Annotated in this window: 58 protein-coding genes (1 of these 58 cut by a window edge); 22 read left to right on the top strand and 36 right to left on the bottom strand. The window is 47.4% G+C overall.

Features of this window, described 5'->3' with window-relative positions; all coding sequences use genetic code 11:
• Positions 1-416 carry the beginning of a glycosyltransferase family 2 protein gene (locus ABD031_RS20295; protein ID WP_343854646.1) on the bottom strand. 586 nt of this gene lie to the left of the window's left edge, so 416 of the gene's 1,002 nt are visible here — the first part of the coding sequence; its start codon is at positions 414-416; its stop codon lies beyond the left edge, outside the window.
• 168 nt (positions 417-584) lie between these two features.
• Positions 585-920 (bottom strand): YbaB/EbfC family nucleoid-associated protein, encoded by a 336-nt coding sequence (locus tag ABD031_RS20290; protein WP_343854645.1) that lies wholly within the window; start codon positions 918-920, stop codon positions 585-587.
• Positions 921-1,117: 197 nt separating this feature from the next.
• Here ABD031_RS20290 and ABD031_RS20285 point away from each other — a divergent pair, with 197 nt between their 5' ends.
• Positions 1,118-1,399 carry a hypothetical protein gene (locus ABD031_RS20285; RefSeq protein WP_343854644.1) on the top strand — a complete coding sequence of 94 codons (282 nt, stop codon included), beginning with the start codon at positions 1,118-1,120 and terminating at the stop codon, positions 1,397-1,399.
• Here the strand turns inward: ABD031_RS20285 and hisS are convergent.
• A complete protein-coding gene (hisS, locus tag ABD031_RS20280) occupies positions 1,396-2,757 on the bottom strand; it encodes a histidine--tRNA ligase (protein WP_343854643.1) in 1,362 nt (453 codons plus the stop codon). The genes ABD031_RS20285 and hisS overlap by 4 nt on opposite strands.
• 166 nt (positions 2,758-2,923) lie before the next feature.
• Here hisS and ABD031_RS20275 point away from each other — a divergent pair, with 166 nt between their 5' ends.
• Positions 2,924-3,067: a hypothetical protein gene (locus ABD031_RS20275; protein ID WP_200820564.1), complete on the top strand. Its 144-nt coding sequence runs from the start codon at positions 2,924-2,926 to the stop codon at positions 3,065-3,067.
• Between the two features lie 53 nt (positions 3,068-3,120).
• On the opposite strand, the gene ABD031_RS20270 is transcribed toward ABD031_RS20275, so the two are convergent.
• Positions 3,121-3,987 carry a LysR family transcriptional regulator gene (locus ABD031_RS20270; RefSeq protein ID WP_343854640.1) on the bottom strand — a complete coding sequence of 289 codons (867 nt, stop codon included), beginning with the start codon at positions 3,985-3,987 and terminating at the stop codon, positions 3,121-3,123.
• Positions 3,988-4,125: 138 nt separating this feature from the next.
• Between ABD031_RS20270 and hutH the strand changes: the two genes are divergently transcribed.
• From hutH to ABD031_RS20255, 3 genes are read left to right on the top strand one after another with little or no spacing between them, the layout of a single operon-like run.
• Positions 4,126-5,691: a histidine ammonia-lyase gene (hutH, locus tag ABD031_RS20265; protein ID WP_343854638.1), complete on the top strand. Its 1,566-nt coding sequence runs from the start codon at positions 4,126-4,128 to the stop codon at positions 5,689-5,691.
• A gap of 15 nt (positions 5,692-5,706) precedes the next feature.
• Positions 5,707-6,954 (top strand): imidazolonepropionase, encoded by a 1,248-nt coding sequence (hutI, locus tag ABD031_RS20260; RefSeq protein ID WP_343854637.1) that lies wholly within the window; start codon positions 5,707-5,709, stop codon positions 6,952-6,954.
• Between the two features lie 60 nt (positions 6,955-7,014).
• On the top strand, positions 7,015-9,015 hold the full coding sequence (locus ABD031_RS20255) for a urocanate hydratase (RefSeq protein ID WP_343854636.1): 2,001 nt from the start codon (positions 7,015-7,017) through the stop codon (positions 9,013-9,015).
• 640 nt (positions 9,016-9,655) lie between these two features.
• Here ABD031_RS20255 and ABD031_RS20250 read toward each other — a convergent pair.
• Entirely contained in the window at positions 9,656-9,892 is a 237-nt protein-coding gene (locus ABD031_RS20250; protein ID WP_343854634.1) for a hypothetical protein, read from the bottom strand.
• A gap of 86 nt (positions 9,893-9,978) precedes the next feature.
• Here ABD031_RS20250 and hutG point away from each other — a divergent pair, with 86 nt between their 5' ends.
• On the top strand, positions 9,979-10,938 hold the full coding sequence (gene hutG, locus ABD031_RS20245) for a formimidoylglutamase (RefSeq protein ID WP_343854633.1): 960 nt from the start codon (positions 9,979-9,981) through the stop codon (positions 10,936-10,938).
• 150 nt (positions 10,939-11,088) lie between these two features.
• On the opposite strand, the gene ABD031_RS20240 is transcribed toward hutG, so the two are convergent.
• Positions 11,089-11,922: a 1,4-dihydroxy-2-naphthoyl-CoA synthase gene (locus ABD031_RS20240; protein WP_343854632.1), complete on the bottom strand. Its 834-nt coding sequence runs from the start codon at positions 11,920-11,922 to the stop codon at positions 11,089-11,091.
• A gap of 99 nt (positions 11,923-12,021) precedes the next feature.
• Between ABD031_RS20240 and ABD031_RS20235 the strand changes: the two genes are divergently transcribed.
• Both ABD031_RS20235 and ABD031_RS20230 read left to right on the top strand, forming a co-directional pair.
• The gene (locus ABD031_RS20235; protein ID WP_343854630.1) at positions 12,022-13,086 is read left to right on the top strand and encodes an AMP-binding protein; all 1,065 of its coding nucleotides are present in this window, start codon (positions 12,022-12,024) and stop codon (positions 13,084-13,086) included.
• Positions 13,083-13,511 (top strand): DUF2141 domain-containing protein, encoded by a 429-nt coding sequence (locus ABD031_RS20230; RefSeq protein WP_343854629.1) that lies wholly within the window; start codon positions 13,083-13,085, stop codon positions 13,509-13,511. The genes ABD031_RS20235 and ABD031_RS20230 overlap by 4 nt, the downstream gene beginning before the upstream one ends.
• Here the strand turns inward: ABD031_RS20230 and ABD031_RS20225 are convergent.
• The gene (locus ABD031_RS20225) at positions 13,508-14,119 is read right to left on the bottom strand and encodes a 2OG-Fe(II) oxygenase (protein ID WP_343854628.1); all 612 of its coding nucleotides are present in this window, start codon (positions 14,117-14,119) and stop codon (positions 13,508-13,510) included. The genes ABD031_RS20230 and ABD031_RS20225 overlap by 4 nt on opposite strands.
• 72 nt (positions 14,120-14,191) lie before the next feature.
• Between ABD031_RS20225 and ABD031_RS20220 the strand changes: the two genes are divergently transcribed.
• Together ABD031_RS20220 and ABD031_RS20215 are read left to right on the top strand one after the other, a co-directional pair.
• Positions 14,192-14,953, top strand: a complete 762-nt coding sequence (locus ABD031_RS20220) for a hypothetical protein (RefSeq protein ID WP_343854627.1) — start codon at positions 14,192-14,194, stop codon at positions 14,951-14,953.
• A 69-nt stretch (positions 14,954-15,022) separates the two neighbouring features.
• Positions 15,023-16,081, top strand: coding sequence for a toll/interleukin-1 receptor domain-containing protein (locus ABD031_RS20215; protein WP_343854625.1), 1,059 nt, complete (start codon positions 15,023-15,025; stop codon positions 16,079-16,081).
• Here ABD031_RS20215 and ABD031_RS20210 read toward each other — a convergent pair.
• Positions 16,071-16,844 carry a helix-turn-helix domain-containing protein gene (locus ABD031_RS20210; protein WP_343854624.1) on the bottom strand — a complete coding sequence of 258 codons (774 nt, stop codon included), beginning with the start codon at positions 16,842-16,844 and terminating at the stop codon, positions 16,071-16,073. The genes ABD031_RS20215 and ABD031_RS20210 overlap by 11 nt on opposite strands.
• The gene (locus tag ABD031_RS20205; protein ID WP_343854623.1) at positions 16,841-17,098 is read right to left on the bottom strand and encodes a hypothetical protein; all 258 of its coding nucleotides are present in this window, start codon (positions 17,096-17,098) and stop codon (positions 16,841-16,843) included. The genes ABD031_RS20210 and ABD031_RS20205 overlap by 4 nt, the downstream gene beginning before the upstream one ends.
• A gap of 309 nt (positions 17,099-17,407) precedes the next feature.
• Here ABD031_RS20205 and ABD031_RS20200 point away from each other — a divergent pair, with 309 nt between their 5' ends.
• Positions 17,408-20,149 carry an outer membrane beta-barrel protein gene (locus ABD031_RS20200; RefSeq protein WP_343854621.1) on the top strand — a complete coding sequence of 914 codons (2,742 nt, stop codon included), beginning with the start codon at positions 17,408-17,410 and terminating at the stop codon, positions 20,147-20,149.
• 351 nt (positions 20,150-20,500) lie between these two features.
• On the opposite strand, the gene ABD031_RS20195 is transcribed toward ABD031_RS20200, so the two are convergent.
• The 8 genes from ABD031_RS20195 to ABD031_RS20160 form a co-directional block, all read right to left on the bottom strand.
• Positions 20,501-20,869, bottom strand: a complete 369-nt coding sequence (locus ABD031_RS20195) for a GNAT family N-acetyltransferase (protein ID WP_343854620.1) — start codon at positions 20,867-20,869, stop codon at positions 20,501-20,503.
• On the bottom strand, positions 20,863-20,991 hold the full coding sequence (locus ABD031_RS20190) for a hypothetical protein (RefSeq protein WP_343854619.1): 129 nt from the start codon (positions 20,989-20,991) through the stop codon (positions 20,863-20,865). Before ABD031_RS20190 ends, ABD031_RS20195 begins: the two co-directional genes overlap by 7 nt.
• 139 nt (positions 20,992-21,130) lie before the next feature.
• Complete coding sequence (locus tag ABD031_RS20185) at positions 21,131-21,364, bottom strand: acyl carrier protein (RefSeq protein ID WP_343854618.1); 234 nt, start codon at positions 21,362-21,364, stop codon at positions 21,131-21,133.
• Positions 21,365-21,371: 7 nt separating this feature from the next.
• Positions 21,372-21,539: a hypothetical protein gene (locus tag ABD031_RS20180; RefSeq protein ID WP_343854616.1), complete on the bottom strand. Its 168-nt coding sequence runs from the start codon at positions 21,537-21,539 to the stop codon at positions 21,372-21,374.
• 239 nt (positions 21,540-21,778) lie between these two features.
• Positions 21,779-24,937 (bottom strand): efflux RND transporter permease subunit, encoded by a 3,159-nt coding sequence (locus ABD031_RS20175; RefSeq protein WP_343854615.1) that lies wholly within the window; start codon positions 24,935-24,937, stop codon positions 21,779-21,781.
• Positions 24,938-24,939: 2 nt separating this feature from the next.
• A complete protein-coding gene (locus ABD031_RS20170) occupies positions 24,940-25,992 on the bottom strand; it encodes an efflux RND transporter periplasmic adaptor subunit (protein ID WP_343854613.1) in 1,053 nt (350 codons plus the stop codon).
• A gap of 109 nt (positions 25,993-26,101) precedes the next feature.
• Positions 26,102-27,472: a TolC family protein gene (locus tag ABD031_RS20165; RefSeq protein ID WP_343854611.1), complete on the bottom strand. Its 1,371-nt coding sequence runs from the start codon at positions 27,470-27,472 to the stop codon at positions 26,102-26,104.
• A gap of 72 nt (positions 27,473-27,544) precedes the next feature.
• Positions 27,545-28,006 carry a GbsR/MarR family transcriptional regulator gene (locus ABD031_RS20160; RefSeq protein ID WP_343854609.1) on the bottom strand — a complete coding sequence of 154 codons (462 nt, stop codon included), beginning with the start codon at positions 28,004-28,006 and terminating at the stop codon, positions 27,545-27,547.
• A gap of 223 nt (positions 28,007-28,229) precedes the next feature.
• Between ABD031_RS20160 and ABD031_RS20155 the strand changes: the two genes are divergently transcribed.
• The gene (locus ABD031_RS20155) at positions 28,230-29,156 is read left to right on the top strand and encodes an EamA family transporter (protein ID WP_343854608.1); all 927 of its coding nucleotides are present in this window, start codon (positions 28,230-28,232) and stop codon (positions 29,154-29,156) included.
• A 6-nt stretch (positions 29,157-29,162) separates the two neighbouring features.
• Here the strand turns inward: ABD031_RS20155 and ABD031_RS20150 are convergent, their stop codons facing one another.
• The 3 genes from ABD031_RS20150 to ABD031_RS20140 are packed head-to-tail and all read right to left on the bottom strand — an operon-like array spanning position 29,163 to position 31,338.
• Entirely contained in the window at positions 29,163-30,140 is a 978-nt protein-coding gene (locus tag ABD031_RS20150; protein WP_343854606.1) for a metallophosphoesterase family protein, read from the bottom strand.
• A gap of 23 nt (positions 30,141-30,163) precedes the next feature.
• Entirely contained in the window at positions 30,164-30,580 is a 417-nt protein-coding gene (locus ABD031_RS20145) for a response regulator (RefSeq protein ID WP_343854604.1), read from the bottom strand.
• Positions 30,581-30,636: 56 nt separating this feature from the next.
• Positions 30,637-31,338: a LytR/AlgR family response regulator transcription factor gene (locus ABD031_RS20140; protein WP_343854603.1), complete on the bottom strand. Its 702-nt coding sequence runs from the start codon at positions 31,336-31,338 to the stop codon at positions 30,637-30,639.
• Positions 31,339-31,573: 235 nt separating this feature from the next.
• Here ABD031_RS20140 and ABD031_RS20135 point away from each other — a divergent pair, with 235 nt between their 5' ends.
• Entirely contained in the window at positions 31,574-32,692 is a 1,119-nt protein-coding gene (locus ABD031_RS20135) for a sensor histidine kinase (RefSeq protein WP_343854602.1), read from the top strand.
• 2 nt (positions 32,693-32,694) lie between these two features.
• On the opposite strand, the gene ABD031_RS20130 is transcribed toward ABD031_RS20135, so the two are convergent.
• The 4 genes from ABD031_RS20130 to ABD031_RS20115 form a co-directional block, all read right to left on the bottom strand.
• On the bottom strand, positions 32,695-33,303 hold the full coding sequence (locus ABD031_RS20130) for an LbetaH domain-containing protein (protein ID WP_343854599.1): 609 nt from the start codon (positions 33,301-33,303) through the stop codon (positions 32,695-32,697).
• Between the two features lie 111 nt (positions 33,304-33,414).
• Positions 33,415-35,160 (bottom strand): ABC transporter ATP-binding protein, encoded by a 1,746-nt coding sequence (locus ABD031_RS20125; protein ID WP_343854597.1) that lies wholly within the window; start codon positions 35,158-35,160, stop codon positions 33,415-33,417.
• A gap of 188 nt (positions 35,161-35,348) precedes the next feature.
• Positions 35,349-35,747 carry a DUF1573 domain-containing protein gene (locus ABD031_RS20120; RefSeq protein WP_343854595.1) on the bottom strand — a complete coding sequence of 133 codons (399 nt, stop codon included), beginning with the start codon at positions 35,745-35,747 and terminating at the stop codon, positions 35,349-35,351.
• Between the two features lie 241 nt (positions 35,748-35,988).
• A complete protein-coding gene (locus tag ABD031_RS20115; RefSeq protein ID WP_343854594.1) occupies positions 35,989-37,437 on the bottom strand; it encodes an ATP-dependent DNA helicase in 1,449 nt (482 codons plus the stop codon).
• Between the two features lie 14 nt (positions 37,438-37,451).
• On the opposite strand from ABD031_RS20115, the gene ABD031_RS20110 reads away from it, so the two are divergent.
• The 4 genes from ABD031_RS20110 to coaD all read left to right on the top strand — a co-directional run bounded on the left by ABD031_RS20110 (position 37,452) and on the right by coaD (position 40,023).
• Complete coding sequence (locus tag ABD031_RS20110) at positions 37,452-37,961, top strand: NUDIX domain-containing protein (RefSeq protein WP_343854592.1); 510 nt, start codon at positions 37,452-37,454, stop codon at positions 37,959-37,961.
• 50 nt (positions 37,962-38,011) lie between these two features.
• A complete protein-coding gene (locus ABD031_RS20105; RefSeq protein ID WP_343854591.1) occupies positions 38,012-38,596 on the top strand; it encodes a hypothetical protein in 585 nt (194 codons plus the stop codon).
• Between the two features lie 12 nt (positions 38,597-38,608).
• Positions 38,609-39,427: a DUF3822 family protein gene (locus tag ABD031_RS20100; protein ID WP_343854590.1), complete on the top strand. Its 819-nt coding sequence runs from the start codon at positions 38,609-38,611 to the stop codon at positions 39,425-39,427.
• 140 nt (positions 39,428-39,567) lie between these two features.
• The gene (coaD, locus tag ABD031_RS20095; protein ID WP_343854588.1) at positions 39,568-40,023 is read left to right on the top strand and encodes a pantetheine-phosphate adenylyltransferase; all 456 of its coding nucleotides are present in this window, start codon (positions 39,568-39,570) and stop codon (positions 40,021-40,023) included.
• Between the two features lie 3 nt (positions 40,024-40,026).
• Here coaD and ABD031_RS20090 read toward each other — a convergent pair whose 3' ends face one another.
• Entirely contained in the window at positions 40,027-40,704 is a 678-nt protein-coding gene (locus tag ABD031_RS20090) for an NUDIX hydrolase (protein ID WP_343854587.1), read from the bottom strand.
• A 95-nt stretch (positions 40,705-40,799) separates the two neighbouring features.
• Here ABD031_RS20090 and pyrE point away from each other — a divergent pair, with 95 nt between their 5' ends.
• The gene (pyrE, locus tag ABD031_RS20085; protein WP_343854586.1) at positions 40,800-41,447 is read left to right on the top strand and encodes an orotate phosphoribosyltransferase; all 648 of its coding nucleotides are present in this window, start codon (positions 40,800-40,802) and stop codon (positions 41,445-41,447) included.
• A gap of 217 nt (positions 41,448-41,664) precedes the next feature.
• Here the strand turns inward: pyrE and ABD031_RS20080 are convergent, their stop codons facing one another.
• The gene (locus tag ABD031_RS20080) at positions 41,665-42,045 is read right to left on the bottom strand and encodes a DoxX family protein (protein ID WP_343854583.1); all 381 of its coding nucleotides are present in this window, start codon (positions 42,043-42,045) and stop codon (positions 41,665-41,667) included.
• Between the two features lie 205 nt (positions 42,046-42,250).
• On the opposite strand from ABD031_RS20080, the gene ABD031_RS20075 reads away from it, so the two are divergent.
• Entirely contained in the window at positions 42,251-42,556 is a 306-nt protein-coding gene (locus tag ABD031_RS20075) for a winged helix-turn-helix transcriptional regulator (RefSeq protein ID WP_343854582.1), read from the top strand.
• A gap of 440 nt (positions 42,557-42,996) precedes the next feature.
• Here the strand turns inward: ABD031_RS20075 and ABD031_RS20070 are convergent, their stop codons facing one another.
• From ABD031_RS20070 to ABD031_RS20035, 8 genes are all read right to left on the bottom strand, one after another.
• Entirely contained in the window at positions 42,997-45,264 is a 2,268-nt protein-coding gene (locus tag ABD031_RS20070; RefSeq protein WP_343854581.1) for a xanthine dehydrogenase family protein molybdopterin-binding subunit, read from the bottom strand.
• Positions 45,265-45,275: 11 nt separating this feature from the next.
• Complete coding sequence (locus tag ABD031_RS20065; protein ID WP_343854579.1) at positions 45,276-45,734, bottom strand: (2Fe-2S)-binding protein; 459 nt, start codon at positions 45,732-45,734, stop codon at positions 45,276-45,278.
• Positions 45,735-45,846: 112 nt separating this feature from the next.
• The gene (locus tag ABD031_RS20060) at positions 45,847-48,087 is read right to left on the bottom strand and encodes a xanthine dehydrogenase family protein molybdopterin-binding subunit (RefSeq protein WP_343854578.1); all 2,241 of its coding nucleotides are present in this window, start codon (positions 48,085-48,087) and stop codon (positions 45,847-45,849) included.
• Positions 48,088-48,191: 104 nt separating this feature from the next.
• Complete coding sequence (locus ABD031_RS20055; protein ID WP_343854577.1) at positions 48,192-49,082, bottom strand: alpha/beta hydrolase fold domain-containing protein; 891 nt, start codon at positions 49,080-49,082, stop codon at positions 48,192-48,194.
• A gap of 114 nt (positions 49,083-49,196) precedes the next feature.
• Positions 49,197-49,619 (bottom strand): helix-turn-helix domain-containing protein, encoded by a 423-nt coding sequence (locus ABD031_RS20050; protein ID WP_343854576.1) that lies wholly within the window; start codon positions 49,617-49,619, stop codon positions 49,197-49,199.
• A gap of 12 nt (positions 49,620-49,631) precedes the next feature.
• Positions 49,632-50,255: a flavodoxin gene (locus tag ABD031_RS20045; RefSeq protein WP_343854575.1), complete on the bottom strand. Its 624-nt coding sequence runs from the start codon at positions 50,253-50,255 to the stop codon at positions 49,632-49,634.
• Between the two features lie 172 nt (positions 50,256-50,427).
• Positions 50,428-50,874, bottom strand: a complete 447-nt coding sequence (locus tag ABD031_RS20040) for a nuclear transport factor 2 family protein (RefSeq protein WP_343854573.1) — start codon at positions 50,872-50,874, stop codon at positions 50,428-50,430.
• Between the two features lie 16 nt (positions 50,875-50,890).
• Positions 50,891-51,340 carry a nuclear transport factor 2 family protein gene (locus ABD031_RS20035; RefSeq protein WP_343854572.1) on the bottom strand — a complete coding sequence of 150 codons (450 nt, stop codon included), beginning with the start codon at positions 51,338-51,340 and terminating at the stop codon, positions 50,891-50,893.
• Between the two features lie 374 nt (positions 51,341-51,714).
• Between ABD031_RS20035 and ABD031_RS20030 the strand changes: the two genes are divergently transcribed.
• The 3 genes from ABD031_RS20030 to ABD031_RS20020 are packed head-to-tail and all read left to right on the top strand — an operon-like array spanning position 51,715 to position 53,930.
• Positions 51,715-52,713 carry a sensor histidine kinase gene (locus ABD031_RS20030; RefSeq protein ID WP_343854570.1) on the top strand — a complete coding sequence of 333 codons (999 nt, stop codon included), beginning with the start codon at positions 51,715-51,717 and terminating at the stop codon, positions 52,711-52,713.
• Positions 52,710-53,414: a LytR/AlgR family response regulator transcription factor gene (locus ABD031_RS20025; RefSeq protein ID WP_343854567.1), complete on the top strand. Its 705-nt coding sequence runs from the start codon at positions 52,710-52,712 to the stop codon at positions 53,412-53,414. Before ABD031_RS20030 ends, ABD031_RS20025 begins: the two co-directional genes overlap by 4 nt.
• 42 nt (positions 53,415-53,456) lie before the next feature.
• On the top strand, positions 53,457-53,930 hold the full coding sequence (locus tag ABD031_RS20020) for a cupin domain-containing protein (RefSeq protein ID WP_343854565.1): 474 nt from the start codon (positions 53,457-53,459) through the stop codon (positions 53,928-53,930).
• A 49-nt stretch (positions 53,931-53,979) separates the two neighbouring features.
• Here the strand turns inward: ABD031_RS20020 and ABD031_RS20015 are convergent, their stop codons facing one another.
• Positions 53,980-54,720 (bottom strand): 3-keto-alpha-glucoside-1,2-lyase-like domain-containing protein, encoded by a 741-nt coding sequence (locus tag ABD031_RS20015; protein WP_343854564.1) that lies wholly within the window; start codon positions 54,718-54,720, stop codon positions 53,980-53,982.
• Positions 54,721-54,955: 235 nt separating this feature from the next.
• Complete coding sequence (locus ABD031_RS20010) at positions 54,956-55,477, bottom strand: DinB family protein (protein ID WP_343854563.1); 522 nt, start codon at positions 55,475-55,477, stop codon at positions 54,956-54,958.
• Positions 55,478-55,774: the final 297 nt, after the last annotated feature.

Below are 55,774 nucleotides of genomic sequence, written 5' to 3'. Positions count from 1 at the left end.
AAGGCATCCAAATACCCACCGCCCGCGCCGGCATAGTCAAAAAAACTGCGATCCTGCCACGAAAGGATTTTCGGCTGGAGCGCCGAATAATCCGGATTTTGTCCCAACCAAGAAATAAGCGACTCATCCCACCCCGGAGTGACTTCCACGTCAGAGTTGAGTAAGATGAAATATTCGTACTTCTCCTTCAATTCCTCCAGACCCCAATTATATCCACCAGCAAACCCGAAATTGGAATGAAGCAAAATCAGCTGAACTTCTGGAAAATCAGTCTTCAAAAAAGCCAGTGAATCGTCCGTGCTTGAATTGTCAACCACCCAACAGTCAAACCCACTGTGTTCCATCACAGAGGGCAAAAAGACAGGCAAAACCTCCCTCCCGTTATAATTAAGGATGACAATCGCCGCCTTTTTCATGTGTCTAAGATTGTTTTTCAATGGTCACATAGCCTGCCCGTCCTGATAGCTATCGGGATTTATTCGGGAGACTCCCGCACCTGACTGTCGTCAGGATGGTGGTCAATAATCATCTCACGGGAACTAGCTTGAACAATGGCTGCGAGCCCGGCGCCACCAAGCTCAATTTTATCCAAACATGCTTCCCAGATCCATTCCAGGAATATTTGGAAGCATTCCCTCAGTCGCTGACTTCATCTCCGTTTTGATTTTGATCTCAATGGCTTCCATCGCTTTATTTGTTGCCGCAACGATCAAATCACTCAACATCTCTCGGTCATTTGGAGTCAACAAGGATTCGTCCATTTCGATCTTCAACACCTTGCGCTCACCGTTTACAAAAACTCTGACCAAGCCAGCACCTGCTTCTCCCTCTGCTGACAAATGTACCAAACGGCCCTGAGCCTCCTTAATCTTCGCCTGAGCCTCTTTTACCTTGCCCATCATACCCATTATGTCAAACATATCTTCAGAATTTATTTAAAATTTCTAATCAACTTTTATGTAAAATCTATTCACGTCTATTCAAAATAGCTCGTCCCGCTACTATCGATGTTTCTCAATCGTGAGGACATTTTTTTTTTAACGCAAGCGTTTAGCAAATCAGCGCAACTTTTTGCAGACTTTTTCTGTAAACATCACTACTCAAACAATACAACCCCATGAAAACCATCCATTTAATCCCCAAAGAACAGATCCCACTTCTCTCTTTTGCTAAAAAAGAAGTGATCGCTATGCCTGCCGGACGAGACGAGCGAATGTCAAGTCTCTACCGATCCCAATCTCTCGGAAACCTGCTGCAAACCAAAGTCAAGATAACATTCGAAACAGCCGATGAGCAAGTTTATCTGGTGGACACTACAGTCTGGGCGGTAGGCAACAGTTTCGTTTCCCTGAAAGGCGGCATATATCTTCCGATTCATTCCATACTCCACATCGATTAACTGACGACGGCAATTGCCTCTGCCAAGTTCATCTTCAACTGCTCGCCCGTTACCATATTCTTAACCGAAATTGTCGCGGAATTAATTTCCTCATCTCCGCAAACTCCGACAAAAGGAATTTCTTTTTTGTTGGCGAAATCAAACTGCTTCTGAATCTTCACCTGGTTGGGGTAAATCTCGGTCTTGATTCCGGCATTTCGAAACTGATTGAGCAAGCTCAACGCATACCCAAATCCTGCCTGATCAAAATAAGTCAAAAGCAATCGGGTGCTGGTGTGGCTTTCAGTTGGGAAAATCCCCAATTCATCCAAGACGTCATACAGCCTATCTACCCCAAAAGAAAATCCTACACCTGAAACTCCCGGCAGTCCAAAGACTCCCGTTAGATTGTCGTATCGACCGCCACCGCTCACAGACCCGATAGAGACACCGTTTACTTTTACTTCGAAAATTGCACCTGTATAATAGGAGAGCCCACGAGCCAGCATGATATCGAAATCGACATAGGCCAGATCAACTCCCATCTTTAGCAGGATTTCAAAAACCTCCTCCAACTCCTCCACACCTTTCAGTCCGATCTCAGAGCTATTCAAAAAGCCTTTCAAAAATTCTACTTTTCCAACCAGATCATTTTCCAATGAAACCAATGGAGCAAGCTTTTCGATGGAAGCTTCACTAAAACCCCGCTGAGTCAATTCTTCTTTTACCTTTTCCCAACCGATCTTATCCAGTTTGTCTATCGCAACGCAAAGCGGGCCTTCATTCCCAGCCTCTCCGATAGCTTCTGCTATACCCGTAAGGATCTTTCGGTTGTTGAGTTTAATACTATAATCTCTCAGATTCAGTTTCTCAAACACCCTTCGGATCATTAGAATGATTTCCGCTTCGCAAACCAAACTATCGGTACCGACCACGTCTGCATCACATTGATAGAATTCACGATAGCGACCCTTCTGCGGGCGATCCGCTCTCCAAACTGGTTGGATCTGATAGCGCTTAAACGGAAAAGTCAATTCATTGCGGTTCATCACCACGTATCGCGCAAAAGGAACCGTTAGGTCATAGCGAAGACCTTTTTCAGATACTTTGCTCAAAATAGCACCGGATCCTTTTTCCAAATCATCTGCTTTCACATCTTTGATAAAATCTCCGCTATTTAGAATTTTGTAAAGAAGTTGATCACCTTCGTCACCATATTTCCCGGTCAGGGTGCTAAGATTTTCCATGGATGGAGTTTCGATCTGTTGGTAGCCAAAAAGTTGAAATGTTTCTTTGATCGTGTCCAAAATGTAGGTCCTTCGGGCCATCTGTACAGGGCCAAAATCTCGGGTGCCTTTTGGCAAACTCGGCTTTTGCATGGGTGATTTTTGGTAATTGAAGGCCAAATTTATTTAAAAATCGCCAAAAGCCTGTCCAAATCCGGCATTTAGTCTTGAATAAAATCAGAAGATTTGTAGGCAGAAAAGATTTGTTTCCTTACTTTTGCGCTTCGATTCGAATCAAAATATTTAAACATATACAGCCATGGCCGTTACTACACTAAAAAGAAAACTAAAGAGAAAAAGACAAGGTCAGACCGCTCGCGTGATCAAAATCAAGCAGTTGAGCGCCAAGCCAGTGATCAAAAACGTAGACGTGGAAGCGATCAAAGCTTCTTTTGCTAAGTAATCACAAGTCTTTTGAAAATACTGAGGCGACCAATCGGTCGCCTTTTTTGTTTTCTAGATCAATGGCAAAACCCGTTTCAGCGCAGGATTCCGATTCTCCGACTTCCAGATTACTGACAATTCGGTGAATTGTGGAATATCTCGGATTTCCATGAATCTTACTTTTATTTCATATCCTGCCTGCAGCGAACTCGGCACGATCGCCACGCCCAGTCCATTTTCCACCAACCGAAAGATCGTCAGCGCATGTACGGACTTGTGCCGGACCTTTGGAGAAAATCCCGCATCACGACAGATGCCGATGATCTGTTCGTAGTAGTAATTAGAATAATCGCTGGAGAAAAGGATGAAGGACTCTGCGCTAAACTGTGAGACAGACCTAAACTCCTGCTTGCCGATCGGATGATCTTGAGGCACCACCAGCGAAAACGTATCCCTCAACACCGTCCTCATCTCCAGATCCTGTGGAACAGAGGCCAAGCGCACAAACCCCAAGTCCAACTTATCCTTTTGGATCATCTCGACCTGCGCCGCATTGCTCAGTTCCTCCAGACTTGTGGTAATCAGCGGTTCGTCGGCATTCAGTCGACTCAATAGACTCGGTAAAATCTGATTTGCCGCCGAACCCAAAAACCCGATCCGCAACTCCCCAACCTTGCCGGAATCGACGAGCTTCAGTTGGCTCTTAGTAGCCTCTAAATGATTGATCACAAAATCCACTTCCCCCTTCCAATAGGTGCCAGCTACGGTCAATTCCACATGTTTTTTGTCACGCTCAAAGAGCTGCACACCGAGCAACTCCTCCAGCTGCTTGATCTGCCGACTCAGTCCGGGTTGGGAGATAAACAGTCGCTCAGCCGCTTTGCGGTAGTTCAATTCCTCTGCTACCGCTTGAAAATATATTAAATGCCTAAGCTCCATTGATGCTTTTCAGTTATTAATTAGTGACAAAAATAGTATCAATAAGCATCATTATTAAGCGGTAAATTTGAAAAAGAATATAAAACCCACACAGACCTGTCATGTTTTAAAAACCTGACAGGTCTTATCCGTACAACCATGAAAACTTTCAACTACGGACAGTATCATCTCACCGCTTCAATTGCTTTGAAACTGGCCAACAAAGAAATAAAAGGAGTCCTCAGTCCCGAAACAGTTGAAAAAGTAACAGCATCAGCTGCTGCAGTCGCTCAGATCGCTCAGGGTGAAAAAGCTGTCTACGGAATCAACACCGGGTTTGGGCCGCTTTGCACCGAACGAATCTCTGCATCAGATACCACCACACTTCAGGAAAACCTGCTCAAAAGCCATGCGGTGGGAGTTGGAGATTACATTTCTATAGAAATCTCCCGTCTCATGTTGGTATTGAAGATTCATGCACTTGCACAGGGATTTTCCGGAATCCGTCTGGAAACTCTGGAAAGGATACTTTGGATGCTTGAACACGACGTGATCCCTGTGGTGCCTGAGCAAGGTTCGGTAGGGGCTTCGGGAGATTTGGCACCGCTTTCACATCTGTTTTTGCCTTTGATCGGCTTGGGCAAAGTCCATTTCCTCGGTGAAATCACCACAGCGAAAAAAGTCCTAGAACACTTTTCAAAAAACGCCTTGGCACTCGGCCCAAAAGAAGGGCTCGCCCTGATCAACGGCACTCAATTCATGGCCGCGCATGGCGTTAAGATCGTGGACCGACTTCACAATCTCTTGACTCATGCGAGCATCACCGGAGCAATGATGATCGAGGGCTTGATGGGTTCGGTCAAACCTTTTACCGCCCAACTTCATCAATTGCGCCCTTTCGCCGGGAACCAACACGTCGCACAGACCATCCTCAACCTGCTCCACGAGTCGGAAATCGTCAACTCCCACCTTCATTGTGCGCGGGTGCAGGACCCATATTCGCTTCGCTGCATGCCACAGGTTCATGGCGCAAGCTGGAATGCTTGGGCTCACCTGAGAGACAGCATCGAGACGGAGATCAATTCCGTTACGGACAATCCGGTGGTTTTTGATGCGGAAAACACTGTTTCAGGGGGCAACTTTCACGGGCAACCCATCGCCTTGCCTTTGGACTATGCCTGCCTCGCCGCCTCAGAAATCGGAAACATCTCCGACCGCCGAATCTATCTTTCCATTGAAGGAGACACGCCGGGAGTCCCCAAGCTTTTGCTTAAGGAAACCGGCCTCAACTCTGGACTGATGATTCCGCAGTACACCACGGCAGCCTTGGCCTCAGAAAATAAAGGCCTTTGCTTTCCCGCGTCAGCAGATTCCATCCCAACCTCCTTGGGACAAGAAGATCATGTCAGCATGGGAAGCATCGGCGCGAGAAAGGCCCTGAGAGTGATCGGAAACGTAGAAAAAATCCTCGGCATCGAACTTTTCTACGCCGCACAGGCAATGGACTATCACGCTCCGCTTAAGTCCGGCAAGATCATGACGGCCATCTATGATCGGGTGAGAAAAGACATCGAACCCGTGGTGTCCGACCGCATCATGTACGAAGATATGGAGACCGCGATCGACTTGGTCAAAAGCGGTGAGTTGATTGAATTGGCTAAAAATGTCGCCAAGACCGAAAACCTGGACTTTGAAACTCCCTGGAGCGAAGCATTTGAATATTAAAATGAACCTGGTGTCATGACAAAGAACGACCTCAAATTACTCGGCCCGATCACCCAACTGCTGACACTCGATCATCTTCCGCTAAAGGGAGCGTTGAATGACGAGCAACTCGAAATCATCGAGCAGGCAGGCATCCTGATCGAAGGTGAAAAAGTGCTGAAAATTGGCCTTTGGACAGATCTCAAAACCGAGTTTCCGGAAGCAGAATTGATCGAGATGGCCGGAGATTTTGTCGCGATTCCCGGAATGGTGGACTGCCACACCCACATCTGTTTTGGAGGATCCAGAGCAAAGGATTTTGCCTTGCGAAATGCCGGAAAAACCTACCTCGAAATCGCCCAAGCCGGAGGCGGAATCTGGGACACGGTCACCCAAACCCGAGCTTTGAGCTTAGACGACTTAACTGCCTCAACGATAAAAAACGCCAATCGCCACCTTTCCGAAGGCGTGACGACGATTGAAGTGAAAAGCGGATACGGACTTTCCCTAGCCGAAGAGCTCAAGATGCTTCGAGCCATTCAAAAAGCTGGGGCATCCACTTCGGCTGATTTGGTTTCGACTTGTCTTGCTGCCCACATGAAGCCGAGGGACTTTGAGGGAAGCAATCCGGAATACCTGGAATTAATTTCAAGCCAGCTTTTCCCGGTTTTGATCGAGGAAAAGCTGACAAAAAGAATCGATGCCTTCGTAGAGAAAAGTGCCTTTTCCCCCGAAGAAATCACACCCTACTTCAAGGTAGCCCAGGAATTAGGTTTTGACATCACCGTTCATGCAGACCAGTTTACTACAGGCGGATCGGAGACAGCTGTGAAGTTGGGAGCTAAATCTGCGGATCATCTGGAAGCTTCCGGCGAAAAAGAGATTGGTCTTTTAGCCAAATCAGACACGATCGCTGTGGCCCTACCCGGTGCGAGTTTGGGATTGGGTTGCGCATTCACTCCAGCTCGGAAAATCCTCGACCAAGGCGGAGCTCTGGCAATTGCTTCGGATTGGAATCCGGGTTCGGCGCCGATGGGAGACCTGATTGCGCAAGCTTCAATCTTGGCTACTTTCGAAAAACTCAGTACAACCGAAGTTTTTGCCGGAATCACCTTTCGAGCCGCCGCGGCTTTGGGTCTGGATGACCGGGGAAAGATCACAGCAGGAATGCTCGCGGACTTTGTCCTTTTCCCAAGCAAAGACTACCGGGAAATCCTCTATCACCAAGGAAAGATGAAACCGACGCAAGTTTGGAAGAGAGGAAAATTGTCCGATGTCGGATGACCGATGCTGGATGACATCGCCGATCCATTAGTAAACCGTAAATCAAAAACTGTAAATCCCATGCTTTTCCAAGATCAAATCAGACAAGGTATCCCGACTTCTTTACCTACTAAGAAAGAGCGAAATCCAAAAGTTTCCCATGCTCCGAAAAGAAAGGATATCCTGTCTCCAGAAGAGAAAAAGCTTGCCTTGCGTAATGCCTTGAGGTATTTTCCAAAGGAATGGCATGCAGAACTCGCCCCCGAATTTTTGGGGGAATTGAAGGAATACGGGCGGATCTACATGTATCGGTTTATGCCGGATTACCCTTTGCATGCCCGACCGATAGCCGACTATCCAGCTAAATCGAAGCAGGCAGCTGCCATCATGCTCATGATCCAAAACAACCTGGATCCGGCAGTGGCCCAGCATCCAGAGGAATTGATCACTTACGGTGGAAATGGGGCGGTTTTCCAAAACTGGGCGCAGTACCTGCTGACCATGAGGTACCTCTCCGAAATGACCGAGGACCAAACGCTTCACATATATTCGGGACACCCAATGGGGCTTTTCCCCTCTTCCCCCGATGCTCCGCGCGTGATCGTCACCAACGGCATGATGATCCCCAACTACTCCAAGCCGGATGATTGGGAACGATTCAATGCGCTCGGCGTGACGCAGTATGGGCAGATGACTGCCGGTTCGTACATGTACATCGGCCCGCAGGGAATCGTCCACGGCACCACGATTACGGTCATGAATGCTTTCCGTAAAAAACTAAAGGCCGGAGAAAATCCAAAAGGTAAAATCTTCCTCACCGCCGGTCTGGGCGGAATGAGTGGTGCACAACCCAAGGCCGGAAACATCGCCGGATGCATCACCATCTGTGCGGAAGTAAACCCTTCGGCAGCTAAAAAAAGACATGAACAAGGCTGGGTGGACGTGCTGATCCAAGACCTCAACCAACTGGTGGAACGTGCCTTTGAAGCCAAGTTCAACCAAGAGACCCTGTCCATCGCCTACATTGGTAACATTGTAGATGTCTGGGAAAGGTTCTATGAGGAGGACTTGTTTGTGGAGCTTGGCTCTGACCAAACCTCCCTTCACAACCCCTGGGCGGGCGGTTACTACCCTGCCGGACTTTCTTTCGAGGAGTCAAACAAGCTGATGGTGGAGAATCCGGAGGAGTTTCGATTGAAAGTTCAAGAGTCACTTTGTCGGCAGGCTGATGCTATAAACAAGCATGCTGCGAAAGGCACCTACTTTTTCGACTACGGGAACGCTTTCCTTCTCGAAGCTTCCCGAGCCGGTGCGGAAGTCATGGCAGAAAACGGGATCGACTTCCGATACCCCAGCTATGTTCAGGACATCTTGGGACCCATGTGTTTTGACTACGGATTTGGCCCGTTCCGATGGGTTTGCACTTCCGGCAAACCCGAAGACCTGCGAAAAACAGATCAAATTGCTGCCAAGGTCTTGAAGGAAATCTTGGAAACCTCGCCCGAGTCTATCGCCCAACAAATGCAGGATAACATCACCTGGATCGAAGAAGCGGAGAAAAACAAGTTGGTGGTGGGGTCACAAGCCCGGATTCTGTACGCCGACGCAGAGGGTAGAGCCAAGATCGCGCAGGCATTCAATCAGGCTATCGAAAGCGGGAAAATCTCTGCTCCGATTGTTCTGGGTCGTGATCACCACGACGTCAGCGGCACCGATTCACCCTATCGGGAAACAAGCAACATCTACGACGGCAGCCGATTTACGGCAGACATGGCGATTCACAACGTGATCGGAGACAGCTTCCGAGGCGCCACTTGGGTCTCGATCCACAACGGTGGTGGAGTCGGCTGGGGAGAGGTGACAAACGGCGGATTTGGCATGGTGCTGGACGGAAGCGCTGAAGCCGAACGAAAGCTGAAATCGATGCTTTTCTACGATGTCAACAATGGAATCGCACGTCGAGCTTGGGCAAGAAACTCGGGTTCTATGGAAGCCATTCAGCGGGAAATGGATCGAAGTCCGGGACTGAAAGTGACGATTCCGAATCTGGTGGATGAAGAGATTTTGAAGGGAATTTCCTGATTGACATAGGTCCTCTAAACGATCGGGTTTGTCAAATTGGGTTTAAAATTTTCCGCTAACAAACGAATGGAGACAACAGTTTTTGAGCTTCGCAGGCGCTAAAAACATGGTATTACACATGAGTTTTGCCGGTATAGCACAAAATACAGATTGGATAGGCGCGGTGGGAGGATTTGCCAGCGAGCCAGCGTTCGGTCTCGTGCGGTTGGAGCTTTGGCAAATCTTGTCCCGATAGCTATCGGGATTGGTTCTTTTGGGTCAAGCCAAAAGAACGAATAAGAAGACTTTCAATAATGTTGGATTTTATCGGTCATGCCTATGGCATTTTCTTTCACATTTAACGCTTTAGATTCCAGCCATTGAAATGGCTGGCTACTAATGAATCATGCCTACGGCATTTTGACTTGCCAGATATTTCCCATTACATCATTCTATTCTAAAAAATCTTAAAACGATTATCTGTTCTCCTCATTAACATTTGACAGATATGGTCACGACATACTTCGGCTAACTCAGACATCGAGCTAGATCCTCCGGAGCTTTGATTGCGAGCCGCGAGATACTATAATTTTTTCTAAGTTGACGAAAATGCCTGTCTAAACAACCCTTCAATCCTCAGAAAACACTTCCTCCAGATCGATTATAAAACCGGGCGCAAAAAATCCCAAAAACTCATTATCAGATTCCTTGAAATCTCCTGATGTCTGCGATTTGGTGCTGGTGGTTTCGCAAAAACCTTCCCCTTGATCAATTCAACAATCTCTTCAAAATCCCATTTGAGGTAATCTGCGTAAGTGTAGCCCACAAACGACTCGTTGGGTTCCTGAAAAGTGTCCAAATCAATATTCTCTTTCTGGGGAATCCGATACTCCTTCATGATCAGAAGCTTTATTTGTCAACAAAACTAACAGCCAACTTTTCTTAAGTTAGCGTAAATATACTTTAGCTACGAATCCAAAACTTATGAACCTGAATCAAAACCCGTCTCCTTTTCATTGGGCAGGCAGAAAATCAGACCAGATCGAATATTGGCACCAAGCTGTTCAAACCATCTCCAATCTGAACCTCAACCAAGATTCCACGAAGAAAATCGGAATTCTGGGCTATTCCGGCGAGGAAGGGGTGATTCGCAACCAAGGCCGGATCGGGACGATCGAAGGGCCATCCGCCATCCGAAAGATCCTGGGCTCGATCGCACTTCATCTTCCCGAAAACCTGCCGATTCTCGATTACGGGGATGTTTTCACCTTGGATCAAAACATGGAATCTTCCCACGAGATCATCTCCAAGATCGCCTACGACATGCTCTCGACCAATCATTTTCCTGTCTTGCTGGGCGGAGGACACGATTTGGCTTATGCGCACGGACGGGGCGTCATGAATTTTGTGAAGGAAAAGAATGAGAGATTGGGCATCATCAACCTGGATGCACACTTTGATCTTCGCCCATTGGTCAAGGAAAAAGGACATTCCGGTTCCCCATTTTTCCAGTTGGCCGAGGAGTTTCCGGAGGATTTCAATTATCTCGCGCTTGGGATCCAGCGCGCAGCCAATCCGAGGTCACTATTTAAAGCTGCAGAAAAACTGAAAGCGAGATACATCGTCATGGAGGATTTTCGCCTTCACAACTGGGAATTTATCCAGGAGCAAATCCTATGGTTTATCGACTCTGTAGACAAGATCTACCTCAGCATCGATATGGATGGTTTTTCCTCCGCCTTTGCACCAGGAGTCTCTGCACCTTCTCCCATGGGCTTCAATCCCCAGATTGCCTTCAAGGTTTTTGAACTGATTGTGAAAAGCAAAAAACTCATCAGCCTCGACGTGGTGGAGCTGAACCCGCAGTTTGATCAGGACAATGCCACAGCAAGACTCGCCGCGAGAGCTGTGGAATACATCGTGAGGAAAAAGTTTGTGAGTTAGGAAATGAAATAAGAGCCTGATTTGATCGTCAGGCTCTTTTTGGATTGTCAAATATTCGGGGCAAAATCGGAAACACTCCGATTTTTGTCTGAATATTTTACCTAAACAAAGACCTGTCAGGTTTTGAAAACCTGACAGGTCTTACTCCATTTAAGGTATCCACTTATTTGCGCCGAAATTCGGCTTCCTCTTTTCCAAAAAGGCATTCCTGCCCTCGATCGCTTCCTCAGTTCCATAGGTCAGTCTGGTCGCTTCACCGGCAAAAACCTGCTGCCCCACCATGCCGTCATCGGTCAAGTTCATGGCAAACTTCAGCATCTTGATCGAGGTCGGTGACTTTGCCAAGATCTCCTGAGCCCATTCGTAAGCTGTAGCTTCGAGCTCAGCATGAGGAATCACCGCATTCACCATTCCCATCTCGTAAGCTTCCTGGGCGGAGTAGTTTCTTCCGAGGAAAAAGATCTCGCGGGCTTTCTTCTGACCGACCATCTTGGCGAGATAAGCACTTCCATAACCCCCGTCAAAACTCGTCACATCGGCATCCGTCTGCTTGAAGATCGCATGCTCCTTGCTTGCCAAGGTCAGGTCGCAAACCACATGCAAGCTGTGTCCTCCGCCAACTGCCCAACCCGGCACCACGGCAATGACCACTTTCGGCATGAATCGAATCAGCCGCTGAACCTCCAAAATATTTAAGCGATGGTAGCCGTCCTCACCGACATAACCTTGCTTTCCTCTGGCTTTTTGATCGCCACCTGAGCAGAATGCCCAGCCTCCGTCTTTGGACGAAGGCCCTTCTCCCGACAGCAAAACTACTCCAATGGACGTGTCTTCCTGCGCATCGTAGAAGGCATCATAGAGTTCCGCAGTCGTCTTTGGGCGAAAGGCATTTCGGACTTCGGGACGGTTGAAGGCGATGCGAGCTACGCCATTGCATTTTTTATAGGTGATATCTTCGTAAACTTTGGCAGTAATCCACTCCATGATTTTCGTTTTGGTTAAAAATCCGATTTTTGTGCAAGATAGCAGCCTAGCCTGAAAATCGACGAATCCCCCAAACCCTTTCTAATCCACACCTTTTAGATGTTTCAGCTTCATATTGGAAACCAGAATTTCAGCAAGATCACCGACTTTGGCTTGGACATTTCTGCTTTTTCCGAGATGGAAAAAGCCGCACTGGTTTTTTGCAAGGGTTGGCTTTCTGGGCAAAAACAATTCCTCCAACAGACCTCTGGCTCCACTGGAGTGCCAAAGCGGATCGAGCTCACCCGCGAGCAGATGCAAGCCAGCGCTGAGGCGACTGGTGCTTTTTTCAACTCCAACCCCACCACCCGACTGCTCTGCTGCCTCAATCCGGAATACATCGCCGGCAAGATGATGCTGGTTCGCGCGATGGTCTGGGACTGTCCGATTTGGCTGGTAGAGCCAGCTGGAAATCCTCTGGAGCGGCTTGACTTCGTTCCCGATTTCGTCGCCATGGTACCGCTGCAAGTGGAGAAGACACTTGAAAGCACCGACTCCCTCAGCACACTCAAACGGGTCGGCAGCCTGATCATCGGAGGCGCCCAGCTCTCCGAATCGCTGAAAAGTCAGCTCACCAAACACAACATCCAAGCCTGGCAGACCTATGGGATGACCGAGACGGTATCCCATATCGCATTGGCGAAAATCGAGAAGGATGAGCTCCGCTACGAAACACTCCCCGGCGTGCTGATCGGCCAAGACAAGCGAGGAGCTCTTTGGGTCAAATCAGCGATGAGCGGCGCCAAAAAAGTCCAGACCAACGACTTGGTCGAATTGCTTTCTGACGATGCTTTTCAATGGCTGGGCCGTGTCGATTTCACCGTAAATTCCGGTGGGATCAAGCTGCATCCCGAGCTATTGGAGCAAAAATCCGAAGCAGCGATTCATGCCAATTTCCCGAGTTCACGCTTCTTCTTTTTCGGGGAAAAAGATGAAAAACTCGGCGAAAGGCTCGTTTTGGTATTGGAGGGCACAGCTAAAAAAGAACAAACTCAACTGCTTCTAAAACAATTGCAGGCGGTTTTGAGTCCGTATGAGGTACCGAAAAAGATCTACTTTAGCGATGCTTTTATCGAAACGCCAAACGGAAAGATCAACCGTAAACTCAGCTTTGAAAGCCTATGATATTTTTCCTCAGCCTGCTGTCCTTACTTTTTTTGGAACCCCAAAACCACGAAGTCCAAGGAGCCGATCTGTTTGTCGTAGTCCAAAAGACAAACTCAGACAAAGGCAAAGTCCTGATCTTGGTCTTCGACAAGGAAGATGGATTTCCCGACCAGGTGGAAAAGGCATTTGGAAAATTTGCAATCGCACCAAAAAACGGCAAAGTGGAATTAAGATTACCGGACCTGCTTCCGGGAAAATATGCCGTGACCGTACTTCATGACGAGGACAACAACGAAGTCATGAACACCAATTTCATTGGTCTTCCCACGGAGAAATACGGGTTTTCAAACAATCCGAAGATCTACTTTGGCCCGCCCAACTTCGAAAAGGCGGCAGTGCAAACTGGAAATGAAGATCGGACAATTACGATCAATTTGCGTTAATCGATATCTCTCAGCCATCCGGTGATGCTGATCCTTTCTTTTTTGGTTGGCATTACCTCATGGGGGATCTCACCGCTGAGGAAAACGACCAGCCTGCCCCCAATCGGCAAGACATCCTCGATCAATTCCGAACCATCGTCCTGCGGAATATACATCCGCAGCGCCCCTCCATCCTCGGAAGTCCAAGAATCATTCAGGTACAAAATCACCGTGACAACCCGATGCGGCACCGCATGAAATTGATCGAGGTGGCGCTTGTAAAAAGAACCGATCGGATATCGGGCAAAATGTCCCTCAAAGGACCGCAATCCCAAAAAACAGCGTTGATTGAGCACCTTGCGCACTTCTGCGATTTTCTCCCAAAATGCAGATTGCAGCGCGCTCAAATCCTCAGCATCCATCCACAACACTTCGTCGCTTCGAATCTCAGTCCGCACTTGTTTTTGTCCGCCTGTTCCCACAGCAGCAGTTTTGAATTTCCCCTGCTGAACCAATTGAATTTGCTCTTCCAAAAGCGCCTTTCTAAACGGTCTATCAACAAAATCATCGACAACGACATGAGATTTTTGGTAAATCTCAGAAGAAATGTAATCGAGCAGCTCTTCCATTGGGTTGGGTTTAGGGTGCAAAATAACCACTTAATTGCCCGAAAAACCATACTTTTGCGCAAAGCTTAGACAATGACCCTTTCCAAGAACACACTCACCGGCCTGGTTTTAGAATATGATTCAGGTATCATTCCTCCTCCGTACAGCCACGTTTTTCGTTTGGCACTGGATTGGTCAAAAGGTGATCTGGACGTGGTCCTGGATCTTCACTACACTGACCGAGAGGATTTGACACAGGAGGAAATCTTGGACGAAGGATTCACGCTCAATGACGATTACAGTCACAAAGGCCCGTTGAATTCTATCTGGATTACACCTTTGCTACAGCTTTTTAACAAAACTAAATGGAGCAACAAGGATATCGATGAAGGTGGAATCACGGTCACTGCGCTGGAAAAAGGGAAGAACGAAGGTGTGAAAATCCCTGGAAATCAAGAAGCATGGCAACTGATGGCTCAGGATCTGATTCAGGCGATCTACGAAACAGTCAAAAAGGAAGCGCCACTTCAAGTTCATTATCGTTTAGTGGAGAGCGACACCATTTCTGATTGTAGTATTACTGTTCACTTTTCCAACCGTGAAGTGATTTTTGAAAAATCCGGAACTTCGAGAAAAATCAACTGGGATTATACGATACAGCTGATGAAGATTGTGTTTACACCAGACTACCACTACGAGATCGCCAAAGAAGAAGCCGGTAAAAAGCGCGGCGCGTACATTGAATGCGGAGACGGTTATTGGCACGAACTCGGGAAAGGCGTAGTAAACATTGACCCTTCTTTTGACGCCGTCAGCAAAATCAAATCTGGCTTTTATGACTTGCTGCATGAATAAAATTTCCTGAATCCGCAAAAAACAGCCTGAATTCCCTAAATTTAACTAGATGTAAATCAGGCGGTTTTTATGGCAAGCGGAAAGATTTTTATTAGTTACCGGCGGGAAGACACTTCGGGCGAGTCCGGCAGATTGAAGGACAAACTTGAGCAAGTTTTCGGGCAAGAAAACATCTTCTATGATGTAGAAACGCTTGAAGCCGGATTAAATTTCGACCAATCCATCGCCAAAGCCTTGGGAGAAAGCAAGGTTCTACTTGCTATGATCGGTCCACATTGGCTGAAAGTCGTAGACAGCAAAGGGGTCAGCAGACTTCAAAAACCCGACGATTGGGTAAGAAAAGAAATAGCTGAAGCGCTCAAACGAGAACTCCGCGTCATCCCAGTTCTGGTCAACGGTGCAGAAATGCCCGACCCTGAGGATTTACCGGAAGAATTGAAGGAGCTGTCGCTCAAGCATGCGCAAGAACTCACTAGCTCGCGCTGGAACTACGACGTCGGAGAATTGACAAAGGTCTTGGAGAAAATCATCACCAAGAAGCCGCAACCGACACCTGATCCAATCCGCAGCGACAATCCGCAAAGACCCGTTGTTCCGCCCGTTCCCCAACCGAAAAGCTGGTGGGCTAAAAACTACCTTTGGATGATCGGCGGCCTAGTTGGCTTTCTTATTTTAATCGGGATGTGTGTGCCCGATGACCTAGATACCTATCCAGAATATCAAGAACAAGCATCGACAGATTTTGACCAGGAAGCCAATATCATTCCGGAGTCAGCAAGTGGAACAGACTTACATGAAAACGATCAGAATTCCGGTCAATTCATCCCTGATATATCGGGAGAATGGGATTTATATTTAAACGGGCAAAAGGTCAGCGTTTTGGCTTTCAGTCAAAATGGAGCCGATGTAGCGTATTACGAGTATGACCTGCTGGACACGCGCACTGCTGAAGGACAAGGTAAGGTAGCTGGTACGGACTTACTGGTGGACTACTATAATACTACACTGAATGTAAACGGCACTATTTCCATGAGCACCGATGACGACGGACTGACTTGGTATGGGATAATAAATTTCCCCGTTTCAGGGTTCACCGGCACTGTAAATATCAGGAAAACTAACCCTTAATTTTCCTTAGATCAGCATGGATATCACGGATCATATTACCTAGGTCATCTAAGGTCAGTGGTCTTTTTTTGTCTCCCGGATTGGGAAAATCCGTACTGATAAATGCCTTAGCCTCCCAAATCTCCATCACCTCTTCCCCCCGTACTTCATAGGGCTTGTAATGTTCATTGTCAGAGACCAAAAACAGCCTGCCGTTTTCTTCTAAATAATTAAATATCCGCTTATAAACCACTCCTTCTGTTTGAGTGACCAACACATAGGTTTTTCCACTTTTGATTTCCTTCAGCTGCTCTACATAGGCTCCGACGACTATTGTCCCCGGAACCAAGGGCAGCATCGAATCGCCCGACAGCTCAAACGCTCTGAACGTGCCCTGTCGGGAAAGATTGGGCAAGTGAAACTGTGGCAGTGTCTCCATATACACCGGATCAGCATAGCCGTTCAAGTATCCAGCAGCAGCTTTCTGAGCAACAAGCGTAATGTTTTCATTGTCTGATTCATCAGCCGCAATGGTCAAAATACTGATTCCCCTCTTTTGAATCGCTTTCCTTCCCAGTTTTTCTATGTCATGCGACAGGATCTCCTCCACTCCTACCTGGAGAAGTTCACAGAGCTTTTGGAGCGTCGCAAGTTTGGGCTCGGAACGACCGTCTTCATAAGCCGAAATCATGGTGCGCTGCACGTCCAATTGATCTGCGAGATCATTCTGGGTGATAGCCTTTTGCTTTCGCAAAAACCGGAGGTTTGAAGCTAGGCAGCTCACGCCGAATAGAGATAAAAGTCCAATTCCTGGGACGTTGGAAGTACCGGAAAAAATGGATCGAGATCCCGAGTCTCCATTCTTCGCTGCTCCAGTCGGCTTTTGATCTCCGCTATAATGTCCCCCACAGGCTTGGGCTCCGTTACTAGCAGGTAGCCATATTGAGGCTTTTGCTGGTCCTCTACAAAAAATTTGACCTGACAATTGCCAGACGCAAGTGTCTTAGTGGTGATGCTAATTTTTTCCGCTTGTTCCATAAACTCATTCAGATTTCATGAGCCAAGATACAAATGTCATTTTTATAAACATAAAAATGACAAAAAAACCAACACGTGAATCAGACACTGTTTGTCAGAATTAAATCTCGGATCATAACCTGTCAATCTTCAAGATCGATACGAAGCTCTTTTCTAACCCTTCATTCGAAAAGCCAACTGTTCATTCCCCGTTTCAACCGCTCAGCCTATTCTTCCATTAAAAATAAACCTTCGGGGGCTTTCTTTGTATCTTATAGCATCGGATTCCTCTTTTCTTGTCATTCTCAATAACCCGAATACGCCAAACCAATGAAATATTTATTCTTTTTGATCCTGACTATTGGTGGATTTACCACAGGGTATTCCCAATCCTCCATAGTCAAGGGCAAAATTCTGGAATATGGAAAACAAGATCCGATTCCATATGCCAACATCTTATTGCTTTCGGTTCGGGACTCAGCTCAAGCCTACGGGACAATATCTGAGATCGACGGGGAATTCGAAATAGCGAATGTCAGGGAAGGCACCTATCTTTTTAAAATTCAATATCTGGGCTACAAAAATTATTTTAGGACACTCGAGGTAAACTCTAATGTCGATTTAGGATCACTCAGCATCCAAGAAGAAGCCACTGACCTGGGTGAAGTGGTCGTGACATCCCGAAGATCCACCGGAACCCAAAAAAGCGACACTACAATGTACAATGCTGATGCATTCAAAACAATGAAGGACGCCAGTGCCCAGGTTCTGATCGAAAAACTCCCCGGGGTCGTCGCTGAAGGCGGTGCACTTCAAGCTCAAGGTGAAAATATTGCCCAGATTTTGGTCGACGGAAAGCCATTTTTCGGAACCGATGTCCAAGCCGCGCTCCAAAATCTCCCAGCAGAGGTGATTCAAAGTATCGAAATCTTTGATCAGAAAAGTGAAAAAGCCCAGATGAGTGGTTTTGATGATGGGGTACGTCTTAAAACCATCAACATCATCACCAAAGAAAATCGTAGAAAAGGACAATTTGGGAAAACTACCGCCGGATACGGGACAGATGATCGCTACTTAGTAGGAGCAAGTATCAATGCATTTGATGAAGACCAACGCGTTACGATTACGGGTTTGACAAACAATGTGAACATGTTGAACTACACCAGTGATGCAAATACACAATCGGACGGCAGACCACAGGAAGGTGTCGTGACCACCAATATATTGGGATTAAACTATACCGATCTTTGGGGAGAAAAAATAAAGGTCAGCGGAAGCTACACTTACTCCAAGAGAGAGAATGTCGGTATCGTAAATAAATTTCGGGAATTTGTAACTACCGACGAATCCAATCAAGAATACTCCGAAACTGCCGCTGATGTACAGGTGAAAAATGAACACCAAGCCGACCTACGCTTAGAGTACAATATCGACGAACGCAATAGAATTCTCTTCATTCCCAGATTTTCGGCTAAATCTACCAGTGAAAATTCGTCATTTATTGGGGAAACTACCGATGGCGCGAACCTGATCAATCAGGTAGATAACCTAAAAACCGGTCAATATCAAGAATATGACTTTTTCAACAGATTGATTTACGGACATAAATTCAATAAGGCGGGACGAAGCATAACCTTCAGTGGCATGCTGCACAACGGATGGGACAATGACGAATCAGACCGAAAAGCACGAAACCTCTATTTCGAGGAAGCCGGTGAGCGAGTCGAAAATATTGATCAACGAACTACTAGAGAGCGACAGGGAGATCGATGGGAAGCCGGAATCTCGTTCACGGAAGCGATTGGAAAAAATGGGCAATTGGAAGCCGAGTATGAGATCGGAAACAGAGGAAATAACTCTGATCAACTAGTCTTTAATGTAGAGGGAGGAGATTTTGAATCCGGCACTATGCTTCTGGACACGGCACTGAGCAATAGCTTTCAAAGTGACTACTTGACACAAGAATTTGAAATCGGATATCAATATCGTACCGAAAAGCTAAGCGTCCAAACAGAACTCCAATACCAAGATGCCAATCTCGACAATCGACAGGAATTCCCTCAAGACTTTATTTTGAATCGAAAATTTACCGCAGTTTTGCCGACCGTCCGCTTTGAATACAAATTCAGTTCTAATACAAACATTCAGATTGATTTCGATACGCAAACCGACGAGCCGCAGGTGCGCCAACTTCAGCCTGTGATCGATAACACCAACCCGCTACAACTCAGAACAGGAAATCCCGATCTTGATCAATCCTACTCCAAAGAGTTTAGAGTTCGATTTAGAAGTCAAAATCCGGATACTGACAAAAGCTGGTTTCTTTACACCCGATCCCAGTTTGTCGACAACTACATCTCAAACAGCACATTTATTGCTGATGAAGCCACGGAAATACAGGATGGAATCATCTTGGAAAAAGGATCACAGCTTAATAAACCGGTCAATTTGGATGGTTATTGGGATTTGAGATCTTGGCTGAGCTACGGCATGCCATTGGATTTTATGAAATCCAAACTCAACATCAACGGAGGAGTAAGTGTCACCAGACGGCCAGGTCAGGTAAACGATGAGATAGGCTTCAACAACTCCCAACGACTCAGCACGGGATTCTCCGTCAACAGCAGCATCAGTGATCAGATCGATTTTAACATTTGGTCGCGGTCCTCATTCAACAAAGTGGAAAACACCTTGAACCCAAGCCTTGACGACAGCTACTTTCAACAGCGATTTCGCGTCAATTTCAATTGGATCATCTGGCAGGGAATTATCTATCGACTAGATCTCAATCATCAGATCAACTCCGGTCTAAGTGAAGGATTTGATAATAATTTCTCTCTGATCAATATGAGTTTGGGTAAAAAAATATTTAAAAACCAAAGAGGCGAAGTCAGCGTCATGGTCTACGATTTACTTGGGCAAAATGCGAATGTCCGCAGAAACGTGACCGAAACCTATATTGAAGACATCCAAACCAACGTCTTACAGCAGTACTTTATGTTGTCGTTTACCTACAATCTAAGACGATTCAGCAAAGGAATGGATGAAGATACCTACAACGAAATGTTTTAAAATCACCAGAAAAATCCTTGGCTACGATCTCCAAGGATTTTTTTTGCCAGGAAATTGAACGCTACGTCCCACAGCCCCCACCAAAAATATAAGAGGTCTGCGAGGAATTTCTGTGATTTGCAATTCCTCAAGCTTGTATTATTCGTTTAAATGCGTCCAGTTCCACGCTACGTCCGGGTACGCAGATTGTATCTATCAAGGAATGGGTGTACTATGGTTTGAAAACATGAGTATTTCGAAATTTAATTTTCGTCCCCCTAACTCGATGTCATAAGCCCTCATCCTCTCTTCGCAAATTCTTGAATTTTCAGAAAACTCCGCGACAGAATTGACTCTTGCTTCTTGATACGCTCAAAGCTTCCGGTACATCACATACACATTGGTCAGTCCTAGCGTAGGGTGCAAAAATGCATCGGGAATCTCCCCAACTATCTCAAAACCCATCTTCTTCCAAAGCACTACAGCACCCTCATTGCTTTTCACCACATAGTTAAACTGCATCGCGGAGTAGCCTAAATGCTTAGCTTCTACAAAGGAAAACTCCGCCATGGCTTTGGCGATGCCTTTTCCACGGGCCTTCTCTCCCACCATATAGCCGGCATTGACGACATGAGAGCCTCGGTCTGGCTGATTGGCTTTGAGATAGAAAGTCCCGAGGACATCGCCCTCCAGCTCCGCCACATAGGTATCCTTGTCCGCGCCCAGCCAATAGTTCAGCATCTTTTCTCTGGAAGAATCGGGAAAAAAACATAGGTATCACCTGCACGGATGATCGGCTCGATGAGCTCCCAGAGCGCGTCGGAGTCGTCGGAATTGGCTTTTCTCAGGATTAAGTCTTCCATGGTGTTTCTCGAATAATCCTGCAAAATAGAAGGAAATTATAGACATCATTCATTCATACTTCACTCGCGATGACGAAAAAAACACCCGGACCGATCACTCAATCCGGGAGGGTAATTAAACAACCATTTGCTTTTACTGTCAGGAAGCAAACTCCTGTATCAAGCTGACCGGTCGGAGTTCCAGCTCCTTGAAGTCCTTGTCCAGATTCTTTTTGGACACATATTCCAGTTCGAAGATCAATCCATTGATGAAGACCTCATCCATGTGCAGGTCATTTTTCAGGTGAAGTTTTCCCTGCTTTCCATTCAGGCTAATTCCGTAAGATTCAAAAACCCTTGACAGGTTTTTTGCTAGTTTATGTCCTTTTATCATAGCTCTATTAATGTTCTTTTTCATTTCCAACCCATATCCAATACATCTCGGAGAGCGCCCCTGACCCGGTCAGAAAATACGCCAAGAGGATAAACTCCCAAGTTCCCCGGTTCCCGATCACTAACTCCGGCAAATTCCCCAACACCGGAAAAACACCCGCCATTACAAAACCCATCGCTACCCGGATACGGATTTCAGCAGCCTCTGCACCCGATCAGTCCCAATGCAAGTAGGTCAAAAGGAGTCGCCCCAATGCTCCAGTAGCTCTCTTCGAAAAATCGAGCGTCTCAAGTTCGATCTCCGTTCCTGTCATCAGGAAATACACCAGATAAACTTGAAACCAAGGCCAGGGTCCGAATTCCCAATTTGAAGAAATCAGGCCCCTGCTTCGTCTTCATCATCAACCAATTCGGATCAGACGTAAGCGGCGGCCTCGGATTCGAATTCCTCTACTGGAGTTTCGTCAAGCGGAATCTCTTTTTTCTCTGCCTTACCAATCTTCGCCAAGAAGCGATCAAACAGGTAGTAGATCACCGGCACCACAACCAGGGTCAAGAACATGGAGGACATCAAGCCCCCGATGATCACCCAAGCCAAGCCATTTTTCCACTCCGCACCGGCTCCACCAGCCAAAGCGATTGGGAGCATACCGATCACCATCGCAAGCGTGGTCATCAGGATCGGTCGGAATCGGATCTTCACCGCTTTTTCCAAAGCCTTTTTCACTTCTACTCCAGCGGTTTTCAGCTGATTGGTAAAGTCTACCAAGAGAATCGCGTTTTTCGCCACGAGACCCATCAGCATGATCAGACCCATGATCGAGAAAATACTCAGCGTGCTTTTGGTCAGTGCCAAAGCCAACAGGGAGCCGATCAAGGCCATCGGCAGGGAAAACATCACCACCAATGGATATACATAGGAATCATACAGCGCCACCATGATCAGGTAGATCAAGAGAATGGATGCGATGAGGGCGACGCCCAAGCTCCCGAAGCCTTCGCTTTGGTTTTTCATATCACCGTCGTAGTTGATCTGAACCTGCGGAGGCAGTTGAAGTTCCGCAATCGCAGCCGTCAGCTGAGCACCCACGGTACCAGATGGTACTCCGGCCACTTGGGAAGTTACTTTCACCGAGCCGACACGGTCTCTACGCTCGAGTTTGGTGGGTCCTTCGGACTGCACTACGTCAGCGAACTGCGCGAGCTTCACGAGTTGGCCTTTGCCGTTGAGGAACGTGATACTTTCCACGTCGGAGATCTCTCTTCTGTCAAACTCATTCAGTCGGATCTGGATGTCGTATTCATAGTCTCCGTCGGAATATTTAGAATCATCGTTCCCGTTGAAAGCCACCTGTAGCGTACCGCCGACCTGGTCCATGGATAGACCGAGTTCGTTCATCTTGAAGCGATCAACTTCTACGCGGATTTCGGGGTTGCCGGCTTCCAGCGAGCTTTCGACTTTTCTCGTGCCACGAAGTCCGAGCAAGATATTTTCGATATTCCGCGCTGTCATGGCTACCGAGTCTCTGTCCGGCCCGGAAACAATCACTTGAATCGGCGCATCCGCCGCCGTACCCATGATAGAGATCGGAACTGAGGTATATTCTGCTCCCGGGATTTTTTCCTCCAGGTAGTTTTCGACTTCTCTGGCAAACTCAGGGCCGCTCTGAACCCGATGCTTTTTATCCACCAGCTTCACGGCAATCTCCGCCGTAAATGGAGAAGCTTGTGAGCCAGTAAACTGTCCGCTGGATCGACCTACCGTGGTGAATACTTCACTTACTTCCGGGAGGGTTCTGAGGTAGTTTTCTACCTCTTGGGTCTTGAAGTTAGTCTGCTCAAGCGTCGCATCCTTTGGTAATTCCATTCGGATCTGGAACTCGCCTCTATCCCCTTGAGACACGAATTCGCTACCAATCCATCCGCCACCGACTAGAAAGAAAGAACCGATGAACAAGAGGAACGTAATTGCCAATGTGGCAACCTTATGGGCAAATCCCCATCTCAGGATGTCAATCAACCAATCCACAAAGGCATCCAAGCCTCTTTCGAAACCATAGACGATCTTTCCGAAGAAAGAATTTTTGTTCAGGTGCTCAAGCTTCGAAAATCTCGAAGTCAGCAGCGGAATCAGGGTAAACGCCACCAGTAAACTGAACAAGGTCGCCACCGCAACGGTGATACTGAACTGTCGGATAATCCCCGAAATCAAGCCATCCGTCAATGCCAAAGGCACAAACACCACAATGATCACCAGGGTAATGGACACGACCGTCGCACCGATCTCTCGAATCCCGTCATAGGATGCCTGCGCGATGGTCTTGCCCATCTCGAGGTGTCGGTAGATATTTTCGATGACCACAATGGCATCATCCACGAGGATACCCACTACGAGCGAAAGTGCCAGGAGCGACATCAGATTCAGCGTGAAGCCCATCAGCATCATCACCGTGAAGGTGGCGATGATGGAAGCAGGCACGGCCACCATGACGATGATCGCATTTCGGATACTGTGCAGGAAAAGTAGCATGATCAAAGCCACCAAGACGATCGCAATGATCAAATCCTTGATCACATCATTGGCTGCTTCCAGAGTAAAGTCGGAGCTGTCCTGAGATATTTGGAAGGAAAGCCCATCCGAGGCATAGGACCCTTCCAGCTTCTTAAGCTCAACCTGGATGATCTCCGAAAGCTCCACTGCGTTGGCATCAGACTGCTTTTGGATCGTCAGACCGATCGCGTCGTTGTTGTTAAGACGGGTCAGGATGTCTTCATCTTTGAAAGTATCGACCACTTCGGCCACTTCCTTGAGCTGGATCGGCGACTCATCGCTTCGATAGGCAATCACCAGCTCTTTCAACTCATTCACGGCGGTGAATTTCCCCGCCAAACGGATCAGTACCTGACCTTCGCCGTTTTTAAGACGACCAGTCGGAAAGTCCAAGTTGGACGTGTTGATCTTCTGCATGACCATCAGCGGAGAGATCCCGTAGGCTTCCAGCTTGTTTCGGTCGAGATTGACTTTGATTTCCCGCTCGGTACCACCCAGCATGTTCACCTGCGCTACCCCGTTGATCTGGGCTAGTGAAGGCTGAATTTTATTTTTGATCAAATCATAAAACTGAGCCGGATTCAGGTTGGAATAGACCGCCATTTGCATGATCGGCATGTCATCCAAATCGAATTTTCCCAAACTCGGAGGATCGACGCCCTCAGGCAAGTCACCCAAGATTGCATTGATCTTTCGCTGCGCGTCCTGAAGTGAAAGGTCCACATCGATGCCCGTCTCGATCTCCAGCGTAATGATGGAAATACTCTCCTGGGAGATGGAGTTCATCGCCTTGATACCTTCCAGAGACGCAATCGCATCCTCGATTTTCTTGGTAACCGAAGTTTCAACTTCGGAAGGAGCAGCACCCGGATAGACCGTCGTGACAGTCACGATGTTGGTTTCCATCTTGGGCAAAAGCTCATAGGACAGCTGGGTGTAGGAAAATATTCCCAGCAAAGTCAGCACAGTAAAGAGGACGACGACTAGCGACGACCGCTGTATGGATAGTTTTGTAATCTGCATGGTTACTGTACTTTGACTGGAGTACCTTCTTTCACGTTGATCAAGCCGGAGACAATGACCTCGTCGCTCGCATTCAATCCATCAAGAACCTCGATCGAGCCTTCCGTCAATGGATTGATTTTAATCGGCCGATACACGGCCTTTCCGTCCTGAATCGTATAGACTCCTGGATCTTTTAAGCTTCCGACGATGGCTTTTCTGCTGATCTGGAGGACTTTTCCATCCTGAGCAAACTGAAACGCCGCCGTGCCAAACATCCCTGGGTTGATTTTGTCCAGATTGGAGCCAGTCATAAGTACGATCACTTCATACTTAAAGGACCCGTCGGCTTTCTTGGAGATGAAATCTACCTTTCCTGTGAAAGTCTCCCCTTTGATCGCGTTTACTCTTACAGAAAGTGGATCGCCAAGTTTCACTTTGGAGATCTCATTTTCGGTCACGTGAACCGACAGCTTGAGCTGGGAGGTATTGATCAAGTCTGCGATCGCCATTCCCGGGCTGACCAAAGCGCCCATTTCGTAGTATTCCTCGTTGATATAGCCCGAGATCGGTGCTTTGATCTGGGTATCATCCAGTCTCTTTTGCAAAGCAGAAAACTGTGCCTCGGCGATGTTGTACGCCTTCTGGTTATCCTCCAGCTGCTTCTTGGTGATCGCGTCTGTGTTGGCGAGGTTTTCGTAACGCTTCACGTCCTTGCCCGCCTGCTCCAGGTTGAGCTGGGCGATGGTATAATCCGAGCGGATCAGACGGTCATCGACCTGCACGATCACGTCGCCCTTTTTCACATAGTCGCCTTTGCGCTTGTTGATCTTGACGATCGCGCCAGAGGTCTCAGACATGAGTTTCAACTCTTGCGAAGGTTCGAATACGCCATTGGCTTCGAAATTCCGATTGACATCTTTTTCTTCCACTTTCTCCACAGTCACAGAGATGTACTCGCTGGACTTCATGGCCAATGTGGCCGCTTCCTCCAGTTCGTTCTTGTTGTTGTATAGCGTGAAGGCAATGGCGCTGACGCCAATGAATAAAAATCCGATGATAATTAATTTTTTCATGTGCTTATGATTGTTTTTTTAGGCCACATGGAATCTCGCATAGTTGATGAAAATCGCCTTTTGTGACGTCTTTCGTTATGCTCGATTTCATGATAGGCAGGTGTTGGCGTTACTGAATGAGGTTAGTGATCTTACCGGTAGAATTGAGAATGCCGAGCTGGGCAAGACGTACTTGAATAATCTGGTTGTTGTAATTACCCTGAGCTTGTCTCCCGGCTGCTTCCGCCGCCAAGAGATCGGTAAGCGGACTGAGCGACTCCTTGTAGAGCAGTTGGGTTTCGTTGAGCACATCGGTGGACAATGCGAGGTTTTCCTCCAGTGACTTCAGCGTACTCAGCGAGTTATAGTAGTTGTTGAGTGCGTTTTGGTACTCCAGCTCAGCGGCATCGGTGGCCTGAAACTTGTCCAGCTGCAATTGCTCCGCTGTGACTTTGGATTGGGCAGCCTTGTACTTGGTCTGCATCCCGTTGAAGATCGGTATCTCCAGCTTCAGTCCGACCAGGAACCCCTGATACCAATTGTGCCCACTGCTGACAAAATCAAACTCCTGAGAGAATGCGCTTTTGTTGAAGTCTGCAAAGCCGACCAATTGCGGCATGTGTTCTGACTTGATGTTTTTGTACTCGTACTCGTACAATTTCTCCTGCACACCGAGGATCTGAATGTCCTTCCTGTCTTCCACATGCAAGTCCGCGATCTGAAACTCCTGCACCATGTGATTCATGTCGGTGACTTTCAGATCAAGGCTGATCTCGGTGTCCACTGGAATACCCATGACCAATTTGAGGTAACCTTCACGTTGGAAAATCGCGATCTCCAGGTTTTCAAGCTCCGCACGGACAGAAGTCAAATTCACTTTCACCCGGTTGAGGTCCACCTTGCGGGCAAGGTCGTTTTCATACTGTGCCTGGAGGATTTTTTCCAAGCCTTCCAGCTCGCTGATGGTCGCGAGCAAGTTCTCCTTCTGAAGTTCCAGCTGTATCGCTCCAAGGTAGTTCAAAGCGATCTCATGGATCACGTCCTCCTCAGACTGCTCCGCCAGAAGTCTGTAAAAATCCTCCCCTGTCTTGGCGGCCTTCAAACCGATAAGATAAGAATTGCTGTAGATCAGCTGATTGACCTGAAGTCCTGCTTTCAGCGATTGAGGCACGCCAAAAGCGATGACGTTGATATCCTCGGGACTGCCCCCGAAGAAGCCTCCTCCCGGGATCGCCTGCGGATACACGTCGATGAAGTTGTTGTAATCGCCGTAGGCTGAAATCTGAGGAAGTCCAGCCCCCCTGATCTCGTTGCGCTGATACTTGGCCTTGTCCTCGTCGAGCAGGGCCTTTTTGTAATTCCTGTTGTTGTCCAATCCTATTTGAATGGTCTCCTTCAGGGTCAATGGCTCCGTAAAAGCCAATTCCGACACCGAATTTTGTGCCGACAACAGTCCCGGTATCAAAAGAGCTACCGTGTACATCAGATATTTTCGAAACATTGTCTTTAGTAGTAGTGTTTATTATTATAAATAGTTGGTTCTGTTTTTAACGAACTTATAGTACAAATATTTTTAGCTTTTTTGACTTCTGAATTTTTTGAACAATGAAGGGATCTCATTCTTGAAGAAGTCCAGAAAATCGGAAAAGTCCACTAGGCATTTTCTGAATTCCGGGCAAGAGGAGTCGTCCCGTTCTTGGATCACATCATCTAATACGTCCTTCATCTTGGTGATTTCCAACATTTCCCTCTCCAATTCCTCACTCCAGTTTTTCATACGGAGCGAAAAATACCGCTTCCGATCCCCCGGTTTAGTATGATAGGTAATCCGGTCTTTCGCCTGCAAAAAGGTCAGTGCGTTGCTCACGGCACTCTTACTGACGCTCAACTCCTCCACGATCTCTTCAAAAGTCGCTTCTGCATTGCCGTGAACCAGCAGCAGGCCCATGATCCTACCGACCAGCGGCTGCATCCCTTTGTGCTCGTGAAAGACACCGATCCGCTCGATCAACTCTTTCTGTTTTTCACTTAGCATATGTTGATTGGTTTTGCATCATTAACGCCACAAAGGTAATTTGGTTCAGTTAGTTCACAAAAAAAAGAACCAAATTTTTTTGACGAATTTTAGAAAGTTCACTTTTTCCGACCGACAAAGGCAAAAATTACCATTCATCCCCACTAACACTGGGAGATTTCTCCCGATGGTTTTAACAGATTTCGGAATATCTTCGCAGACCCAATTTCTTCTAGCTCCAAGCATGTCACTCCGTACCCAAAAAATTCAGGGCATCTTAATGGCGCTTTCTTCAGCGGTTTTTTGGGGTATCTCGGGTACCTGCGCTCAATTTCTCTTTGAGCAGAAAGGCTTCGAGCCCGCAAGACTGGTCTGCTGGAGAATGCTCTGTGCCGGCGTTATTTTGGTGATTTTCTCTCTGACCCGTAATAACAAAGATACCTTTCGAATCTGGCGAAAACCATCCGATGTGATCCAATTGCTACTGTTCGCGGTTTTGGGCATGGTCAGCGTGCAGTTCACCTATTTCTACAGCATATCCCTATCCAATGCCGCCACCGCCACTGTCCTGCAATACATCGGGCCGATGTTTGTAGTGGCATTTTATGCAATCAAAAATAGACGTTGGCCGATTGTATCAGAATACGCTTCCCTATTTCTGGCAATGATCGGCATATTCTTACTGGTGACACACGGCTCATTTGATCAGCTGGCGATCTCTGAGGCGGCTTTGCTGTGGGGCATTCTTTCCGCTTTGTCTCTGGCGTTCTATACCATACAGCCGGTCGGCTTACTCCGGAGATTTTCTCCGGCGACGGTGACTGGCTGGGGGATGCTGATCGGAGGTTTGGCGTTTATTCCTTTTAGCGAGCCTTGGAAATTTCAGGGAAGCTGGGATTTCGAAGCTTTTGCCGCTTTCGGGTACATCATCATGTTTGGCAGCGTGCTGTCGTTTTATTTTTTCTCCAAATCACTCACCAGAATAGAAGCTTCTACGGCCAGTTTGCTGTGCAGTGTGGAGCCATTGGCCGCGGCTGGCGTGGCGGTCGTTTGGCTGGGTGTTTACTTCGGACCGATGGATTGGCTCGGTACGGTTTTCATTTTGGTCACGATTATTCTCCTGACTTTGGGCACCAAAGAAAAAAAGGCTACCGCCCAATCCTCCAGCTGAAGCCATCTAAGATCCAGCTAGTATCCTATCGCTGATCACCGGATTCAGGTATTCTCGCTGTTCGCTCTTGCTCAAAATTGCATAACCCAAGTCAAGCGGGGAAGGCCCAATCCATTCAGATTTTTGGCCCTCCACGGTGATTTTTCCAGATGCCGGGTCAATGATCAGCAGCGCAAACAAAGCCTCTGAATATGGACAGGTAAACTTGAGTGCAGGGTGTTTTTCATGGACATTCTTGGGCAGACTTTCGTGCGCAAGCTTTTCCCCAACCCAATAATAGGAAGCCGAGTTGATGTGGAGGTAATTGACTCCACCGACAAGGAGGTGCTGATCAACATGTGCGTGTCCGTTGATTGCCAGCAGGATTTTAGAGGAAAAACCGCTCAGAATCTCCTGTATCTCCTGGGAATTGTCCATCGTATAGATCCCGGCAATCGGCTGATGTGAGACGATTAGGACTGGCTTTTCGGCCTTTTCCAGCTCGCTTACCAACCACGCTTGCTGTTCCGGCCCGATGTAGGATGGATATCCGCTTTTATATTTCGGCGAGCCGGGATCGTTCCCGTCCAGGACAATCAGCAGGATGGAATCCAACTCGGTCGCGTAGTAGGGAGTCGGCATGCCGTATGCCTGAATGACCTGTTCTCGGGAAAATCCCTCATCCATGTCGTGATTGCCCAGTACATGGAAGGACCGGAAATGGGCATCGTTGAAGGCCTGAATCATTGCGGCATTTTCCGGTTTGGGAATTGCAAAATCTCCCATTTGGATCAATGCATTGGGAGCTTCCTTTTTCATCGCAGCCAAGAACGAATTCAGCCTGCCTTCTCCGTCATAGATGATGTCGACGTGGAGATCTGAAATGAGACCGATTTTAAGGTATTTCTTCTTGGAGAAAAGTCGAAGGGTAGCTTCTGGAATGCACAAACTTAGCAAAGAAACCGAGCTGGCTTTCAGAAAATCTCTTCTAGAAAATTCGATCATGTTCGGGTGTTAAATTTCAAAAATCACACCACAAGAGTACTGCAAAATTTGTCAAAAACCTTGATGAAATCAAGGTACTGATCCGCCTCCGAAGGCTTGACAATATAGCAGCTGGCCTGCTCCTGATAGCTGGTCAGAATATCCGCCTGCATGGACGATGTCGTGAGCATGATCACCGGAATCTCCCGGGTACGGGGGTTGGCCTTTATCTCTTGTAGAACTTCGTGGCCTGTCTTTAGAGGCAAATTGATGTCTAGCAAAACGAGATCAGGCCGATCACTTTGTTCAAATCTTTCTCTTTTAAATAAATAATCCACACCGTCACGTCCATTGTGAACCACGTCTACATCAATGACATATTTGCTTTCTTCCAGCGCCTCTGAAGTCAACAAAACGTCTCCAGGATTATCCTCAATCATCAAAACTTTAAACCTCTTCATACGATATGCTTCAACTATGAACTACTTTTTTTTACAACTTTTAAAAAAGATGGCTATCAGACAGACATTCTTTCCATCAATTCTTTATAAAGTCCCCTACGGATGGGAACGCTTGTGTCACCTACATTGATCCTTTTGGCATTGAACGAAGCGATGTACGCAGTATTTACCAAAAAAGACTTATGGACTCTGAGGAAACTTACCGCTGGAAGCTTTTCTTCGAAGCTTTTTAGAATGTCTCTGACCAAATATGATTTGGCCTTGGTGAAAACCCTCGTATAAAGGCCGTCTGCCTTCAAGTATACAACCTCGGAAAATGGAACGGGTACCAAATATCCTTTATCCATAATTTTCAGCCAACCACTTGACTTGCTTTCCTTGGCTAATTTCTCGGCATGCCGCTTCAACCCAAAAAATACCGCGGTTTTCAAGCTATCCAGCGTGAAAGGCTTCAACAAATACCCTTCATGAATGTCAGAGGAGATGCGCTCCAAATATTCTGTACCGGAATAGGCAGTACTAAACACAATCGGCAAATTGTATTTTTCACGGATCTGATACGCAAGATCAATCCCGTCCAGATCGCCTTGGATCAAGATATCCATCAGGACAAGGTCAACTTCATTTCCTTCTAAAAAACGAAGTGCGCTCGGGGCACTGTTCACAATCGCCGCCACTTGATATTCCAAATCTGATAGGATCTCGCTGATATTGTTGGCCAACTCGACCTCATCTTCGACAATCAGGATTTTCTTCATGCTATTAATTTAGGAAACATCAGTAATTTATCTTCCAGCCAACAGGGACTGACTCTTTAATTAGCCGTTTATGCTACAATTTGTAAATGTACCGTCTGACAGCAATATTGAAATAGAACACTCCTTGGATTAGATTTGCTTTTATTCACAGGTGAAGCTCGCCATGCAAGTGATGCTAAGTGTTTCCCAATCAATCGTTCTTATATTGCCTTTACTCTAGTTACAATCCAAGACCTTGAACTTTTCAGACCAATCTATTTCTTCCCCACGCTTTCCGTCCGGTTTATCGGAAGAGCTACTCCAGATGATCGTCGACCAATCTGAAGATATTTTGGTTTTGACCAATTCACAAATGGAAGTGGAATTTGTGTCCCAATCCCTGGAAAATACTTTGGAGATATCAGTGGCAAATTCCATTGGAAAAAAAATCAACGAGGTGTTGGAGAATTTTCCCTCGCTTCCTCTGATGAAGCCCAACCAAAAAATGGTCATCCCGGTGACCACGCCCAAAACCAAAAGGAAGCTCCTGATTGAGTTTGAATTTAAACCTCAGTATACTAAAGAAGCAAGCATTAAAGCGATCTTTGCAATCGGGAGAGATGTGACCGGGCGGGAGAATTCACTCAAGAAATTCAAGGACACGGCGTTTAAGGAAAAGGAACTCAACCAGCTAAAATCGCGCTTTGTTTCGATGGCTTCTCATGAGTTTCGGACCCCGCTGGCAACGATCTTGAGTAGTGCGCTACTGATTGAGCTGCTGTTGAAAAAGGACTTCAACCCTGAGATCAAGGCCAAAGTGATCAACCATGTGGATAAGATCGTCACGCAAACCAACCGGCTGACAGACATCACGAGCGACGTGCTACTTCTGGAAAAAAGCATACAGCCGGGGATGAAGATCTCTCCAAAAAAAATCCAGATTGGTCATTTCGTGGAAGAGCTCGTGGAAACAATCAATCGGGAAAATTTGGATCAGCGAAAGGTAAAATTCTTTATGCCAGACACGGACGTTACGGTTCAAACAGACCCCAGTCTGCTGGTTCATATCCTTCGAAACCTTATATTAAATGCCCTAAAGTATTCCGAGGATTCGATGGAGCCGGAAGTCCACTTACAGTATCGAGGGGCCTACTTTGAACTTAGGGTAAAAGACTACGGAATGGGGATTCCTAAAGACGAACACGAACAAATCTTCGGTTCGTTCTATAGGGCTAAAAATGTAGGAAATATCAAAGGAACCGGACTGGGCTTGAATATCGTCAAGGAACTCACCAAAAAACTGAGCGGGGAAATCTGGCTTACAAGTAAGGTTGGATTGGGTTCAGAGTTTTTCGTTTCCTTCCCATTCAAGTAGGCCTAAGGCTTATTTTTCACATGTGATTCATTGGGCAGGTCAGTTTCAACCCGAGACCCTTCACCGATCTCGGTATCTCTTCCGATCCTCACGCCTTGAGAGATTACCACCCCTTTTCCGATTATTTCCGAATCTTCCAAAAAGCTATAGCCACCCACCTGCACTGATTCACATAAGTAGCTGTAATCGCTGATTACTGATTCATGCCCGATCGAACAGTTTTCGCCGAGGGTATTGAAATTACCGATTTGCGTACCAAAGTTGATTAGACTTCCTTCCAGGATAAGATTGCCCCTACCAAAGATACAGTCTCGGGAAACCCAGGCTTTGCTGGAAAACAGGTTGGGGAAGGTCAGCGAGGGATGATAGAGTAAACGTCTGACAATATCAATCTTTTGACTAGGACTGGTTAGCGCAATTACCAGTGCAACTTTGTCAATCTCCATCACTGCATCTATTCGCCCCAACACGGGCAATCCTGCATACGTCTTTCCCTGTAGCTTGGGGTCGTCGTCTACAAAGCCGACCAGTGTATGATTCAGTCGAAATTGCGAGTAGTTACTCACCAGATATTCTCCCAATTTATTTGCTCCCGCTATGATCAAGTTCATGAATTTGTCGGACAGGTTGCAGTCAATCCTGTGAAAAAATAACAATCCAAATTTTAAAAAAATGCAAATCGGTAGAATTATTTCATGTTGTCCCCATCCTCAATCAAGAAATCAAATTCTAGCCTGATAGGTATACAGCTGGTAGTACCTACCCCTCAGCGCAATAAGGTCGTCGTGCTGACCTCGCTCCGCGATTCGGCCTTGCTCGATCACCAAGATCTGATCAGCCTGACGAATGGTGCTCAGCCGGTGCGCAATGACAAAAGTGGTCCGTCCTCTCATCAGTTCTTTGAGACTGGCCTGAATTAAAGACTCTGATTCTGTATCCAAATTGGAGGTCGCCTCATCTAGAATCAAGATTCTCGGATCCGCCAGGATCGCCCGTGCGATAGCGATTCGTTGGCGCTGACCTCCGGAGAGTTTGACACCCCGTTCACCGATCAGCGTGTCCAGTCCTTTCTCGAACCGGTCTGTGAATTCAGGCACGTGGGCCGCATGGGCTGCTTGCAGCACCTGAGCTTCTGTTGCTTCAGGTCTTGGGAAAAGAATGTTTTCGCGAATGGTCCCTTCGAAGAGAAAATCATCCTGCAGCACCACGCCAAGTTGGGATCTAAAAGACTCCAAAGTTACGGTCTGCAAATCATTGCCGTCCAGTAGAATCTGGCCAGAGTCAGGATTCAAGAAAGTCGCTGCCAATCCGGCTATCGTCGTCTTTCCCGAACCGGAAGTTCCGACTAACGCTGTCACCGAACCTGAAGGAGCCTTGAAGCTGACACCTTTGACCACTTCCTTGCCTGCCTCGTAGGCAAAGGAAACATTGCGAAATTCGACGTCTCCCTCGATCTGATTGAGTGACAAAGTTCTGGTGCTATCGTCCGCCTCCAGTGGCGTATTCATGATCTCTTCAGTTCGATCCAAGCCTGCGAAGGCCTCGGTCAGCTGACTTCCAATATTTGACATCTGCACGATCGGCGCGATCATGAATCCCAGGTAGAGCGTGAATGCAAGGAAATCCCCAAAGGTCATCTCCCCCTCCATGATCATATACCCGCCAATACCCATGATGCCTGCCGACGCCAATCCGAGCAATAGCGCACCTGCTGAGGTCACGACACTGGTAGCCGTCAGACTTGCTTTCACGTTCTGAAACAGCTGATCCACACCGTTTTCGAAGGTCTTGATCTCCTGATTTTCTGCGTTGAAACCTTTGATCACCCGGATACCGCCGAGCGTCTCGGTCAGTCTGCCGGTGACTTGCGCATTGATCTTGCCCCGTTCGCGGAAAATAGGTCGAATTTTCCCGAAGGCTTTCAAGGAAACCAACCCAAAAACCAACACCGGTACCAGCACATACAAGGTCATCATTGGGCTGATCGAAATGAGCAATACCATGGAGATGACCGCAGTCAGGATTCCGCCAACCATCTGGGCAAATCCCGTCCCGACTAGGTTTCTCACCCCTTCTACATCAGTCATGATCCTGGACACAAGCTCACCGGTCTTGGCGTTGTCAAAATAACGGATCGGCAACTTGATGATATGCTTTTGAACCTGAGACCGAAGTTTGGCGATCAGGTGCTGTGCCTCCACGCTCAGGATCTGAGTCAGCGCATAGGAGGTCACAGCCTGCACCACGATGGAGGCAACCACCGCCAGAATGAGCCATTTTAGCATGTCGAGATCATTGCTGGGGATCACGTCATCGACCAGAAATTTACTGGCTCCCGGCAAAACCAAACTCGCCAGCCTACTGATGACGATCAAAAAAAGCCCTAAAAAAAGGTGCTTTCTTCTGGGCCAAATGATATTCTTAAATACTTGTCGGATAGTCACCCGACCTTCTGCTGGTCTTGCCATAAGTGGAATAAAAACTAAAAGACGGAACCCCATATTCGGTCATCAGGTTCATTTTATTCTTTCTGTCTGTAGGAAAAAGAACAATGCGCGCCTCAGCATGTTGATGGATATTATTCTTAGTAGGGAGAAGTGCAATAAAAAAGCCTGTCAAAATCATGACAGGCTCAAGGCATAAGATACTAATTCGATCAGTTTGTTTTTGGAAGTACGTTGGATAGTAGTGACACTTTCTCGATGGGTTCAGAAGCGTTGGAGTAGATTCTTACCACAGAATTTTGATTGCCCATCTTTCCAGCTGAGTTAAAGGTGACCTTAATTTCAGCAGATTTCCCTGGTGCCACGGGCTCTTTAGGCCAGCTTGGAACGGTACATCCGCAGGTCGCTGCAACATTGGAGATCACCAAAGGAGTAGTACCAGAATTGGTTAGCACGAAGGTGTGCTCCACTTTTGTTCCCTGAACTATATCACCAAAATTGACCTCTTTCTCTTTGAATGTGATCACAGCACCCGATGCTTGATCTTGCGCAAATGCCTGGAATACCAGTGCAAATGCAAACAGGCTGAATAAAATCCCTAATTTTTTCATGTGTTTATAATTTGTTTTTAAATGCCACATGGAATCTCGCATCGTTGATTTTCACGCCTAGGTGTATTGCCTAAGACATGCTTGATTTCATGGTTGTATCAGAATTGAATTTCAAATATTTCGATTTTTTCGCGAAGCATCAAACATCCACCGCCCAATGTTCGCTCGAACAAAAGCGAAAAAAACATGCCAAAACGGAAGTAAATTTGAACTATCTACCGAAAACCAGGCTGTTGATGTTCTACTCAGCTTTGGATTCAACTTCTTTTACAAAAAATGTTGGGGTAAAATTCACCAAAAACAACTCCTCCGTTGCCCGGGTGACCGCAGTATACAGCCAGCGCACAAAGTCCCTATCCAACTGCTCCTCGTTGAGGTATCCCTGATCTACGAAAACAGCCTTCCACTGCCCGCCTTGGGCTTTGTGACAGGTCAGAGCATAGGCAAACTTAACCTGCAGCGCATTCAGATAGGGATCTTTTCGGACGTGCTCCATGCGCTCGGTCTTATTGGCTACATCCGCGTAGTCAGCAGAAACCTGATCGTAAAGACTACGATATTGCTCTCTGGTCAGGGATGGGCTCGGAGAGTACAGCGTATCCAAAATGACTTTTGCCTCAAAGAAAGGCTCCTCAGGATAATCCAGCAATCTCAGCTCCAGCGTCGCAAACCGCAACCCATACATCTCCTCGAAACTGCGGATCTTCATCACCTCCATCATGTCGCCATTGGCCAGAAAGTTCACCTTTTCCGATTCGGCCATGTAGGTATAGTTGTTTTTCACAATCATCAACAAATCACCTGTGCTAATCTCATCTTCGAAAAAATGAATCACCCTGCGGATGTACAGGTTGTACTGCACCGCTGACTTGTTGGAGCGGGTGACTATGATGGAGTTTTCCGTACCGAATTTATCATAGGCATATCGAAGGCCGTCTTCCAACCTTTCGGAAGTCATCTTAAATACATCCTTAAAGGCACTGGTCTGGATTCTCACTGTCGGCTTCTGCTGGGCCAGTTGGTCACGCAGTGACGTGGCATTGAATAGAATCCCCGACTCCAGTCGCTGCCGCATGACTTCAACAAGTTCGATCTGATCGGCCTCCAGACGATAGTGGCGCAACAGATAGCCCGCGTCCAGCGCAGGACTGTATTCACTTCCCACAGGCGGCAACTGAGCCGTATCACCGATAAACAGGAGTCGATTGTCTTTTCCCGAAAAAACATACTGGATCAAATCCCAAAGCAGGTTGCCTGACATTCCGCCGTCATCGGCAAGCATCGAGGACTCATCAATGATAAAAACTGTGTCTTTGAAATAGTTCTTTTGTAGGATAAATCCCCCACCCATCGTACCGAAATCACCTTTGGGTTTGTAGATTATTTTATGAATCGTATAGGCTCCCCGACCAGAGTAATTACTCATCACCTTCGCCGCCCGGCCTGTTGGTGCCAGCAGCAGCGAACGCATTTCCATTCTGGGAAGCACCTGCACTAAGGCAGAAACGAGGGAAGTTTTACCCGTGCCCGCATAGCCTTTCAACACAAACACCGGCTTCTCCTCTGCTTTCTTGAGTAAAAAAACATCCATCCTCTCAAAAAAAACTGCCTGACCGGAAGTTGGAGAAAATGGAAAATACTTACTTAGCAATCTCGACGGCTTAAATTCTGTCTGATGATTTTTCCCCATAGAGACGAATGTAAATGTCAAAAGACAATATCAGCAAGGAAATCGAATCAAAGTTCGGTAATCACCTCAGAACCCGTGTCAATGGGATTTTGATCGAAAATGAGCGCCTGCTGATGGTCAGACACCGGATGGGCAATGGCCGCATCCTTTGGTCTGTGCCGGGTGGCGGTATGCATTATGGCACCACTGCCCCGGAAAATCTCCGGCGGGAATTTTTGGAGGAGACCAATCTAGAAATCACAGTGGGCGATTACCTATTCGTTCATGAATACCTCGACGCCCCGCTTCATGCGATGGAGCATTTTTTTAACGTAAAAAGGATAAACGGCGATGTTAAATTGGGAAATGACCCCGAGCTTTCAGGGGAAAATCAGATTATCGAAGAAGTTTCCTGGAAATCATGTAAAGAAATACAATCCATCCCAAATGACTCCCTTCATCAGATCTTTTGGGGAATTAAATCCCTATCTCAGCTGGGATTGTGGAAAGGATATTTTAATTTTGAAAATAATTCGATAAAATAGCACGTTTAAAAAACCTTCAACCTTAACCAGATTTCTAAATCTCTATCAAAATGAATCTTACCAAAGTTCTCTCATTTGTATTCTTTTTAATTGCTATGGCTCTCGGCTACTTGTTGTGGAAGGGCGTAGATGACGTAGTCGAAGAAGAAAAAAGGATCGCCTTGCTTGAAGCAGCTACAATCGAAAAGCTAGAAATGCTGCGTGATGCACAACTGGCCTATCAGGCGTCCAATGGAAAGTACGCAAGCACTTGGGATTCCTTGAAGATGTTTATCGAAGACGGTACAATCTGGATGGTACAGCGAACTGAGACCACCAAACTATTGGATTATGGTGCTGAAGAAATCACCGTTCAATTTGACACCCTAGGTTCCCGCGGTGTGATGGACTCCCTGTTCAACGAAAGAAAATTCCCGGATTTCAATATCGACCTCATGCCTGTAGTACCTGGTTCGGGAGGAAAGCAGTTTGAATTCTTCGCTGCAAAAGTTGAAAAAACCGGTGGCTATCTGGTTAACGTATTCGAAATCAGAGACCCATCTCCGATTAACCCTGAAAGAAGAGCAAACAGCAACGAAAAAGCATTAAGAGTTGGATCCAGAACCGACGCTTCTACTGAAGGAAACTGGAAATAATCCCGCTGGATTTTGGAAAACAACCTTAAGGTTTATAAAAGTGATAAGTTTGATGTGGAAGACACCGCAGGCTTATCACTTTTTCTTTACCCCCGCTCGCTGTTTATTTTTGCCAAAGACAGAAATCATTCGAATATCGGCATCCATCATTACCATCATTTTGAGCTCGAAAATCTGGAAGGATTGTTCAGCACAGACCCATTATTAAGAAACGACGTTCCGACAAAATTCTATTTTCATCAGAACGGGTTCAGCCTGGTACCTGGCGTACTTTTCCAACTCGGAAAAGAGAGGGAATACCTGAAGTTCGCCAACGAATTGCCGCAGGATGCCAGCTTTTTTTCCACCCCGCTTGACAGTAACAATCTACAGGTGGCCAGCTTCATCTCGAGCAAACTGCGCAAAAATCTGGATGCCAGATTCTCCGAGATCTCACTGCATCACGGCAGCTGTTCATTCCTATCCTACTTGTTCAAAGAACGGTTCAATCTGATCGGCCAGGAAATTCTCGTCAACTATTTCGAAAGCCATATTTACGTAGCAGCGTTCACAGACCAGGACCTAAGCGTTTTCAATTTCTTTGAAATCAGTTCTAGAGAGGACATCCTAAAGTACGTGATGATCACGATCGATCAACTTACTTATGACCGGAGTCATGTAAGAGTCAGCGTTTTTGGAGCATCGGAAGAAAGTAAGATTACCGAGGCCTGGGGTAAGGAATATTTCCAAAACTTCAGATTATTGAATCCCCACGCTAATCAAAATTACTCCCACGGTTTCAAGCATTTGAAGGCAGAACATGTTTTGGAAGCCTATTGGCAATACGAATAATATGAAAATCGCGCCTGTGTGAGGTAAACAGGTATAGCGTAGTGCGTCTCAGACTGGGGAGGACTATCAATCATGTGAAACTCTCCTAACAGATCCGGTAATATCGGGGGAATGGTCTAAAGAATACAAATTATACACACATGAAAAAGACCGCAATTTTTCCGGGATCATTTGATCCCTATACCATGGGCCACCACGACATCGTGCTGCGAAGTCTCAATCTTTTTGACGAAGTCATCATCAGTATCGGATACAACTCCAGCAAAAATGCCCGCTACTTTGATATCGACCTAATGGTCTCAAAAATCAAAGGTGTTTATGAGGGAGAAAGCCGGGTAAAAGTTGTTGTTTACAATGATCTAACCTCAACCTTAGCCAAACAGTATAACGCTAAATTTTTGGTTAGAGGCCTGAGAAACACCACAGATTTCGAATACGAAAACACCATCAGCCAGATGAACCGGTATCTCAACGAAGAGTTGGAGACGGTATTCTTAATCACCTCACCGCAATATGCAGCCATCAGTTCCACGGTGATCCGCGAAGTACATCGATACGGCGGTACCGTGAGCGAGTTTCTCCCTTACCCTATTTAGGCACTAAGACTTGATGTGGTTCTTAAGGTAATGCTTAAAAAGATACCGCATCGATGGATAGGAATTGATCAGCGCAGTCTTCGAGTCAGCCTCAGACAACCAGATGATTTCCTCAATTCCCTCTTCGACCTGTGGCTTCATCCCCGCATCGTTGACAGAATCCATCGCATACCAATAGGTTTTCTTCAGGATGCTCTTTCTGTTTTGGGTATAAGTGTGCCAGGTGTTGCAGATATGCGGTCCTAGCTTCACCTTGACATTGGTCTCCTCCTCCACTTCACGCTTGGCGCATTCCTCTGGAGTTTCTCCCTTGTCGAATTTTCCTTTCGGAAAATCCCATTTCCCCAAACGAAAAATCATCAGGACTTTGTCCTTTTTGGAAACTATCCCGCCGGCGGCTTTTACGATCGAAAATCTGCTTTTTATAAAATCCTTCAGCGCTTTCTTCTCTTTAGTCACCAAGGTAATCGAGTCCAACTCCTTCATCTTTCTGCTTCGGAGCAAATACAAGAGTCGAATGATCATATCATGTGTAGGCTCATGAAACAGTATGTCCTCTTCCCAGTGGATATCTGCCGGCAATTCCTCAAGATTGGAAAAAGTACAATCATAGATCTTGGCAGGATCGAGCTCCTCATAGCTCAACAACTCTACCGGCTTGTCATTGATAAAAATTTTCATGATTGGATTCCAACTAGATTAGTGATCTGGCCAAAAATGCATAAAAAAATCAGGCAGTACAATCTTCCAGCAAATGATTCTACTAATTTTAAACCATGGAAATTTTAGACTCAAGCATTGCGGCCGAAGTTGCCGACAGACTCCTGGAAATCCAGGCCATTCGTCTCCAGCCCGCCAAGCCATTCACTTGGGCATCCGGCTGGAAGTCGCCAATCTATTGCGACAACAGGCTTTCACTCTCGTTTCCCGAAGTCCGAGACATCATCCGGGACAACCTCGTGAGATGCGTCAGTCACTGCTTTCAGGAAGCTGAGGCAATTGCCGGCGTAGCTACCGCAGGAATACCGCAGGGCGCATTGATCGCCAACGACCTCGCTCTCCCCTTTGTCTATGTCCGATCCAAACCAAAAGGGCATGGCATGGAAAACATGATCGAAGGAAAAGTCACTCCCGGCCAGAAAGTAGTCGTAGTCGAGGACTTGGTCTCCACCGGCGGAAGCTCGCTGAAAGCCGTCCAAGACCTTAAAAATGCAGGATTCGACGTGCTCGGAATGGTCGCCATCTTCACCTACGGATTCGATGTGGCTGACAAAAATTTCGCCGATGCCGGAGTTAGGCTGGTATGTCTGAGCCACTACGACGCATTGCTACCCATGGCGGTAAAAAGACAATACGTCACTCCCGAAGCCCTCGATTCGCTCTCAGAATGGCGAAAAGATCCAGGAAGCTGGATGCAGGAATAGCAAAAGAGCCGGTCATCCGGCTCTTTTGCTATTCCTATCATCGATCCGTTGAAATGAGGGCAATGTCCGACGGATCCTGCCTGCACTTTGATCTGGTGTTTGTTTGCGGGTAACTGGATAGCGAAAGGGTTTTTGGCTATGCTCCCGATACGACCAGATGGACAGCCTGAGTTGGGCGTCTCCAGACATTTCTTTAATCGGAGCGTTCTAAAGGAATTTACTTGGAGTGAATAACCACTTTTTTACTTCTTCCCCAAGCAACAAACCCAGCGAATAGTCCAAAGACAAGGTTGATAGGAAGGGCCTCCATTTCGCCACGCATGATATGAAATACCAATGCCAGCGACATGACAACCACAAGTCCGTATGCCGCCCACACAGTCAGCACCGGCTTCAATCGAAGTATTGATGGCAACAGCAAACCTAAGGCTGCTGCAAATTCAGAAACACCGATAAATCTAACCAATACGGATGGATTATCTCCAGGCCATCCCATTTGGGCTGTCAGATCGGCAATGGGTGTTGTTATCTTCATAACTCCTGCCATCGCGAAGGCGGCAGCAAGAACTATTTGAGCAATCCATAGAGCGATGTTCATTACGCGCGATGATTTTTGATTTAGGTCAGTTGTACTCATGTTTTTTTTTATGTTCTAGTTTTCGACAAAATTAGCGTATTATTGCTATACAATAGTAACCGATATACTGAAGTATAGCACCATTTTATTCAAATCACTGCGTATGGCACCCAGAGAAGCTATTTTAAAAGAATCAGTTGATCACTCAGAATGTCTCAAATCGTTAATGGCAATCCGAGACGCCCTCGATGTGCTTAATGGGAAATGGAAACTTCAGATTATCATCGCCATTTCATCGGGGCAAAGTAAATTCAAGGATATTGAAAGGCAGATCCCGAAGATCACACCCCGCATGTTGTCAAAGGAATTAAAGAGTCTGGAGGACCACAAGTTGATCAAGCGAACGGTGTATGATACACTGCCCGTGACCATTGAATACACGTTGACCCCACATTCCAAAACGCTGGATAAGGTCATCTTGGAGTTGCGCAACTGGGGAGCATTGCATCGAAAGAAAATACTTGATAGCTAGGGGGTAAAACCGCTCGGCAAAAATCTCCGTGGTTATGGATGAATTATTAGATGTGCCCGCTCGCTTAATCCAAGAGGTGAATGCAGTTTCAAGCCCAAAATAACTTTCTAGGGTCAGTCTGACGCCATTATTTCGAAGTCCGATTCTTCAAGGCTTTTCCGTTATTCGCCGCTGCTAAATTTGCAATCGGATTTAACTGAAGTGAAATTACTCAGAGACGCTCAAAACCTTTGCGCGCTGCGCGCAAGCCATCCAACTTTTGTTTATGAAAATGCAGCCTGAAGACCGCCCTAGTTTTGGTGCTCAAAGGAAAAGTAAGTGGGGGATTTTTTTCAAAAAAAGCAGTGAATGCAAAGTCTAGGCTAAAAGACCTAAACCATCCTAACGCAAAAATGCCTGAGGTTTCCCCCAGGCGCTTTGTGTGTCAGGTCTGTATCACATCACATCTTCAGATTCTGCATCTCCAGCTGCGGAGCAAAAGGCTGCTCGTAGTAGCGCTTGCCCGTTGCCTTGTAGAGCGAGTTGGCGACGGCGGCGAAGACCGGTGGAAAGAGCGGTTCGCCCAAACCGGTTGGATCTTCCTTGTTGTCCACGAAGTGCACCTCGATCTTCTTGGGAGCTTCCTTGTATCGGATCATGCGGTACTTGTCGAAGTTAGTCTTGGTAGGAACGCCATTTTCGAAAGCCATCTCTCCAAAGAAAGCATTGCCGATTCCGTCTACGATCGCTCCTTCTCCCATATTGGCGGCGGCGTCTGGGTTGATTACGATTCCACAATCTACCGCTGCAAACACATTTTCTACAACGGGTTGGTTGCCTTTCATGGTGATTTCTACCACTTCAGCGACATAAGAATTATGACAGAAATAGGCTGACACGCCTCGGCTCACATTGGGATGCGGGGTGTTCCAGTTCGATTTTTCCCTTACCAATTCCAAAACGCCTGCATAGCGCTTGGGATCGTAGTCGTTTCGTTCGCCGACCGGATTGGTCTCGGCTCTTTTTAGCAATTCGAGACGGAAATCAATCGGATCCTTGCCCATTTCCTCGGCCAGCTCATCGAGGAAGCTTTGCTCTGCTCCGGCGATGAAATTGGATCTCGGTGCTCGAAAGGCTCCGATGGTAATGTTGGAAGGGATTTGCCATGCCTCTGCCAGGTAATTGTCCAAGGCTCCAGCAGGGAATCGATCCGCATGAAGTGGGGTCTCTGGAATTCCCCCAGCTTTCACATGCAGTGCCAAGAGCTTGTTGTTTTCATCCAAAGCTGCACGATAGGTAGCTGAATAAGCAGGTCTATAAACACCTGCAGACATGTCGTCCTCACGGGTATAAACCATCTTAACGGGAGCTTGGATTTTTTGGGAAATCAAAGCTGCTTCGGTCATATGGTGGCTATAAGCTCTTCGGCCAAATCCTCCGCCCATGCGGGCCAGGTTGATTTGAATGTTTTCCTTGGGAATTCCCAGGCTGCTGCTGAGCGTTTGACTGATCAATTCCGGAGCTTGGGTTGGTCCGTATACAATTGCTTTGTCGCCTTTGACATCTGCAAAGCAGTTCATGGGTTCCATGGTATTATGCGCCAAAAACGGTGCGGAATAGGTTCTTTCGATCACTTTTGCAGCTTTTTTGAAAGCTCCCTCCGGATCTCCGTCTTTTCGTACCACATTTCCTGGCTTTTGGATGTACTCTTTCATTTGATCCTTGTGGCTGACGGTGTTTTCAAGGCCGGAAGGAACAGTGACTTTTGAGCCCGGTCTTCCACCAAATCCGCCCATCATAAATTCTGATTCCGGGGCGGTTTCCCATTCCGCTACCAAGGACTTTTTGGCTTGCATCACTTCCCAGGTGGAATTGCCGACGATCGCAAGAATCTCCGGGAATGTGGTTGTGTCGAAGAAGTTTCGTTCATAACCTTCTTTGAACAACTGGATCGGAAATACATCCTGAATTCCCGAAAGTCCACTTATGGAGCTTTTGTCAAATGATTTGAGCTTCATTCCAAAAGCTGGGGGATGCACGATGGCAGCATATTTCATGCCTTCCACTTTGTGGTCAAGAGCGAAAAGTGGCTTTCCGGTCACGATTTTCTGACCATCCACATTCTTTTTGGAAGTACCGATGATCTGGAAATCTTTGATCTCTTTCAGGGCAACTTCCTCCGGTACTTCCATTGTGGCAGCAAGTGAAGCCATTTCTCCATAATGAGCTTTTTTACCGCTGCCCTTGTGTTCTAAAATTCCGGCAGAAGTGGTGATTTCTGTAGCAGGTACATTCCAGGTTTGCGCCGCGGCCGCGATCAGCATCGCTCTGGCAGTTGCTCCGGCGGTTCTCAGAGGTTTCCAACCTTGGCGTATTCCTTGGCTACCTCCGGTAAACTGTCGATCAAATCTTTCAGGGTAAAAATCCGCCTGTTCTACCATTACATTTTTCCAGTCGGTATCCAGTTCTTCGGCCAGGATCATCGGCATGGAGGTCTTGACGTTGGAGCCAAATTCAGGATTGGGGGAAAAAAGCGTCACAGCTCCATTTTCCCCGATTTTGATGTAGTTATTTAATTCAAACCATTCCTTTGGCATCGCCAAAAGCTCTTCTTTGGAAGTGGGCTTGCATCCCGCCAGCCAGCTAAAGCTCAGCACCATGCCTCCGCCCGCAAGCGCAGAAACCTTCAAAAACGATCTTCTGTCCAATTTTGTATTTACAGTTGTCATAGTTTCTAGGTTTAGAGGTTTTGGGAAGCGGTGTGGATGGCAGCCTTGATGCGCGTATAGGTGCCGCAGCGGCAGATATTTCCATTCATTGCATTGTCGATGTCCGTGTCTGAAGGGCTTGGATTTTGTGCCAAAAGCGCTGCCGCACTCATGATCTGACCGGCCTGACAGTAGCCACATTGTGGTACGTCATGCTCCATCCAGGCTTTTTGCACGGGATGGTCCCCATCTTCGGAAAGTCCTTCGATCGTCGTGATCTTGGCATCTGCGGCTGCAGAGACCGGCAGCTGACAGGAGCGAACCGCGTTGCCGTCCATGTGGATGGTGCAGGCACCGCATTGGGCGATTCCGCAACCGAATTTGGTTCCTACCAAGTCGAGATGGTCTCTGAGTACCCATAGCATGGGGGTATTCGGATCCACATCCACTTCCTTGGATTTACCGTTGATTGTGAGGTTGAAAAGGGCCATAGTATGTTGAATTTAGAGTTTCAAGTTAAGGGTTTGTTTTGGGTATGTCTTACGAAAATCAAACTGAATACTTTATTAATCAAGTAAATAGCAATCTGGAAAAGCATTTTGACTAGCTGCTTAGCTGCGAGGCAAAAGGCTGGTCATACAGCCGCTTCCCGGTCGCCTGATACAGCGCATTGGCCAAGGCGGCGAAAACCGGCGGATAGGCAGGTTCGCCCAAACCGGTAGGATCGAGCTTGTTTTCGACGAAATAGGTTTCAATCTGCTTGGGTGCTTCTTTCATCCGGATCATCCGATATTGGTCGAAGTTCTTTCGGTCGGGAACTCCCTTTTCGAAGTTCAGCTCACCAAACAAGGCCGTGCCGATGCCATCCACAACTGCGCCTTCGCAAAGGTTTTGAGCGGCATCCGGATTCACCACCAAGCCACAGTCCACCACTTGGGTGACTTTTTCGACCTGCACCTGTCCGCCTTCCACCTTTAAGTCTACGACTTGCGCCGCGTAGCTGTTGTGACAGAAATAGGCCGATACACCACGGGAGATGCCAGCTGTAGCCTGACCCCAGTTGGATTTGGCCTTTAGCAGCTCCAGCACTTTCGCGAAGCGCTCCGGGTCATAGTCGTTTCGCTCTCCCTCAGGTTTTTCCTTTGCTTTTTGCAAAAGCTCCAGTCGGAAAGCTAAAGGATCCTTGTCAGCTACCTCGGCGACTTCGTCCAAAAAGGACTGCTCTGCCGCAGCGATAAAGTTGGATCGGGGAGCGCGGAACGAACCTACCGTGATGTTGGAGACCACCGTCCAATCCTCCGCCAGGTAGTTTTCTACCGCTCCGGCAGGGAAACGGTCTGCATAAAGCGGTGGCTCGACTAAGCCTCCGGCGTTAACATGAAATCCGATCAGCTGATTGTCCTGATCCAAGGCCGCCCGATAGGTGGCCTGATACATAGGGCGGTAGATCCCTCCGGTCATGTCATCCTCCCGTGTATAGGTCAACTTCACCGGAGCATTCACCTTCTGCGAGATCACCGCCGCCTCGATCAGCCAATGTGCATAGGAGCGGCGTCCGTAGCCACCACCCAGGCGGGTCATTGCGATTTCGATGTTTTCCACAGGAATGCCCAAGCGGGTGGAAAGTGCCTGCTCGGTGAGTTCGGGCTTTTGCAAAGGCCCGGCGCAATCGACCCTGTCTCCCTGCACATGCGCAAAGAAATTCATGGGTTCCATGCAATTGTGGGCGAGAAAAGGCCCACGATACGTTCTTTCGATGACTTTGGCAGCACCTGTAAAAGCCGCCTCCGGATTGCCGTCTTTGCGGGCGGTTCTGGGTTTTTTCGCAGCTTCCGCCATCTTTTGCATCTGCTCTTCGCGGCTTTCCAAACCTCCCGGAATGGTGCGTTGTTCCATTCGCTGACCCCAATCCCGCTTTTCCTCATAGGTAGAAAAGTCCTCCCATTCGACCTGGACGGCTTTTTTTGCATTCATCACCTCCCAAGTCGAACTGCCAACTATAGCTACCAAGTCGGTGAAGCTGGTGGTATCGAAGAAGGTTCGTTCGTATTCGTCCTGATGGGATTTGATCTGAAAGATATCCAGGATACCGGGCATTGCCCGCGCCGCTGAATCGTCAAAAGACTTGAGCTTCATGCCATGGGCCGGGGGATGGATAATCATGGCATAGACCATCCCGGGCTTTTTGTAGTCGATTCCGAAAAGCGGCTTTCCGGTGATGATATTCTTGGTTTCGACGTTTTTTTGAGAGTTCCCGACGATTCGAAACTGGGAGATTTCCTTCAAAGGAACTTCCTCCGGGATCGTCATCGTGGCAGCCAAGGAAGCCATTTCGCCGAAGTGCGCCTTCTTGCTGCTGCTTTGGTGGATCAAAAATCCCGGTTCGGTGGTAATCTCTTCTGCCGGGACGTTCCAGGTTTGCGCAGCAGCCTGCACGAGCAGATGCCGGGCTGTCGCTCCTGCGGTCCGCAGCGCTTTCCAGCCGATTCGGATGGCTTGGCTTCCGCCGATAAACTGCCGCGTAAAATTATCCGTGTCGAGCGGAGCTTGCTCGACTACCACATTTTTCCAGTCCGCATCCAGTTCTTCGGCAACAATCATGGGCATGGAAGTCTTCACGTTTTGCCCGCCTTCCGGATTGGGCGAAAGGATGGTGACCAGGCCGTTTTCGCCGATCTTGATGTAGCCGTTCAGCTTAAACCATTCCTTTGGCATTCCCAAAGTCTCCAACTCCTTGGGTTTGCATCCCCCCAGCCAGTTGAAGCTCAGGATCATTCCTCCTCCCGCCAGGGCGGAAACTTTGAGGAAGGATCGTCTATTGAGCTTGTCGGATAGAGGCTTCATGTTTTGGGGTTTTGGTTGAAAATCAGACTAATATCAATTTAAGAAAGATGTCGTGTTTATACTTACGCATTTCAAACACCTCCGCTGACAGGTGGCTGTGAGATCTATTTCAGGTGCTTTTCCAAGAAAGAAAAGACAGCAGTCCGGATCTCCAGCACGTCAAACATCGCCCCAAAGTGCGGCGCGTCTTTCACCACGATCAACTCTGTTGGAACGCCCTTTACCTTGAGCCAGGAATTCAAAAGCCTAGATTGATTGGGAGATACCAAGTCGTCTTTTTCCCCATGGATGATCAGGAAGGGAGGATCTTTTTCATCCACATAGCTTACCGGACTCGCAACCTTGGCCAAGTCTGGTCGGTCCAATGGCGCGGCTCCGATCAAAAGGCCTTCAGGTGATTTCGCATCTACCGCTCCGGGAAACAGCGTCAAATCCGCGGGGCCATAGAAATCGACTACCGCTTTAAACTTGAATTTCTGAGTTGTTCCCGGTACGAAGAATTCCTTCACTTCCTGGTTTTTGGAAAGACCTAACATTGCCGCCAGATGCCCACCTGCCGAAAAACCCATCAGCGCAAATCGCTCCGTGTCGAAGTCGTACTCGGAAGCATGGTCATACAAATAGGAAACCGCCGCGTTGCAGTCCAGCATCTGAGCCGGGAAAGTCGCTTGGGTACTGAATCGGTAATCGATGGAGGCCAGCGCATAGCCCTGACGCATGAGCTCGGCGATGGTTTCCTTCATATAACCCATGTCGGCATACTTGTCGTTGCTGAGCCAGCCTCCGCCGTGAACCCAAATTACCAAGGGGAGTTCTCCTTGGGCATTGGGTGGAAGGTAGATGTCGAGCAGGTGCTTCTTGAGCGTATCGTCCTGGTAAGGGATATTTCCGTGGAGCGTCGTGCCCTCCGGAAAAAGATTCATCACCCGGTTGGACTGTGCAAAACCAGCGATCGAAAGGAGAATGAGCAGAATGGCTAGGATGGATTTTTTCATGGCTTGTATTTTGATCCTAGAATTTACCTTGTTTTTCGAGAATAGTTAAAAAGGAGATTGGAAGTAGAAAATCCAAGCCCACCCGGGCCTGGATTTTCCTGTTACCAGATCTATCTATGTGTCTTTGGTGTGGCCTAATGATTTTCGGTATTGGGAAGGATTCATGTTCGTCTCTTTTTTGAAAAAGTTGTTGAAATGGGTCACTTCCGTGAAGCCCAAGGCATAGGCTACTTCCGAAACATTCCAGTCAATTTGCGTCAGCAAGCGCTTGGATTCGGCCAGAACTCGTTCTCGTATGACCGCGGTCGTCGGCTTGTTGAAAGTTGCTTTTACAGTCCTGTTGAGATGGTTGACGTGGATGTTGAGTTGCTGGGCAAAGTCGGATGCGGAACGCAGTTGCAGCGTACTCATCAGATTGGTGACAGGAAATTGGCTTTCCAGCAGTTCCATAAAGCCCAAAGAGATCCTTTTTGCAGCAAAACTTGCCTGCACTCCAGCGTATCTTGGTGACTGTATTTTTCTTGCTGTCTGATTCATTTACATTTTTTTTTATGGATTGTTCTTCTTAAAGCCCAAGCCGTCCAGCCATTTGGTGACCTCATTTTTCACTTCCACTTCTTTTTCTCCTTCCATGACAAATAATACTCCGTCCCGCTCGATGCCGCCTCGGGTAGAGAATCCTTCCAAAATCCGACTGTTTGGAGCGAGCTCTTTGACCGTGTCGAAGGAGCTACCTATTCCGTATCCGGCATTCGTGTTGAAAGGAATGAGGGTCTTTCCGCTGAGGTCGTTTTCATGGAGAAAGCTCTTCATGGGAGGGGGGAGTTGCATGCCCCAAGTGGGGAAACCGAGAAAGATGGTTTCGTATTTTGAAATGTCCACCTTTGTTTTCAGCGGAGGCAAAAAGCCAGTTTCGTTCTCCCTCGCGACTTGGGCGACGATGGCTCGATAATCTTCGGGATAGGGATTTACCAACTCCAATTCGACCAAGTCTCCGCCGACCTCCTGATTGATCATCTCTGCCACTGCCTTGGTGTTTTTGGTGCGAGTGAGATAGACAATGAGAATCTTATCCGATCCTTTCTCCCCCGGATTTGCCGGAAGCTTTTTCTCAGTTTGGCCGGTACAACTCAGCGAGCTGAAGAGGAAGACGAAAAGGAGGAAATATTTCATGGGTCAATTGAATGGGTTCCGGTTCGTTGAAATATCAAATTCTTTTTTCACTGCGCTGGCTAATTGATTTGGTTTCCTGACAATGATTCTGGGCCAGCGCAGGAACACTTTATTGGACTCCTAACCAGGGGTTGAAACCCCTGGCTACCATAGTGGCACTCCTACGGAGTTTTTATTGACCTCCCGGAGTCATCAACTTGGTGAAAGAAAGGGAGCCAAGCTTCCACCCATCAGCTTTTTTGATGTACACTTCCGTGACTTCAAATGGATTAGAAACCTCATTGCCGCCGACTTCGGCGATCAGCGTGATGCGGTTGAGCAGGATGGCCGTATTGTCGATGATCTCTACTGAAACCTCATGGATATCGGCTTTTTTATACCAAATGCCTCCACTTCGGATGATATTGACTTCGCGCTCTTTGCCCCAAGAGCCGCCCATGTGCACGAAAACTGATTTGTCATCGAATAGCTCGGCAAGTTTATCGGCATCTTTGTCTGCCATCCACTGCCATTTGGTTTTGGAGAGTTCGATGATTTCTTTTTTGGCGGCTTCATCTTGTGCATGGCTGAACTGGATCGCCAGGAAGAGTAGGAAGAATCCCAGGATTGTCTTTTTCATGATGTTGTTTTTAAAATTAATGTTGGATCTCATGCTCTTCCCGCACGCTGCTGAAAGTCAGCGCAAGCATCTTCCATGCATTGCCTTCTTTTTGATACACTTCCGTCACGGTAAACTCGGTCACGACGTCATTTCCTCTTACGTTGGCTGTCAAAGCAATTCTATTCCAGACGATTGCTGTGTTCCCAACCATTTCGATTGCGGTATCCTTTACATCTGCATTTTTGTACCAGATACTTCCTGTTTCGATGATTTCCAGTTCGCGGGCGGTGGTCCAAGTACCGCTCATATGGACAAACTTCGCCTGAGGGTGAAAAAGCGTTTTGAGTTTTGCCACATCCTTATCGGCCATCCACTGCCATTTGTCCATGGACAGTTTTTTGATTTCCTGCTCCTCGGCGGACTGGGCGAAAGTGAAGGATGCGCTGAACAGAAGCAGCGTAAATACGAATAGGTATTTTTTCATGGTTTTGAGTTTTGATGATGTACAATGCGGAGTGGCGGATTTCACCCAATTCCTCCCTACTAAGAGACGAAAAAAAATCCGAGCGTTTGGACCAAATCAACAGACAGCCAAGTTCTCTCACCGAGACTACGGATTTGATCTACGAATGAAAAAAGCTTGAAGCTGAATGGCATGCAATCCGGCTCGGTGTCGCTTGTTGGATAAATAATGCCTTCTGTAGATTGCCGCTGTCGCTTGGATGATTGCTGGAAATAGGTTTGAGATAAAACGCTAATTTCGAGCGTGAAATCAAGCGCAAGTCAAACGAAGCACGCAGTAAACACAATTGTCCAAGCGAGCCAGTCTATCTGATCTCTAAAAAGAATGATATACAGATGAAAAATAATCTCGTGTCGCGTCCGCTATTTTACACGCTGCATGTCCTCTTTTGGGTCTGCTACGGAGCGATATTGTTTGCCTCCTTGAGCAATTGGATTCCGTCCACCTATGAAGTGTGGCAGGTGGTCATCTCGGATGTTCTGACTTCCTCATTCATCGTTTACCTGAACTACTACCTGCTGCTGCCGAATCTTTACAAAAAAGGACGGTATTCGGCTTATATTTTAGCCTCTATCGGTATGGTGGTGGTCATTGTACTTCTCCGGGTTAATCTCCTTGGGATGACTCACAAGTCAGCCACCTATACCTATTTTATCAGATCGGTTCCGGCGCTTGGCTTTTACCTGATCACGACGGTTAGCTGGTTTTTTGCCAACCTGATCAAAGCGCAGCGGAACGAGATAGAGCTTCGAAACAGCCAACTGGCCTCCGAACTCAAGTTTCTCAAGCTCCAACTCAGCCCGCATTTTCTGTTCAACACCTTGAATAACATCTATTCGATGGCGTATTTCAAAGAGAACAATACCGCTCCGGCGATCATGAAGCTCTCTGAGATGATGCGCCACATGCTCTATGAGGACCAAGGAAAGCTGGTCTCACTGTCGAGGGAGATTACGTTTATGGAGAATTTCATCGAGCTCTGGAGGTTGAAGTTGGACGAAAAGCCCAGCATCCTTTTCACCTACAAGGGAGTCAAGGACAGGCACCGGGTTGCGCACTTGATATTCCTGGTTTTCCTCGAAAACGCCTTCAAACATGGCAATACCATCGACGGAAGGATTGACGTGAACTTGGTGGTGGATGAGGAAGACAAGCTGCACTTTGCGCTAAGAAATGACGTAATCGATGCCCGCAAGACCGCTGAGGAACAGAGCGGAGTCGGGCTCTCGAATGTGAAAAAGAGGCTCAATCTGATCTATCCTGGCAAACACGAGTTGATCCTGGATCAGACGGCCACCTCCTTTGAAGTGAAACTAACCCTGGATCTGAAATGACCTATCAAATCCTCATAGTGGACGACGAACCGCCTGCAAGGAAATTGCTGTCGGACTATGTCTCCAAAGTGGGAAATCTGGAGCTCGCCGGTGTATGCGCCAATGGGGAGGAAGCTTTACGGTTTTTGAAAGAAAATCCGGTGGATATCCTCTTGCTGGACATCCGCATGCCGCTGATGACGGGGATGGATTTGCTGAATGAACTGAAGGATAAGCCACTCACGATCTTTGTGACGGCCTACGAGGAATATGCTGTCAAAGGCTACGAGCTGGATGTGATCGACTATCTGATGAAGCCGGTCTCCTTCGAAAGATTCAAAAAGGCCATCGACAAGGCCATAGAATACCTTTCGGTTCAGGTGCAAACCGGAGAGACTACGGAGAAACCCGATTACTTTTTCATCAAGACGGACACCCGGATTGTGAAATTTCTCTTTTCGGAAGTTCAGGCCATCGAGGCCCAGCGGGAATACATCAAGATCATCACGCCGACACGAAAAGTGATGTCGTTGGTGTCTTTGACCAGCATTGCCAATGCCTTGCCCAGCGAATTCATACGGATTCACCGATCCTTCATCATCAACATGCGTCACATCGATGAAGTCCAGTCCAATGAGGTTTTGATCGGGAAAGACCTTTATCCCGTCAGTCGAAACTATCGGGAGGATTTTTTCAAGAGACTGGATAAAATGAGGATTTGATATGATTTCAAAATAGACACTTACTGACTAACAACCCAAACCATGAAAAATCTACTGATTGCTTTTCTATTGGCAGCTCCGCTGAGTGTTTTGGCGCAGCAAAAGGAGTATGCCGTCTCCTCTTACCTGACGGAAGGAGCCAAAGCGCCCAACACCCACTATATTGGAGAGGCATGGCTCAATGGGGTACTTTCCGCCGATTCCGAGACCCCTTACAACGTTACCAAAGCGACTTTTAAGGCCAATTCCACGCTCGACTGGCACAAGCATTCCACACCTCAGGTGCTTATCTATGTGAAGGGGGAAGGGTACTATCAGGAGCAGGGCAAAGCTCCCGTGATTCTCAAAGCCGGAGATGTGATCAAATGTGACAAAGATGTGGAGCATTGGCACTCATCTACCAAGGATAGTGATGTCACCTATCTGGCATTATACGGCGGTGCAGAACCAACTACCTGGACAGAGGTGGTCACACAGGAATATTACGATTCGGTGGCGGAATTGCTGAAAAAGTAAGGCGTTCGAAGAAGCTTTGGGGGCTAGACCTGCCTAGCCCCCATTGTTGTCAGATATCAATGTCTTTTTCTTCCAGCTGCTTTGGCTGGTAAGCTCTTTTGGTCACTTTCAAATCCCTGAAGTAACCAACCGTTCCGATATCCACATACAAGCCGACAAAGCCTTTTTTGTTTGTCCCAAGCATCTTGTCCACTACAAAGGACGAGTACTTTTCATCGTTGATAAACATCTCGGCGGATTCTCCATTGACCTCGATCCGCATGGTAAACCATTCGTTCAGAGCAGTTGGAGCGGAACCTTCATACTCGAAAGGAGCGATTTTTCTGAGTGTGTCAAATTTGTAATCGGGGTAGGAGAAGTATTGGACGGAGTGGTTTCTAAATCGCTGACTGCTCGCTCTTCCTACTTTGGGTCGCACATAGATGCTTTCAAAAGCCGAGTCGTCTTCTTTTACCCGGAAGAAAAGACCAATGAATCCTGCGATGCCTGAATAGGGAGCCGGAACTTTGAGCTCGCTGTACATTTTGACTTCAATTGTCCCATTTTCAAAATCATTCAGGCCAAGAAGTCTAGCATAATGCGGTTCGTCCACAGTGGCCTCGACCCGCGTGGAGTCAAAGGGAATCGCATTGAGATCGCGTTCGATTTTCAGGACTTTCTTTCCCTGAAACGTGACGATTTCGCCGGTCACGTTGTGAAGTTCAAATTCCTGGTTTTCGAGTTTCAGGGTCTGTGCATGGACAGAGGCCGAGAGCAGGGATATGAAGAGGAGGCTGAGATATCTTTTCATTTTTACATGGATCAATGGTGGATTTACATCCCGCTTTAGACAGGTTTTTTGCACGGGGAGGGATGGTGCGGAGATTTTCTGGGCAAAGCGGTTCCAGGAGAGCTTTTCAGTCCAAATTTTAGGAGTAACCAAATGTAGAAGAAGAAAGTAGGGAGCGTGAGAATCTCCAAGGGAGGAGGATTCCGGTCGATAAGTACACCGACCGGAATCGGACTTGAGAGAGGGTGCGTTGGGCTTAGAACAGCTTCTCCTGAGGAGGGGTGACTCCGCCTAGTCTCAGGTATACGGTCGTTTGGCCTCTGTGGTGGGTCTGGTGCTCAAAGCACTTTTCGAGCGCCGTTCCCTTGGTCATCTCAAAGCGTCCAAACAACGTGGTGTTTTCGTCCAGCTTTTCCGGAGTCATAGTTTTGATGGCGTTGATCACAAAGTCGTATCCAGCCATCACCAACTTGGTGACGTTTTCCTTGGACTGGTCTTCGGCTTTTTCGGACGCGCCCATGCCCACTGGGCTGGCGACTCCTGTCGCGGCAGCCGTGAAGCCGTAGTTGCCGTCGGTGAGGTGGAGCATCTGCTGCGCAAACGAGCGCATTTCGGGCGTGGGCTTGAGGCTGTACTTGTCTGCCGGCATGGCATCCAGGTACTCCTTGGTGTAGGCTTTGGCGCGTTCCCATTCCTTGACCATGTCGTCGACGGAACTTTGGGCAAAAGACAGGGAGCAAAGTCCCAGAAATAGGGTAAGTGTAGCTAAGGCTTTCATGAGTTTTAGGTTTTTGTTCAGTAGAAGTTACAAAAATCCCCACTTGCCTTGATAGGTACCCTTGACCTAGTTTAAGAAATCAGCCCTTAGTCTGAATATTCTTCCTGATTCTGCTCAAAAACTCCGGCGTGATGCCCAGATAGGAGGCGATTTGGGTATTGGGCAGGCGGTTGGCGAGGGCTTTGTATTGTTCCAAAAAGTCCAGATAGCGCTGCTCCTATGTTAGCTTCAGATTAAAAAATCACCTTTCGAGCGATTAATTTTATTGAAAAGTGGTAAGGGATGAGAGCCAATTTG

Origin of the sequence: Algoriphagus jejuensis (assembly GCF_039523455.1) — a bacterium.
Lineage (GTDB): Bacteria > Bacteroidota > Bacteroidia > Cytophagales > Cyclobacteriaceae > Algoriphagus > Algoriphagus jejuensis.
The sequence above is the reverse complement of the archived record's forward strand: the minus strand, read 5'-3'. Positions and strand labels throughout refer to the sequence as shown.

What these genes read in the sequence shown, in the direction of transcription:
- ABD031_RS20290 (WP_343854645.1), bottom strand. Translation starts at nt 920, where the DNA reads ATGTTTGACATAATGGGTATGATGGGCAAGGTAAAAGAGGCTCAGGCG.
- ABD031_RS20285 (WP_343854644.1), top strand. Translation starts at nt 1,118, where the DNA reads ATGAAAACCATCCATTTAATCCCCAAAGAACAGATCCCACTTCTCTCT.
- hisS (WP_343854643.1), bottom strand. Translation starts at nt 2,757, where the DNA reads ATGCAAAAGCCGAGTTTGCCAAAAGGCACCCGAGATTTTGGCCCTGTA.
- ABD031_RS20275 (WP_200820564.1), top strand. Translation starts at nt 2,924, where the DNA reads ATGGCCGTTACTACACTAAAAAGAAAACTAAAGAGAAAAAGACAAGGT.
- ABD031_RS20270 (WP_343854640.1), bottom strand. Translation starts at nt 3,987, where the DNA reads ATGGAGCTTAGGCATTTAATATATTTTCAAGCGGTAGCAGAGGAATTG.
- hutH (WP_343854638.1), top strand. Translation starts at nt 4,126, where the DNA reads ATGAAAACTTTCAACTACGGACAGTATCATCTCACCGCTTCAATTGCT.
- hutI (WP_343854637.1), top strand. Translation starts at nt 5,707, where the DNA reads ATGACAAAGAACGACCTCAAATTACTCGGCCCGATCACCCAACTGCTG.
- ABD031_RS20255 (WP_343854636.1), top strand. Translation starts at nt 7,015, where the DNA reads ATGCTTTTCCAAGATCAAATCAGACAAGGTATCCCGACTTCTTTACCT.
- ABD031_RS20250 (WP_343854634.1), bottom strand. Translation starts at nt 9,892, where the DNA reads ATGAAGGAGTATCGGATTCCCCAGAAAGAGAATATTGATTTGGACACT.
- hutG (WP_343854633.1), top strand. Translation starts at nt 9,979, where the DNA reads ATGAACCTGAATCAAAACCCGTCTCCTTTTCATTGGGCAGGCAGAAAA.
- ABD031_RS20240 (WP_343854632.1), bottom strand. Translation starts at nt 11,922, where the DNA reads ATGGAGTGGATTACTGCCAAAGTTTACGAAGATATCACCTATAAAAAA.
- ABD031_RS20235 (WP_343854630.1), top strand. Translation starts at nt 12,022, where the DNA reads ATGTTTCAGCTTCATATTGGAAACCAGAATTTCAGCAAGATCACCGAC.
- ABD031_RS20230 (WP_343854629.1), top strand. Translation starts at nt 13,083, where the DNA reads ATGATATTTTTCCTCAGCCTGCTGTCCTTACTTTTTTTGGAACCCCAA.
- ABD031_RS20225 (WP_343854628.1), bottom strand. Translation starts at nt 14,119, where the DNA reads ATGGAAGAGCTGCTCGATTACATTTCTTCTGAGATTTACCAAAAATCT.
- ABD031_RS20220 (WP_343854627.1), top strand. Translation starts at nt 14,192, where the DNA reads ATGACCCTTTCCAAGAACACACTCACCGGCCTGGTTTTAGAATATGAT.
- ABD031_RS20215 (WP_343854625.1), top strand. Translation starts at nt 15,023, where the DNA reads ATGGCAAGCGGAAAGATTTTTATTAGTTACCGGCGGGAAGACACTTCG.
- ABD031_RS20205 (WP_343854623.1), bottom strand. Translation starts at nt 17,098, where the DNA reads ATGGAACAAGCGGAAAAAATTAGCATCACCACTAAGACACTTGCGTCT.
- ABD031_RS20200 (WP_343854621.1), top strand. Translation starts at nt 17,408, where the DNA reads ATGAAATATTTATTCTTTTTGATCCTGACTATTGGTGGATTTACCACA.
- ABD031_RS20195 (WP_343854620.1), bottom strand. Translation starts at nt 20,869, where the DNA reads ATGCTGAACTATTGGCTGGGCGCGGACAAGGATACCTATGTGGCGGAG.
- ABD031_RS20190 (WP_343854619.1), bottom strand. Translation starts at nt 20,991, where the DNA reads ATGGAAGACTTAATCCTGAGAAAAGCCAATTCCGACGACTCCGACGCG.
- ABD031_RS20185 (WP_343854618.1), bottom strand. Translation starts at nt 21,364, where the DNA reads ATGATAAAAGGACATAAACTAGCAAAAAACCTGTCAAGGGTTTTTGAA.
- ABD031_RS20180 (WP_343854616.1), bottom strand. Translation starts at nt 21,539, where the DNA reads ATGGGTTTTGTAATGGCGGGTGTTTTTCCGGTGTTGGGGAATTTGCCG.
- ABD031_RS20175 (WP_343854615.1), bottom strand. Translation starts at nt 24,937, where the DNA reads ATGCAGATTACAAAACTATCCATACAGCGGTCGTCGCTAGTCGTCGTC.
- ABD031_RS20170 (WP_343854613.1), bottom strand. Translation starts at nt 25,992, where the DNA reads ATGAAAAAATTAATTATCATCGGATTTTTATTCATTGGCGTCAGCGCC.
- ABD031_RS20165 (WP_343854611.1), bottom strand. Translation starts at nt 27,472, where the DNA reads ATGTTTCGAAAATATCTGATGTACACGGTAGCTCTTTTGATACCGGGA.
- ABD031_RS20160 (WP_343854609.1), bottom strand. Translation starts at nt 28,006, where the DNA reads ATGCTAAGTGAAAAACAGAAAGAGTTGATCGAGCGGATCGGTGTCTTT.
- ABD031_RS20155 (WP_343854608.1), top strand. Translation starts at nt 28,230, where the DNA reads ATGTCACTCCGTACCCAAAAAATTCAGGGCATCTTAATGGCGCTTTCT.
- ABD031_RS20150 (WP_343854606.1), bottom strand. Translation starts at nt 30,140, where the DNA reads ATGATCGAATTTTCTAGAAGAGATTTTCTGAAAGCCAGCTCGGTTTCT.
- ABD031_RS20145 (WP_343854604.1), bottom strand. Translation starts at nt 30,580, where the DNA reads ATGAAGAGGTTTAAAGTTTTGATGATTGAGGATAATCCTGGAGACGTT.
- ABD031_RS20140 (WP_343854603.1), bottom strand. Translation starts at nt 31,338, where the DNA reads ATGAAGAAAATCCTGATTGTCGAAGATGAGGTCGAGTTGGCCAACAAT.
- ABD031_RS20130 (WP_343854599.1), bottom strand. Translation starts at nt 33,303, where the DNA reads ATGAACTTGATCATAGCGGGAGCAAATAAATTGGGAGAATATCTGGTG.
- ABD031_RS20125 (WP_343854597.1), bottom strand. Translation starts at nt 35,160, where the DNA reads ATGGCAAGACCAGCAGAAGGTCGGGTGACTATCCGACAAGTATTTAAG.
- ABD031_RS20120 (WP_343854595.1), bottom strand. Translation starts at nt 35,747, where the DNA reads ATGAAAAAATTAGGGATTTTATTCAGCCTGTTTGCATTTGCACTGGTA.
- ABD031_RS20115 (WP_343854594.1), bottom strand. Translation starts at nt 37,437, where the DNA reads ATGGGGAAAAATCATCAGACAGAATTTAAGCCGTCGAGATTGCTAAGT.
- ABD031_RS20110 (WP_343854592.1), top strand. Translation starts at nt 37,452, where the DNA reads ATGTCAAAAGACAATATCAGCAAGGAAATCGAATCAAAGTTCGGTAAT.
- ABD031_RS20105 (WP_343854591.1), top strand. Translation starts at nt 38,012, where the DNA reads ATGAATCTTACCAAAGTTCTCTCATTTGTATTCTTTTTAATTGCTATG.
- coaD (WP_343854588.1), top strand. Translation starts at nt 39,568, where the DNA reads ATGAAAAAGACCGCAATTTTTCCGGGATCATTTGATCCCTATACCATG.
- ABD031_RS20090 (WP_343854587.1), bottom strand. Translation starts at nt 40,704, where the DNA reads ATGAAAATTTTTATCAATGACAAGCCGGTAGAGTTGTTGAGCTATGAG.
- pyrE (WP_343854586.1), top strand. Translation starts at nt 40,800, where the DNA reads ATGGAAATTTTAGACTCAAGCATTGCGGCCGAAGTTGCCGACAGACTC.
- ABD031_RS20080 (WP_343854583.1), bottom strand. Translation starts at nt 42,045, where the DNA reads ATGAACATCGCTCTATGGATTGCTCAAATAGTTCTTGCTGCCGCCTTC.
- ABD031_RS20075 (WP_343854582.1), top strand. Translation starts at nt 42,251, where the DNA reads ATGGCAATCCGAGACGCCCTCGATGTGCTTAATGGGAAATGGAAACTT.
- ABD031_RS20070 (WP_343854581.1), bottom strand. Translation starts at nt 45,264, where the DNA reads ATGACAACTGTAAATACAAAATTGGACAGAAGATCGTTTTTGAAGGTT.
- ABD031_RS20065 (WP_343854579.1), bottom strand. Translation starts at nt 45,734, where the DNA reads ATGGCCCTTTTCAACCTCACAATCAACGGTAAATCCAAGGAAGTGGAT.
- ABD031_RS20060 (WP_343854578.1), bottom strand. Translation starts at nt 48,087, where the DNA reads ATGAAGCCTCTATCCGACAAGCTCAATAGACGATCCTTCCTCAAAGTT.
- ABD031_RS20055 (WP_343854577.1), bottom strand. Translation starts at nt 49,082, where the DNA reads ATGAAAAAATCCATCCTAGCCATTCTGCTCATTCTCCTTTCGATCGCT.
- ABD031_RS20050 (WP_343854576.1), bottom strand. Translation starts at nt 49,619, where the DNA reads ATGAATCAGACAGCAAGAAAAATACAGTCACCAAGATACGCTGGAGTG.
- ABD031_RS20045 (WP_343854575.1), bottom strand. Translation starts at nt 50,255, where the DNA reads ATGAAATATTTCCTCCTTTTCGTCTTCCTCTTCAGCTCGCTGAGTTGT.
- ABD031_RS20040 (WP_343854573.1), bottom strand. Translation starts at nt 50,874, where the DNA reads ATGAAAAAGACAATCCTGGGATTCTTCCTACTCTTCCTGGCGATCCAG.
- ABD031_RS20035 (WP_343854572.1), bottom strand. Translation starts at nt 51,340, where the DNA reads ATGAAAAAATACCTATTCGTATTTACGCTGCTTCTGTTCAGCGCATCC.
- ABD031_RS20030 (WP_343854570.1), top strand. Translation starts at nt 51,715, where the DNA reads ATGAAAAATAATCTCGTGTCGCGTCCGCTATTTTACACGCTGCATGTC.
- ABD031_RS20025 (WP_343854567.1), top strand. Translation starts at nt 52,710, where the DNA reads ATGACCTATCAAATCCTCATAGTGGACGACGAACCGCCTGCAAGGAAA.
- ABD031_RS20020 (WP_343854565.1), top strand. Translation starts at nt 53,457, where the DNA reads ATGAAAAATCTACTGATTGCTTTTCTATTGGCAGCTCCGCTGAGTGTT.
- ABD031_RS20015 (WP_343854564.1), bottom strand. Translation starts at nt 54,720, where the DNA reads ATGAAAAGATATCTCAGCCTCCTCTTCATATCCCTGCTCTCGGCCTCT.
- ABD031_RS20010 (WP_343854563.1), bottom strand. Translation starts at nt 55,477, where the DNA reads ATGAAAGCCTTAGCTACACTTACCCTATTTCTGGGACTTTGCTCCCTG.